The organism is Gilliamella sp. B2772, from assembly GCF_026536985.1.
Classification (GTDB): domain Bacteria; phylum Pseudomonadota; class Gammaproteobacteria; order Enterobacterales; family Orbaceae; genus Gilliamella; species Gilliamella apicola_E.
The window spans coordinates 115343-173013 of record NZ_JAFNNB010000004.1; the positions used below are offsets into that span (position 1 = coordinate 115343).

The 57671-nt window shown below is 35.6% G+C and carries 56 protein-coding genes and 4 tRNA genes (2 of these 60 running past the window's edge); 34 read left to right on the top strand and 26 right to left on the bottom strand.

The genetic code is table 11. The features are described 5' to 3' along the window. The 5 genes from J3T98_RS09475 to J3T98_RS09495 all read right to left on the bottom strand — a co-directional run. A protein-coding gene (locus J3T98_RS09475) for a type I restriction-modification system subunit M (protein ID WP_267362713.1) crosses the window boundary here: on the bottom strand, positions 1-1199 show its 5' portion. 1042 nt of this gene lie to the left of the window's left edge; 1199 of the gene's 2241 nt are visible here — the first part of the coding sequence; it begins with the start codon at positions 1197-1199; its stop codon lies beyond the left edge, outside the window. Between the two features lie 288 nt (positions 1200-1487). Next, on the bottom strand, positions 1488-1877 hold the full coding sequence (locus J3T98_RS09480; protein ID WP_267362714.1) for a (deoxy)nucleoside triphosphate pyrophosphohydrolase: 390 nt from the start codon (positions 1875-1877) through the stop codon (positions 1488-1490). Continuing rightward, positions 1870-2724 (bottom strand): HNH endonuclease, encoded by an 855-nt coding sequence (locus J3T98_RS09485; RefSeq protein WP_267362715.1) that lies wholly within the window; start codon positions 2722-2724, stop codon positions 1870-1872. The genes J3T98_RS09480 and J3T98_RS09485 overlap by 8 nt, the downstream gene beginning before the upstream one ends. A gap of 17 nt (positions 2725-2741) precedes the next feature. After that, a complete protein-coding gene (locus J3T98_RS09490) occupies positions 2742-2975 on the bottom strand; it encodes a hypothetical protein (RefSeq protein WP_267330813.1) in 234 nt (77 codons plus the stop codon). A gap of 369 nt (positions 2976-3344) precedes the next feature. After that, positions 3345-3420 (bottom strand) — tRNA-Phe (locus J3T98_RS09495). Positions 3421-3579: 159 nt separating this feature from the next. Between J3T98_RS09495 and J3T98_RS09500 the strand changes: the two genes are divergently transcribed. From J3T98_RS09500 to groL, 3 genes are all read left to right on the top strand, one after another. Next, positions 3580-4014, top strand: coding sequence for an FxsA family protein (locus J3T98_RS09500; RefSeq protein ID WP_267362716.1), 435 nt, complete (start codon positions 3580-3582; stop codon positions 4012-4014). A 148-nt stretch (positions 4015-4162) separates the two neighbouring features. Next, positions 4163-4456 carry a co-chaperone GroES gene (locus J3T98_RS09505; RefSeq protein ID WP_220225436.1) on the top strand — a complete coding sequence of 98 codons (294 nt, stop codon included), beginning with the start codon at positions 4163-4165 and terminating at the stop codon, positions 4454-4456. Positions 4457-4502: 46 nt separating this feature from the next. Further along, positions 4503-6149, top strand: coding sequence for a chaperonin GroEL (groL, locus tag J3T98_RS09510; RefSeq protein ID WP_065562751.1), 1647 nt, complete (start codon positions 4503-4505; stop codon positions 6147-6149). An 85-nt stretch (positions 6150-6234) separates the two neighbouring features. Here the strand turns inward: groL and J3T98_RS09515 are convergent, their stop codons facing one another. Genes J3T98_RS09515 through J3T98_RS09525 form a run of 3 tightly spaced genes read right to left on the bottom strand, consistent with a single transcriptional unit; the run spans position 6235 to position 8654 of the window. Then, complete coding sequence (locus J3T98_RS09515) at positions 6235-6807, bottom strand: manganese efflux pump MntP family protein (protein WP_065562750.1); 573 nt, start codon at positions 6805-6807, stop codon at positions 6235-6237. Between the two features lie 46 nt (positions 6808-6853). Then, positions 6854-7462 carry a hypothetical protein gene (locus tag J3T98_RS09520; protein ID WP_065733657.1) on the bottom strand — a complete coding sequence of 203 codons (609 nt, stop codon included), beginning with the start codon at positions 7460-7462 and terminating at the stop codon, positions 6854-6856. 13 nt (positions 7463-7475) lie between these two features. Beyond that, on the bottom strand, positions 7476-8654 hold the full coding sequence (locus J3T98_RS09525; protein ID WP_081303311.1) for a bifunctional tRNA (adenosine(37)-C2)-methyltransferase TrmG/ribosomal RNA large subunit methyltransferase RlmN: 1179 nt from the start codon (positions 8652-8654) through the stop codon (positions 7476-7478). Between the two features lie 103 nt (positions 8655-8757). Between J3T98_RS09525 and J3T98_RS09530 the strand changes: the two genes are divergently transcribed. After that, positions 8758-9501, top strand: a complete 744-nt coding sequence (locus tag J3T98_RS09530; RefSeq protein ID WP_267362718.1) for a M15 family metallopeptidase — start codon at positions 8758-8760, stop codon at positions 9499-9501. Here J3T98_RS09530 and J3T98_RS09535 read toward each other — a convergent pair. Next, complete coding sequence (locus J3T98_RS09535) at positions 9498-10799, bottom strand: ATP-binding protein (RefSeq protein ID WP_065562747.1); 1302 nt, start codon at positions 10797-10799, stop codon at positions 9498-9500. The genes J3T98_RS09530 and J3T98_RS09535 overlap by 4 nt on opposite strands. A gap of 12 nt (positions 10800-10811) precedes the next feature. Continuing rightward, positions 10812-11492, bottom strand: a complete 681-nt coding sequence (locus J3T98_RS09540; protein ID WP_065562775.1) for a response regulator transcription factor — start codon at positions 11490-11492, stop codon at positions 10812-10814. A 375-nt stretch (positions 11493-11867) separates the two neighbouring features. Here J3T98_RS09540 and J3T98_RS09545 point away from each other — a divergent pair, with 375 nt between their 5' ends. From J3T98_RS09545 to asd, 13 genes are all read left to right on the top strand, one after another. Then, a complete protein-coding gene (locus tag J3T98_RS09545) occupies positions 11868-13157 on the top strand; it encodes a serine dehydratase subunit alpha family protein (protein ID WP_267342355.1) in 1290 nt (429 codons plus the stop codon). Between the two features lie 124 nt (positions 13158-13281). Then, positions 13282-13357, top strand: a tRNA-His gene (locus J3T98_RS09550). 25 nt (positions 13358-13382) lie between these two features. After that, a tRNA-Pro gene (locus tag J3T98_RS09555) sits at positions 13383-13459 on the top strand. Between the two features lie 319 nt (positions 13460-13778). Beyond that, complete coding sequence (locus tag J3T98_RS09560) at positions 13779-14501, top strand: GntR family transcriptional regulator (RefSeq protein WP_081299500.1); 723 nt, start codon at positions 13779-13781, stop codon at positions 14499-14501. After that, complete coding sequence (locus J3T98_RS09565) at positions 14498-15181, top strand: GntR family transcriptional regulator (RefSeq protein WP_065562745.1); 684 nt, start codon at positions 14498-14500, stop codon at positions 15179-15181. Before J3T98_RS09560 ends, J3T98_RS09565 begins: the two co-directional genes overlap by 4 nt. 11 nt (positions 15182-15192) lie before the next feature. Beyond that, positions 15193-15660 (top strand): PTS sugar transporter subunit IIB, encoded by a 468-nt coding sequence (locus tag J3T98_RS09570; RefSeq protein WP_065562744.1) that lies wholly within the window; start codon positions 15193-15195, stop codon positions 15658-15660. Positions 15661-15674: 14 nt separating this feature from the next. Continuing rightward, the gene (locus tag J3T98_RS09575) at positions 15675-16505 is read left to right on the top strand and encodes a PTS mannose/fructose/sorbose/N-acetylgalactosamine transporter subunit IIC (protein WP_220225430.1); all 831 of its coding nucleotides are present in this window, start codon (positions 15675-15677) and stop codon (positions 16503-16505) included. Further along, positions 16486-17310, top strand: coding sequence for a PTS system mannose/fructose/sorbose family transporter subunit IID (locus tag J3T98_RS09580; protein WP_065562742.1), 825 nt, complete (start codon positions 16486-16488; stop codon positions 17308-17310). Before J3T98_RS09575 ends, J3T98_RS09580 begins: the two co-directional genes overlap by 20 nt. Positions 17311-17320: 10 nt before the next feature. After that, positions 17321-18406, top strand: coding sequence for an SIS domain-containing protein (locus J3T98_RS09585; RefSeq protein WP_267362719.1), 1086 nt, complete (start codon positions 17321-17323; stop codon positions 18404-18406). Continuing rightward, on the top strand, positions 18403-19401 hold the full coding sequence (locus J3T98_RS09590) for an SIS domain-containing protein (protein WP_065562740.1): 999 nt from the start codon (positions 18403-18405) through the stop codon (positions 19399-19401). Before J3T98_RS09585 ends, J3T98_RS09590 begins: the two co-directional genes overlap by 4 nt. A gap of 11 nt (positions 19402-19412) precedes the next feature. Next, positions 19413-19844 carry a PTS sugar transporter subunit IIA gene (locus J3T98_RS09595; RefSeq protein WP_065733663.1) on the top strand — a complete coding sequence of 144 codons (432 nt, stop codon included), beginning with the start codon at positions 19413-19415 and terminating at the stop codon, positions 19842-19844. A 148-nt stretch (positions 19845-19992) separates the two neighbouring features. Then, a complete protein-coding gene (locus J3T98_RS09600; protein ID WP_267362721.1) occupies positions 19993-22074 on the top strand; it encodes a prolyl oligopeptidase family serine peptidase in 2082 nt (693 codons plus the stop codon). Between the two features lie 275 nt (positions 22075-22349). Beyond that, entirely contained in the window at positions 22350-23453 is a 1104-nt protein-coding gene (asd, locus tag J3T98_RS09605; RefSeq protein ID WP_065562737.1) for an aspartate-semialdehyde dehydrogenase, read from the top strand. A 45-nt stretch (positions 23454-23498) separates the two neighbouring features. On the opposite strand, the gene J3T98_RS09610 is transcribed toward asd, so the two are convergent. The 3 genes from J3T98_RS09610 to nagB are packed head-to-tail and all read right to left on the bottom strand — an operon-like array spanning position 23499 to position 26728. Then, on the bottom strand, positions 23499-24731 hold the full coding sequence (locus J3T98_RS09610) for an ROK family protein (RefSeq protein ID WP_267330803.1): 1233 nt from the start codon (positions 24729-24731) through the stop codon (positions 23499-23501). A gap of 36 nt (positions 24732-24767) precedes the next feature. Further along, a complete protein-coding gene (gene nagA / locus J3T98_RS09615) occupies positions 24768-25910 on the bottom strand; it encodes an N-acetylglucosamine-6-phosphate deacetylase (protein WP_267362722.1) in 1143 nt (380 codons plus the stop codon). Between the two features lie 11 nt (positions 25911-25921). Next, positions 25922-26728, bottom strand: coding sequence for a glucosamine-6-phosphate deaminase (nagB, locus tag J3T98_RS09620; protein WP_065562734.1), 807 nt, complete (start codon positions 26726-26728; stop codon positions 25922-25924). A gap of 249 nt (positions 26729-26977) precedes the next feature. Between nagB and nagE the strand changes: the two genes are divergently transcribed. Then, the gene (gene nagE, locus J3T98_RS09625; RefSeq protein ID WP_267362723.1) at positions 26978-28447 is read left to right on the top strand and encodes an N-acetylglucosamine-specific PTS transporter subunit IIBC; all 1470 of its coding nucleotides are present in this window, start codon (positions 26978-26980) and stop codon (positions 28445-28447) included. A 145-nt stretch (positions 28448-28592) separates the two neighbouring features. Here nagE and tusC read toward each other — a convergent pair whose 3' ends face one another. The 3 genes from tusC to fkpA are packed head-to-tail and all read right to left on the bottom strand — an operon-like array spanning position 28593 to position 30229. Then, a complete protein-coding gene (gene tusC, locus J3T98_RS09630) occupies positions 28593-28946 on the bottom strand; it encodes a sulfurtransferase complex subunit TusC (protein ID WP_065562732.1) in 354 nt (117 codons plus the stop codon). Positions 28947-28959: 13 nt separating this feature from the next. Next, positions 28960-29325, bottom strand: a complete 366-nt coding sequence (tusD, locus tag J3T98_RS09635; protein ID WP_065562731.1) for a sulfurtransferase complex subunit TusD — start codon at positions 29323-29325, stop codon at positions 28960-28962. A 4-nt stretch (positions 29326-29329) separates the two neighbouring features. Continuing rightward, positions 29330-30229: an FKBP-type peptidyl-prolyl cis-trans isomerase gene (gene fkpA, locus J3T98_RS09640; RefSeq protein ID WP_065562730.1), complete on the bottom strand. Its 900-nt coding sequence runs from the start codon at positions 30227-30229 to the stop codon at positions 29330-29332. A gap of 666 nt (positions 30230-30895) precedes the next feature. On the opposite strand from fkpA, the gene fabZ reads away from it, so the two are divergent. Genes fabZ through rnhB form a run of 4 tightly spaced genes read left to right on the top strand, consistent with a single transcriptional unit; the run spans position 30896 to position 33900 of the window. Then, complete coding sequence (fabZ, locus tag J3T98_RS09645) at positions 30896-31342, top strand: 3-hydroxyacyl-ACP dehydratase FabZ (RefSeq protein WP_034882348.1); 447 nt, start codon at positions 30896-30898, stop codon at positions 31340-31342. Between the two features lie 40 nt (positions 31343-31382). Beyond that, complete coding sequence (lpxA, locus tag J3T98_RS09650) at positions 31383-32162, top strand: acyl-ACP--UDP-N-acetylglucosamine O-acyltransferase (RefSeq protein ID WP_065562729.1); 780 nt, start codon at positions 31383-31385, stop codon at positions 32160-32162. Next, positions 32162-33316, top strand: a complete 1155-nt coding sequence (gene lpxB / locus J3T98_RS09655) for a lipid-A-disaccharide synthase (RefSeq protein ID WP_065562728.1) — start codon at positions 32162-32164, stop codon at positions 33314-33316. Before lpxA ends, lpxB begins: the two co-directional genes overlap by 1 nt. Beyond that, a complete protein-coding gene (rnhB, locus tag J3T98_RS09660; protein ID WP_176701522.1) occupies positions 33307-33900 on the top strand; it encodes a ribonuclease HII in 594 nt (197 codons plus the stop codon). Before lpxB ends, rnhB begins: the two co-directional genes overlap by 10 nt. Here the strand turns inward: rnhB and J3T98_RS09665 are convergent. After that, positions 33897-34499 (bottom strand): YiiX family permuted papain-like enzyme, encoded by a 603-nt coding sequence (locus J3T98_RS09665; protein ID WP_065562726.1) that lies wholly within the window; start codon positions 34497-34499, stop codon positions 33897-33899. The two genes, rnhB and J3T98_RS09665, sit on opposite strands and share 4 nt — an antisense overlap. Positions 34500-34600: 101 nt before the next feature. Then, positions 34601-35890 carry an NAD(P)/FAD-dependent oxidoreductase gene (locus tag J3T98_RS09670; protein WP_065562725.1) on the bottom strand — a complete coding sequence of 430 codons (1290 nt, stop codon included), beginning with the start codon at positions 35888-35890 and terminating at the stop codon, positions 34601-34603. Positions 35891-36226: 336 nt separating this feature from the next. Here J3T98_RS09670 and J3T98_RS09675 point away from each other — a divergent pair, with 336 nt between their 5' ends. The 5 genes from J3T98_RS09675 to rraA all read left to right on the top strand — a co-directional run bounded on the left by J3T98_RS09675 (position 36227) and on the right by rraA (position 41073). Beyond that, entirely contained in the window at positions 36227-37198 is a 972-nt protein-coding gene (locus tag J3T98_RS09675) for an HlyD family secretion protein (protein ID WP_065562724.1), read from the top strand. Further along, complete coding sequence (locus J3T98_RS09680) at positions 37180-38319, top strand: ABC transporter permease (protein WP_065562723.1); 1140 nt, start codon at positions 37180-37182, stop codon at positions 38317-38319. The genes J3T98_RS09675 and J3T98_RS09680 overlap by 19 nt, the downstream gene beginning before the upstream one ends. A gap of 14 nt (positions 38320-38333) precedes the next feature. Next, positions 38334-39521: an ABC transporter permease gene (locus J3T98_RS09685; RefSeq protein ID WP_267362724.1), complete on the top strand. Its 1188-nt coding sequence runs from the start codon at positions 38334-38336 to the stop codon at positions 39519-39521. 68 nt (positions 39522-39589) lie between these two features. Next, positions 39590-40492, top strand: a complete 903-nt coding sequence (locus J3T98_RS09690; protein WP_267362725.1) for a 1,4-dihydroxy-2-naphthoate polyprenyltransferase — start codon at positions 39590-39592, stop codon at positions 40490-40492. A gap of 89 nt (positions 40493-40581) precedes the next feature. Then, on the top strand, positions 40582-41073 hold the full coding sequence (gene rraA / locus J3T98_RS09695) for a ribonuclease E activity regulator RraA (protein WP_220225416.1): 492 nt from the start codon (positions 40582-40584) through the stop codon (positions 41071-41073). 92 nt (positions 41074-41165) lie between these two features. Here the strand turns inward: rraA and dprA are convergent, their stop codons facing one another. After that, the gene (gene dprA, locus J3T98_RS09700; protein WP_267362726.1) at positions 41166-42266 is read right to left on the bottom strand and encodes a DNA-processing protein DprA; all 1101 of its coding nucleotides are present in this window, start codon (positions 42264-42266) and stop codon (positions 41166-41168) included. Between the two features lie 163 nt (positions 42267-42429). Here dprA and def point away from each other — a divergent pair, with 163 nt between their 5' ends. Beyond that, positions 42430-42942, top strand: a complete 513-nt coding sequence (def, locus tag J3T98_RS09705) for a peptide deformylase (RefSeq protein WP_065562719.1) — start codon at positions 42430-42432, stop codon at positions 42940-42942. A 43-nt stretch (positions 42943-42985) separates the two neighbouring features. On the opposite strand, the gene grpE is transcribed toward def, so the two are convergent. Continuing rightward, positions 42986-43570, bottom strand: coding sequence for a nucleotide exchange factor GrpE (gene grpE, locus J3T98_RS09710; protein WP_065562718.1), 585 nt, complete (start codon positions 43568-43570; stop codon positions 42986-42988). 152 nt (positions 43571-43722) lie between these two features. Here grpE and nadK point away from each other — a divergent pair, with 152 nt between their 5' ends. Then, the gene (nadK, locus tag J3T98_RS09715; protein WP_065733678.1) at positions 43723-44601 is read left to right on the top strand and encodes an NAD(+) kinase; all 879 of its coding nucleotides are present in this window, start codon (positions 43723-43725) and stop codon (positions 44599-44601) included. Between the two features lie 47 nt (positions 44602-44648). Here nadK and J3T98_RS09720 read toward each other — a convergent pair whose 3' ends face one another. Then, on the bottom strand, positions 44649-45146 hold the full coding sequence (locus J3T98_RS09720) for a phosphatidylglycerophosphatase A (RefSeq protein WP_065733679.1): 498 nt from the start codon (positions 45144-45146) through the stop codon (positions 44649-44651). A gap of 98 nt (positions 45147-45244) precedes the next feature. Continuing rightward, positions 45245-46252, bottom strand: coding sequence for an ornithine carbamoyltransferase (gene argF, locus J3T98_RS09725; protein WP_267362727.1), 1008 nt, complete (start codon positions 46250-46252; stop codon positions 45245-45247). Between the two features lie 268 nt (positions 46253-46520). Here argF and carA point away from each other — a divergent pair, with 268 nt between their 5' ends. Continuing rightward, entirely contained in the window at positions 46521-47672 is a 1152-nt protein-coding gene (gene carA, locus J3T98_RS09730) for a glutamine-hydrolyzing carbamoyl-phosphate synthase small subunit (RefSeq protein ID WP_267362728.1), read from the top strand. 4 nt (positions 47673-47676) lie between these two features. Next, complete coding sequence (gene carB / locus J3T98_RS09735) at positions 47677-50892, top strand: carbamoyl-phosphate synthase large subunit (protein WP_267362729.1); 3216 nt, start codon at positions 47677-47679, stop codon at positions 50890-50892. A 261-nt stretch (positions 50893-51153) separates the two neighbouring features. Here carB and J3T98_RS09740 read toward each other — a convergent pair whose 3' ends face one another. Continuing rightward, positions 51154-51576: a GFA family protein gene (locus tag J3T98_RS09740; protein ID WP_267362730.1), complete on the bottom strand. Its 423-nt coding sequence runs from the start codon at positions 51574-51576 to the stop codon at positions 51154-51156. Between the two features lie 213 nt (positions 51577-51789). Here J3T98_RS09740 and J3T98_RS09745 point away from each other — a divergent pair. Further along, positions 51790-51866, top strand: a tRNA-Met gene (locus J3T98_RS09745). Positions 51867-51906: 40 nt separating this feature from the next. Here J3T98_RS09745 and metF read toward each other — a convergent pair. From metF to J3T98_RS09760, 3 genes are all read right to left on the bottom strand, one after another. Then, positions 51907-52782, bottom strand: coding sequence for a methylenetetrahydrofolate reductase [NAD(P)H] (metF, locus tag J3T98_RS09750; RefSeq protein ID WP_065562711.1), 876 nt, complete (start codon positions 52780-52782; stop codon positions 51907-51909). A 98-nt stretch (positions 52783-52880) separates the two neighbouring features. Beyond that, a complete protein-coding gene (gene metE / locus J3T98_RS09755; protein ID WP_267362731.1) occupies positions 52881-55154 on the bottom strand; it encodes a 5-methyltetrahydropteroyltriglutamate--homocysteine S-methyltransferase in 2274 nt (757 codons plus the stop codon). Positions 55155-55338: 184 nt separating this feature from the next. After that, complete coding sequence (locus J3T98_RS09760) at positions 55339-55890, bottom strand: YagU family protein (protein WP_065562709.1); 552 nt, start codon at positions 55888-55890, stop codon at positions 55339-55341. Positions 55891-56073: 183 nt separating this feature from the next. On the opposite strand from J3T98_RS09760, the gene J3T98_RS09765 reads away from it, so the two are divergent. Together J3T98_RS09765 and recN are read left to right on the top strand one after the other, a co-directional pair. After that, positions 56074-56538, top strand: coding sequence for an AraC family transcriptional regulator (locus J3T98_RS09765; protein ID WP_065733690.1), 465 nt, complete (start codon positions 56074-56076; stop codon positions 56536-56538). A gap of 116 nt (positions 56539-56654) precedes the next feature. Then, a protein-coding gene (gene recN, locus J3T98_RS09770; RefSeq protein WP_267362732.1) for a DNA repair protein RecN crosses the window boundary here: on the top strand, positions 56655-57671 show its 5' portion. It continues 645 nt past the right edge of the window; 1017 of the gene's 1662 nt are visible here — the first part of the coding sequence; the start codon lies at positions 56655-56657; its stop codon lies beyond the right edge, outside the window.

The window sequence follows — 57671 nt, forward strand, 5'->3', positions numbered from 1 at the left end:
TCACCACTGCCGGCATCGCCGGTAAATAATGGCGAACCATTAAATACGACAGCAATACGTGAGCCTTCACCGCCTTCTTTTGGGGTTGGTTTCATTTTGGAAATCATATGCTGCAAAAATAACAATGAACCATCATTAATACGTGGTAAACCGGCACCAAATCGACCTGAAAAACCAAATTTAGCTTCAGCCTCAACAAATTCTTTTTCTGGTTTCCATTCCACACCAAATGGCGGATTAGAAAACATATAATCAAAACGTTTATCTTGATGACCATCATGAGGGATATAGCCATCTTTCGCCTTGGCATTTTTTATCCCTAAGGTATCACCGTAAATAATGTTTTCAGCAGGCTCATCTTTTATCAATAGATCAGAACAGCAAATAGCATAGGATTCAGGATTATATTCTTGCCCATATAATCCTAAACTAATTTTATTATTATAGGCTTTAAGATATTTTTCTGATTCGGATAACATACCACCGGTACCGGCAGTAGGATCATAAATTAAGCAGTGTTTAGCTGGTTTACTTAACTCTTTACTATCTTCAGCAAAGATGACATTAACCATAAGATTAATGACTTCTCTTGGAGTAAAGTGATCGCCCGCTTCTTCATTGGCTTGTTCATTAAATTTGCGGACTAATTCTTCAAATAAATACCCCATTTGTAAATTTGAAATACTTTTCGGTGATAAATCTAAACCCGATTTTTTTAATTCCTCATTAAAATTTTTAAAAATCAGATATAGACGATTAGCATCATCTAATTTTTCGATTTCTTTTTCAAACTCAAATTTGGCAAAGATATCCTTTGCCTTATCGGAAAATCCATCAATGTATTTCAGTAAATTTCCAGTAAAATGGTCAGAATCCGCTAATAATGTTTCTAAATTAAATCCGCTAATATTGTATAATGCTTGTTGGCGATCTGAACCAGTAATTTTAGTTAATGCTTTTTCCAAAAAGGCACGGGTTAATTGTTTATTTTCGGGCTTCTTTATTTCTGCATCATAAAATTTTTTAATTTGCTGAGTATAAGGACTTAATATCGCATCAAAACGACCTAAAACAATAAGTGGTAACATAACCCGACGATATTGAGGCGGGCGATATGGACCTCGAAGAAGATTAGCAATACTCCAGACGAGTGTAACTAATTTAGAATGCTGTGGATGTTGATTTGATTCAATTGTCATATTTAATGGTTTCTTAAAAAAGTACAGTGTTAGTTAGAGTGCGATAACCTATATTATTATCATTCATTGCACACATGTATAGAAAGCTATTTTTTCTACAAATAGTCAATTATTATAACTAATTATAAATATTCATCTATTACATTGATTGTTATAAAGTTCAGAGTAGTTAATATAAACCTTAGATCCTATTCTAGTATATAGATTCAAATAAATCATCTTAACAAAACCTATATTGTTAATATCTATCCTTTATTATTAAATTATCTCTTTTTTACATTGTCTTTATTACATCTTTTCCAAATATGAAACAATCGGCAAATCTGCCTTCGCCCAATCAAGATTTCCGATCTCATCACTTTTTAACCAACAAATCTCGTTATGTTCTAAACATTGTGGTTGTTCATCTACAAGTTCACACACAAAAGCATCAATTTTTACTGTGCCAAAATCATAGTTATGTGAAGTGGTTAATAAATGATTCTTAATTGATATTCTACAATCGAGCTCTTCTTTAATTTCACGCATTAGCGCTGTTTCTAATTGTTCACCTGATTCAACTTTACCACCTGGGAATTCCCATTTATAAGCTTGATATTTCGTATTACCTCGTTGTGCACAAAGAAATCTTCCATCCTTGATAATTACAGCCGCAACAACATGAACGAATTTATTCATCTTTTTGAGAAACCTCTTTAGCTCTTAAACTTGCAATTGCCTTCAATTTATTTATGTCTTTCTCATCTTTAACAAAATGCATTTTACGATGACAGTTTGGACATAATGCAACTGTATTTTCTATTGAATCCTCACCACCTTCAGACAACCAAATAATATGATGACATTCTAAATAAGGAATATTTTCTCTGGTGAAAAAAGGAGCTGCATTTTCACATAGATCACATTTCCCCTCAGCTAGGCGTTTTATAAACTCAGCTAACTCAGCACTTCTTATATATTGAGGCGTAACAATGTCTCGTTTACCTGGTTTTTTATTTTGCTTTATTATTTTATTGAGTAATTTATCTACTTTGTACTTATGGACTTGTTCTTCTTGTGCTTTTTTATAATCAATAAAAACACTATTGGGCAACTTATTATCAATAAGTTTTAATGGAAAAACCCAAACTTTACGTAATAATTGATTAGCATCGTATTGCTGTGTTTGATAGGGAGAAGCTGCTTTAATTAAACGTCCTGAATATGTATATTCTTTGTCCTTAAACACTTCAAAGTAATGTACACTAATGCCATTAAAGTCAATCTCATTAAGTGTTTTATTTTGCATAAATTCCAAACTTTGATCACCTCTTTGCCCCATTCCAGTATAATGTAGTACATCATCATCCCAAACATCAGAATAAACTGACTCTACATGATTTGTAATTAGAACTAGAGTATGAGTGGTATTAGATTTTCGCATTCCACCTTGTGGACTACATTTAAAAATATCACATAATTGTTGGTTATTTAAAACTGCACCAGGTGTTAATTGTTTAATTTTATTGTCAACTGGATTCATCATATGCATTTCCTAAACGCTTATCTCAATCGCCCCAGAGGCATATTAGAATTGTGATACTTACACTGTGGTCTTAAACGTTTTAATAAATTAAGCAATGGTTGCTCAATCTCAGTTTTATAATTAAATGAACGCGTATGATCATGTTTATGTTTTGATAATACATACAAAAAAGGTTTATGTAGTGCTGGTTGTTTGCCTTTTTTCCAAATGATGATATCGATGATTTTATGTTGTAATTGTTTGATACCCATTATTTTCATTAACCTAATGTAAAAATTGGGACATTATTACAAATATAGGAATATTTTTGTGATATAGCTCACAAAAAGTTGAAACACACTGAAAAAAATAATTTTATTATAGAGAAAATGAGAGTATTTACTTCCAAATTGTATTTGATAAAAAGCCAGCAATAGCTGGCTTTATTTTTTGGATACTAAATTAGATTACAAATTTTTTTAATTCCATATTATTCTTACAGAACGTTTATATAACGTGTCGAAAAATTATTATTTCTTGAAACAAAATATTTATAAATTTTTCAATTTTTAACATTTTTTTATTTGCTGGAATTTCAGACACAAAAAAACCAGCTTTCGCTGGTGTTCCTTTTTCGTAATTGGTGCCCGGACGCGGAATCGAACCACGGACACGGGGATTTTCAATCCCCTGCTCTACCGACTGAGCTATCCGGGCAACAATGGAGGTGTATTAAACACGATTCGCGATTATCAGTCAATCCCTTTTGTAAGATATTTTGAAAAATATATGTCGTTTGGTTGAAATTTAACTAGTTATTACTATATTAGTAACTTATTATGACATAATATCACTCTATACTTAGAGGAATTTTATATGCGAGTCTTTGGATTTATTGTTTTTTTTATTTATGCTTATTTGGAACTCAGCTTTTTTATAAAAGTTGCTGATTCAATAGGTGTTTTTCTTGCTTTAATTGGCATTATTGCCACTTCGATTATTGGGTTTTCTTTAATTAAAAAGCAGGGTTTAAATAACCTAAGTATTATGCAACAAAAAATTTCTAATAATCAAAGCCCTAAAGATGAAATTATTAAGAGTGTGTCCTTACTCTTTGCGGGTTTTTTATTGCTAATTCCTGGTTTTTTAACCGATATACTTGGCGGGATTTTGTTAATTCCACGCGTTCAAGATTATATTGTTCGCTTTATTGTTAAAAAATTTCCTTTCAAAGTTCGATCATTTTCTTCTAGCAACAATGCGCAACTTAATGATGTAATTGAGGGTGAATTTGAGCGTAAAGATGACTAATAATTAATCAATTAAAAAATTTTTTGATTTTATTCTCTTGAAGAATTTAAAACAAACCCCATCTAATGTTCACTATATTATATAGATCATAATTTCATGATTTATAGTTAATAATTATTTAATTTAAATTAGTGCTAGGAGATAACTAATGAAAATTCGTCCATTGCATGATCGTGTGATCATTAAACGCAAAGAAGTAGAGTCAAAATCAGCTGGCGGTATTGTTTTAACAGGCTCAGCTGCGGGTAAATCAACACGTGGTGAAGTTTTAGCTGTTGGTAATGGTCGCATTTTAGAAAATGGTCAAATTCAACCACTAGATGTAAAAGTTGGTGATATCGTTATTTTCAATGAAGGATATGGCGTTAAAACAGAAAAAATTGATAACGAAGAAGTGCTTATCTTATCTGAAAGCGATATTTTAGCCATTGTTCAAGCGTAATTGGCAAATAATTTAATTTATAGACAGAATTTAGGAGAAATACAAAATGGCAGCTAAAGATGTAAAATTTGGTAATGACGCTCGCGTTAAAATGCTTAAAGGCGTCAATGTATTAGCTGATGCAGTTAAAGTAACTTTAGGTCCAAAAGGACGTAACGTAGTATTAGATAAATCATTCGGTGCACCAACTATTACTAAAGATGGTGTGTCAGTTGCTCGTGAAATCGAATTAGAAGATAAATTCGAAAACATGGGTGCACAAATGGTTAAAGAAGTGGCTTCAAAAGCAAACGATGCCGCTGGTGACGGTACCACTACCGCAACAGTACTTGCTCAAGCTATTGTTAATGAAGGTTTAAAAGCGGTTGCTGCGGGCATGAATCCAATGGATTTAAAACGTGGTATCGATAAAGCAGTTGTTGCAGCAGTTGAAGAGCTTAAAAAATTATCTTCACCATGTGCTGATTCTAAAGCGATTGCTCAAGTAGGTACAATCTCTGCTAACTCAGATGAAACTGTTGGTACTTTAATTGCTCAAGCAATGGAAAAAGTGGGTAAAGAAGGTGTTATCACTGTTGAAGATGGTACTGGTTTACAAGACGAGCTTGATGTTGTTGAAGGTATGCAATTTGATCGTGGTTATTTATCACCATATTTCATCAATAAACCAGAAACAGCTACTGTTGAATTAGATAGCCCATATATTTTATTAGCGGATAAAAAAATCTCTAACATCCGTGAATTATTACCAGTATTAGAAGCAGTTGCTAAAGCAGGTAAATCACTACTAATCATTGCTGAAGATGTTGAAGGCGAAGCATTAGCAACTTTAGTTGTGAATACTATGCGTGGTATTGTTAAAGTTGCCGCAGTTAAAGCACCTGGCTTTGGTGATCGTCGTAAAGCTATGTTACAAGACATCGCTATTTTAACAGCCGGTACTGTAATTTCAGAAGAAATCGGTTTAGAGCTTGAAAAAGCTACTTTAGAAGACCTAGGTCAAGCTAAACGTGTTGTTATCAATAAAGACAATACCACTATCATTGATGGTGTTGGTGAAGAGTCTTTAATCAGTGCTCGTGTTGAACAAATTCGTAAACAAATCGAAGAATCAACTTCTGATTACGATAAAGAAAAACTTCAAGAACGTGTAGCTAAATTAGCTGGTGGTGTTGCAGTAATTAAAGTTGGTGCAGCAACTGAAGTTGAAATGAAAGAGAAAAAAGCACGTGTTGAAGATGCATTACATGCAACTCGTGCAGCAGTTGAAGAAGGTGTGGTTGCCGGTGGTGGTGTTGCGTTAGTTCGTGCTGCATCTGCAATTTTAGACCTTAAAGGTGCAAACGAAGATCAAAACGTTGGTATTAAAGTTGCCCTTCGTGCAATGGAAGCGCCATTACGTCAAATCGTGACTAACTGTGGTGAAGAAGCATCAGTTGTTGTTAACGCAGTTAAAGGTGGTAAAGGTAACTATGGTTACAATGCTTCAACTGAAGAGTACGGCGATATGATCGCAATGGGTATCTTAGATCCAACTAAAGTAACTCGTAGCGCATTACAATATGCTGCATCTGTTGCTGGTCTTATGATCACAACTGAATGTATGGTTACTGATCTACCTAAAGATGATAAAGCTGATTTAGGTGCTGCTGCAGGTATGGGCGGCATGGGTGGAATGGGCGGAATGATGTAATTCTGCTGTTTCTCCTAATAAAAACCACTCCGTTATGTGAGTGGTTTTTTTATACCTAGCGATTGATTATATAAAATATTCAAAATTAACTTGTTAAGTGCTGGTAAAGTGTTATTGAACCAATGATGATAAGAACTATACCGCCAATAAATGATGCTTTTTTCCCAATTAAACAACCAATTTTTTTACCTAGCAATAACCCAAGGGTAACCATAATACAAGTCGCTAACCCGATCATTGTTGAAGCGAAGTAGATGTTGACACTAGCAAGGGCTAATCCAACACCAATTGCAAAAGCATCAATACTAGTTGAAATAGCCGTAAGGACTAATATTAGAAATGATTTTGAGGAGAGGGGTTTTTGGTCGTCATTTTCATCGTTTTCTTCTTTAAAACTATGATAAATCATATTAAGACCTAACAGAAGCATGACGGCAAAAATGATCCAATGATCCCAGTTTTCAATATATTGAAGTGCAATATAGCCAATAAACCAGCCTAGTATAGGGGTAATAGCTTCGATAAAGCCAAATAAAACGCCTACTTTTAATGCACCGAAAAAGGGTGTTGATTTAAGCGAAACGCCACGACAAACCGCTACCGCAAATGCATCAGTCGACATGGCTAATGCTAATAATAAAATAGCCCAAAAACTCATGATATTTACTCTTGCTTCTAATGATTTTTATTTTAATTTTTATAATTTATTTTTTTGATATTAAAAATAGATAATTAGCTATCTTTTTATCGCCTTTGTTTTTATAAAATTCTGCTGTTTTTATTACATTATTTCGGCGGTTTGAATCATATTCAAAAAGTTGTTTGAACATAAGATCTGCCGTTTTTGTATCTCCATTTTGAATCGCACAATAACCATATTGCTCGTAGGTATCGGCTTTCCAGCGGTGTCGATCAAATTCTAGGCTTTTGCTAAATTGTTCTTTGGCTTCTTGATAACGATTCCTGCCACATAAAAAGGAGCCATAATGGACATGAAATAAGCCATTACCAGGTTGCATTAATGTAATACGTTTGTAGATCATTTCTGCTTCATTATATTCACCAACATGCTGATCAAACATTGCCATTGCCAGCATCACTTGTGGATTATTGGGTGAATACTGAGCGGATAATTTTAGATTATAATGTGCAGCTTTAACATTATCCTCGGATTCATTGGCTTTAGCTAAGTAGCCTAACCCCAATCGCATTCTAGCGAGTGCCGCTGCTTCAGGATCAAATTCTTCACGAGCATTTGTTTGACAGCCAGCTAGTATTAACATACTAATTAATGCAATTAATACGCCTTTCATCCACAACTCCTTTTTATTGTTGAATAAGGTTTTGTTTCTTATACAGTGTGCGTTTAGTACGATCAACCACTTCTCCAGCAAGTTGCCCGCAAGCCGCATCAATATCATCACCGCGTGTTTTACGAACAATAACCGTAAATCCATAACCCATTAATGTTTTCATAAAGCGATCAATTCGGGTATTTGAACAACGAGAATAAGGTGCTCCAGGGAATGGATTCCATGGAATTAAATTGATCTTACTAGGCACATTTTTTAAGAATTTTGCCAGTTCATGCGCATGTTCAACACTATCATTGATTTGATTGAGTAAAACATATTCAATTGTCACCTTACCGTGATTAGCATTTGATGTTGATAGATAACGTAAAATTGAATCACGTAGCATTGCCATATTATATTTTTGGTTGATTGGCATTATTTCACTTCGGATTTCATCATTTGGTGCATGAAGTGAAATAGCTAAAGCAACATCAATCATTCCTGCCAATTTATCTAATGCCGGTACTACGCCAGAGGTTGAAAGTGTGACACGTCTTTTTGATAAACCATAACCAAAATCATCTAACATGATTTCCATTGCTGGTGCAACGTTAGATAAATTAAGTAAAGGTTCACCCATACCCATCATAACAACATTCGTGATAGGCCGATCGGCTAATTTACCTGTGACACCAATCGCATTTGATGCTCGCCAAACCTGGCCAATAATTTCAGAAACAGTTAAATTGCGATTAAAACCTTGCTGAGCAGTTGAACAGAATTTACATTCAAGCGCACAGCCCACTTGTGATGATACGCACAAAGTTGCTCGATCACGTTCAGGGATATAAACCGATTCAATCATCTGATTATTACCCACATCTAACGCCCATTTAATGGTACCATCCGATGATCGCTGTTCAAGAGCAATTTTAGGTGCTTTAATTTCAGCTAATTTTTTTAGTTGTTCACGGAGCTTTTTGTTGATGTCGGTCATCAGATCAAAATCATCTATCCCAAAATGATAGATCCATTTCATCACTTGATCAGCTCTAAATGGTTTTTCCCCTAAGGAAATAAAAAACTCTCTTAACTGTTGTCTAGTGAAGTTAAGCAAGTTAATTTTTTCATTGGTTGGGTTTGTGGTGTTTTGATTGGTTGTCACATCTGAACAATCGCCAGACGATTTTTGTGTAGCTGGTGTTAACATATTGCCTCGTTTTTACACATTATGGCTATTTCAATTTTTAGGGAAAGGATTATACTGTTTTTCACCTTATCTGGCTAATATAATATTAATTACAATTTGAATGATGAAAAAAATAATAAAAACAATTGCCAATTTTACTCAAACTTTAACTCTACTTTTATGTTCAACATTTGCTATGGCACAATCAATTCCATTAAATAAACTTACAGGCCAATTTGATGAGAAAAAAGACAGCGATTTTATTGCTCTGGATTCAACAATATTACCAGTAAATAAAAAAGGCATGTATCTTCAAAAAGAGCCCACTCAGCAGCTAATTAAAGCTTATAACGATTTTAAAAAATCTTATCCAGATATTCCATTTATAGTTGTGAGTGCAACACGTAATTACACGTATCAAAATGGCATTTGGCAACGTAAATGGGACGCCTTATTGCCTAAGTTAAAAGTGCCACAAAAAATTGCTGAAGAAATTTTAAAATTATCTTCAATGCCTGGCACATCAAGGCATCATTGGGGAACAGATATTGATATTACCAGCGTGTCATCTGAATATTTTAAAAATGATAAAAAGGGTATTATTTTGTATCAATGGCTTCGTGAAAACTTACCAAAATATGGTTTTTGCCAGCCATTTAATGAAGGAAGAAAGAGTGGATATTTACCAGAAGAGTGGCACTGGTCTTATAAACCAATTGCAAAGCAATATATAGCTGAATATAAGGCGATACTTGAAACTAATCCACAAACAATTATGAAAAATTTGAATTTTACTGGTTATGATAAAATTACACTTGAAAGTCTTGTGAAAGAGTATGTATTAACAGTTAATTCAGAGTGTTATTAGTGTTTTCGCCAATAAGGTAGTTTTATTGTTACCACTAAACCACCGCCATCTCGATTATTAGCTTGAATAGTACCGTTATGCATAATAACGGTCTTTCTTGCAATTGCCAAGCCTAGCCCATAGCCTTTACCTAATTGTGCTGATTGTATACGGACAAAAGGTTCAAAAATGCTTGATAATTTACTTGAATCTACACCAGGACCGCGATCTTTAACCTCTATTTGTAAATATTTTCCTGCTTCTTTTAACGATACTTCAACAGTCTGACCGGCTTTAGAGAAGCGGATAGCATTACGAATAATATTTTCAATCGCTCGTCGTATTTGTTCTGAATTACCTTTAACAATAGAATGTGAAATCGATGATATGCTAAATACTACTTCAATAGATTGATGATTTGCTTCATAGTTAGCATCATTAACAACAACACCAATTAACTCTTTTAAGTCAAAATATTCATCGGTTCGATTATTCATTTCTGCGCGTGAATAATTCAAAATTTCACCTATTAATTGATCTAGGCGTTCCGACTCTAACTCAATCCTAGCTAATGAAGTATCTATGTTTTGTTTATTTTGCTGTGCAAGGCCGATGGCAAGCTGCAAACGGGCCAGTGGCGTTCTAAGTTCGTGTGAAACATCATGAAGTAATGCTTGGCGATCAGAAATTAAAATATTGAGCTGTTCAACCATCATGTCAAAATCTTTACCTAATTCGCTAAGCTCATCACGACGAGGTTTTAATTTTTTGAATAGGCGGACAGAAAGATCGCCTTGAGAAACTCTAAAAAACCCTTGCCTTAATAACTTCATTGGTCTGGTTAAGTTCCATGCTAAAAAAAGGCTGAATACTAACCCAACACATATCCCCATTAGTACAATGGGAGTTGGCATATTGAATAAAGTTTTCCTATTATTGCTATGATCTGTTTTATCGTCTTTAAATGATACCGAGTAAAGTGTTCCGTCTGGTGCAACCGCCATCCTTTGATATAAATAACTGGTTGATTCTAATTCATCTGTGATGATATTGACTTGATCATTTTGAGGAGAGACCAATTTTATCGACAATAAAACTCGCTCACGTTCGGGGAGATGTGCGATAAAATTGAGAGTCTCATCTTCACCAGCAACATGTAGTAATTGTGCAATCATATCCACTTTAGTTGGCATATGATTTAAGAATCGTTGATTTTTATTCTCTATATAATAAGAGAAAGCAATCCAAGTTAATTGGAAAGTAAGATAAAAGATTATCCAAAAGATAATCAGAATTTTCCAAAATAATCGACGATTCATGTCAAACCTACATTAACGAATACGGTAACCAACGGCTCTTATCGTTTCAATGGTTACATCATTTTGTGCGACTTGATGTAATTTTTGGCGAATATTACTGATATGGACATCTACACTACGGTCATAAAGCTCTCGTGCACGACCAAGCCCAATTTCAGATAATTCTTCTTTAGTTACCACTCGCTCACTATGTTTCACAAGTAAAACTAATAAGTTAAATTCGGTAGACGTTAAATCAATAGGTTGACCATTCCAAGTGCATAATCGCTGAGGAATATCTAAGGTTAAACCATTAAAGTGATATTTTTTATCATCGACTAATTCAACCGAACGTTCATCAAAACGACGTAAAACCGCTCGTAATCTAGCTAATAATTCACGTGGATAACATGGTTTTGGAATGTAATCATCTGCACCTAATTCTAACCCTAACACGCGATCAATATTATCACCTTTAGCCGTTAGCATAATTACTGGCATATTACATTGTTGACGAATGCTTTTAAGGACATCAATTCCATTAATATCAGGTAACATTACATCTAAAATTGCTACACGGTATTTACCTGAAAGCGCTTCATCAATACCATCTTTACCCAAATAAACACTTTTAATATTAAAACCTTCATTGGTTAAATATTCGCTAAGCATTTGTGATAATTCTACATCATCATCAATTAATAAAATATTTATCATACGTCGCCATTATTATTTAATTTTAGATAGTTACATTATTGCAATAATAAAAAAAAAGTCAGGTGGATTTACTAAAATATTACATATTTTGAACTATTCCTGATTAATTTATTTACTATGCAACTAAGTATAGAAATTTAGATTTACTCTATTTTCATAGTATATATTTCAATCAAAAAACGATTGAATAAGGAACTGTTAGTAGTGATGTAATTTATTAATAAAAGCTATGTTTCATTAATATTTTTTAACTAACTTGTTATGTAATATGTGAGCAGTACATTCAGTTTTCAAGTTAAATAGAATAAAATAGTCACATTATTTATAAATTGAACGTTTCACTATTTATTGTTAGCTATATGGAGATAATAAATGAAACTAACTTGGCAACAATTAATTAAATTGGTGAAACACGAAGTTTTACCGGCTCTTGGTTGTACAGAGCCTATCTCGCTTGCTTTGGCTGCTGCAGTTGCAGCTAAATATATTGATAAAAATAATATTAATCGTATTGAGGCTTTTGTTTCGCCAAATTTAATGAAAAACGGCATGGGCGTTACTGTTCCAGGTACCGGTATGGTTGGATTACCTATTGCCGCAGCAATTGGGGCAATAGGTGGCGATGCTCAAGCTGGCCTTGAAGTATTAAAAAATATTAAACCAAAACAAATTAATCAGGCTAAAACGTTAATTAGTGAACATAAAGTTAATGTACAAATTGCTGATAATAATACTGCTATTTATTCTGAAGCCAATATTTATACGAATACCGATCATGTTAGGGTATGCATCGAAAACTCACATACTAACGTAATTTTGATCGAAAAAAATGGTGAAACTATTTTCAAAGCAGATAAAAGAACACAAGGTGAATCTAAACAAGAGTCGATCATAAACCATATGTCAGTCAAACAGATATATGAGTTTGCAACGCAAGCTAATTTTGATGATATCGAATTTATTTTACATTCGGCAGAATTAAACAATGCTTTATCACAAGAAGGATTAAGGCGAGAATATGGTTTAAGTATTGCTGCAACATTGTATGAACAAACAAAAACAGGATTGTTAGCAGATGACTTGCTGTCCAAAGTGATGATTCGCACCGCAGCAGCATCTGATGCACGAATGGGTGGTGCGACTTTACCTGCAATGAGTAACTCCGGATCGGGTAATCAGGGGATAACAGCAACTATGCCGGTAGTTGTTGTCGCCGATTATTTAAATGCGACGCCAGAGCAATTAGCTAGAGCATTAATTTTATCTCATACTATTGCGATCTATATACATAGCAAATTCCCACCTTTATCAGCACTTTGTGCAGCATCAACGGCTGCAATGGGCGCTGCTGCTGGTATGGCATGGTTGCTTGGAAAAGAGCAATATGAGCCAGTAGATATGGCAATATGCAATATGGTTGGTGATTTGTCAGGAATAATATGTGATGGTGCATCAAATAGTTGTGCAATGAAAGTGTCAACATCGGTTTCATCTGGATTTAAAGCTGTATTGATGGCTTTAAATAGGATTCGAGTAACCGGTAATGAAGGCATTGTTTGTGATAGTGTTGAAACGACCATTAATAATCTAGGGGCGATTGCAAGTAATAGTATGAAAGCATTGGATACTCAGATAATTGATATTATGTCGCATAAAGTCTAATGTTATCCCTGATGGTAAAAGAATAGACTTTAAGCGCTTTTAATATAACCAATTAGCATTATTTTTAAAAAATATACTGGACAATATTATTTTTTATGCGTAATATTTCGTCCTACTTCATATGGTGGCTATAGCTCAGTTGGTAGAGCCCTGGATTGTGATTCCAGTTGTCGTGGGTTCGAATCCCATTAGCCACCCCATTTATGCAAAGTATGAAACATCTAACGGCGAGTAGCGCAGCTTGGTAGCGCAACTGGTTTGGGACCAGTGGGTCGGAGGTTCGAATCCTCTCTCGCCGACCAATTTATATAAAAAAGCCTGCTCAATGAGTAGGCTTTTTTATTATCCGCTTTATCGCTTGTATTCTCAGCAATAGCATATAAACAGTTGCTTTATAGTGTTTATTTAACGCATTATCTGCTGCTATTTTACCCCGCTGCCAACCCTAATTAATATTCATTTAATTGATTTTATTAACTTTCTCATAAAATTTGTGATCTCCCTTACACTTTTGGTACTTAAAATTGACAACATGTATTTTTTTATCTATTTTTTGAACTATATTATGTGATTTAAGATATATCTGTGAATTAAAAAAGCCCAGTAATTGGAGTGTGATCTTTGGAATATCGTGATATTGCGTCTAAAACCGATGTAGAAGAACAAATAAGAGCAAATCCTAAAATTATTACGGAAAAATCGACTGAGCGAGGACTTGCCGAATTTTTTAAGGTAAGCCGAACAACCGTCAGGAAAGCCTTGCATGATTTAGCTATGGAAAGTTATATGTTTCAAGCAGATAACTATAGCCCGGAACACAATGTTTTTGAAATCAATATGCTAAAAATGTCTTCGTTTAGTGAAGAGATCCAAAAAGAAGAAAATGTTCAAATTGAAATAAAAGTATTGTCCAATCAAATTATAAAGATGCCTGCACAATTGCGTACCTTTTTCGGATCTAACCAGCAACTAATTAGAATTATCAGACAACGTCTCTTGGGGAAAATACCGCTTTCTTATGAAATCAATTATCTCCCTTCAGAAAAATTTACCGATTTAGAAAAACAGGACTTAAATAACATTTCGCTCTATGAATACCTTAAAGAGCATTATCATTTTACACCAAGCCATGGACGGGAAGAGATCACCTACGAAGCGGCGACCGAAGATAAAGCAGAGTATTTAGCTATTGCCGAAGGAACACCTATCTATAAAGTATCAAGTTATAGTTACGATAATAATTTTCAACCATTTGAATATACTGAACAATATTTGATTGGTAACCGATTTCGGTATCACTTATCGGCCAAAAATATCTTCAATTATGAGGAAAAACATAAATGAAGCTATTTGAAAAAATTGCCGCTCAATTACTCGAGCAGATAAATACCGGACGATATGGCGTTGGTGCTGAGTTACCACCCGAAGGGCAATTGCAAAAAGATTATAATGTAAGTCGAACAACTGTCCGTAAAGCAATAGATCGATTAGTTGATCAAAATATGGTGGTTAGGAAAAAAGGAGTTGGTCTGTTTGTTGCGCCAACGCTCTCGACCCAAAATATTTTAGAGATGACAGGTATCATAAAACCATACATCTACCCCAATCACAAAAAAGTAATCAAAGAAGCTTACTTAAGACAAGCAGGTGCATATTACAGTCAATTACTAAAAATAAAACCGGCTGAACTGATCTATTACATTAGCTTCCTTGAAGTGGCAAAAAACAGTATTACGAAAGAGATTTTTGTCCTGCCATTAAATAACTTTCCCGATTTTCAAATTTCAATTATCAAAGTGTTATCTGCGCTCGAAATCATCAATTCAGGCAAGAAAAAAGTCGATAAATTAGAACAAGATTTGCAACTGATTGTGGCCAACTCCGAGCTCGCTAAACAACTTCGAATCCAGATTAACGACCCATTATTTAAAATTTCTAATCACTATTTTGATACTAATAGCGAACCAATTGCTCTCGAGTATAAGTTTGCTAGTAATACCAAATATGTGGTCGATTTCACTTAGGAGGTACACCAATGATTAAATTGTTACGCGTTGATCATCGCTTATTGCATGGTCAAGTTGTTGTTTCATGGTTCGAAAGTATGGATGCAAACACGATTTTAGTTGCTAATGATGTTGTAGCCAACGACGAACTACGTAAATCTGCGATTCGTTTGGCTAAGCCAGAGCATGCAAAATTAGTGATGAAATCAATTGATGACAGTATTGAGGCGATAAACTCAGGCGCAACTGATAAATATCAAATGCTGATAGTCGTTGAATCAGTAGCAGATGCTGAAAAATTAATCCGTGGCACGCAAGGCAAAATAACCAGCCTTAATTTAGGTGGTACTAAACCACGTGAAGGCACAAAAAACTACTCTAAAACCATCAATTTAACCGATCTTGAAGCAGATTTACTGACCAAATTGCAACAAGACGGTATTGATATCTACATTCAGCAAATTCCAAGTGAATCAAAGCAGAAATTTGAGAAATAGTTGAGAGGTACAAAATGAGTATCGAATTAACCGCATTACTGTTAGCTTTGATTGCGATGTTAGCAAATGGTGAATACTTTTTAGGTTCATCAATGTTATCCAGACCGTTAGTGACTTGTACCTTAGCAGGTTTAGTCATGGGTGATATCACACAAGGCATTATAATTGGGGCAACGTTAGAATTAGCGTTTGTCGGATCGTTTTCAATCGGTGCATCCATTCCACCGGAAATAATTTCCGGCAGTGTTTTAGGTACCGCTTTTGCCATTGGCGCAGGGAAAAGCACCGAAATCGCCTTAGCACTGGGCATTCCAATTGCATCACTGGTTTTATTAGTCAAAAATTTATGTTTTCTTTTTATTCTTCCTTACTTTGTTCACAAAGCCGATAAATACGCCAGCGAAGGTAACGGCAAAGGTATGGATCGAATGAACATACTCGGTGGTTTCTTTTCAATCAATCTGCCAATTGGTTTAGTGGTTGGATTCTCCTACTTATTCGGTAGTTCAGCGGTCAATGGCTTATTAGAAATGATTCCTCGCTTTATTATCGATGGTTTAGGTATTGCCACCGGCTTATTACCGGCGTTCGGGTTTGCTATGTTAATGAAAATTATGATTAAAAAAACCAATGTCACCTTTTTTGTTCTTGGCTTTGCTTTAGCCGTTTATATGAAAGTGCCTGTTACTGGCGTGGCCATTTTTGGTGCCTGCCTAGCACTTATTTTGACCGGTTACTCCTCATTTAATGGAAAAAAAGGCGTAACAGAGCAAGACAGTCAGAAGCTAACAACTGGCAACGTTTTAGGTGCACAGGAGATCGATTATGAAAACGAAGAATTCTAAATTAATAACCAATAAAGAATTAACCCGAACTTTTTGGCGCTCTTTCACCGCTGAATGGTCATGGAATTATGAACGGCAAATGAACTTAGGCTATGCCTATGCCATGCGCCCGGCTTTAGATAAAATTTATAGTGATAATCAAGTGGACCTTACCGATGCCTATCAACGCCACTTAGAATTTTATAATGTTACCCCTTGGTTAATTACTTTCCCTTTAGGCATCTGTATTGCTATGGAAGAACAAAATGCCACCGATAGTGAATTTGATAAAAGTTCGATTAATGATGTCAAAATTGCGTTAATGGGGCCGTTGAGTGGTTTAGGTGACTCTTTTTTCTGGGGGACATTACGTGTTATTGCCACCGGCATTGGCACCTCTTTAGCGCTGGAAGGCAATATTTTAGGTCCATTGTTATTCCTGCTTATCTTTAATGTGCCGGCGATTTTAGCACGATATTTTGGCTTATTAATTGGCTATAACATTGGCGCGTCCTTTATTGAAAAAGTGCAAAAAACGGGCTTAATGGATAAATTGTCCTATGGTGCTTCAGTACTCGGGCTCTGTGTGGTCGGGGCAATGGTTGCCACCATGGTGACACTCAATATGCCATTGAAAATAGGTACCGGTGATGATTCGGCATCCTTACAAGATATTTTTGACGGCATTGTGCCACAGATCCTACCGTTACTCTTTACGCTATTTATGTTTGTATTGGTGAGAAAAGGCGTTAAAGCACATTGGATCCTTCTACTTATCGCCGCCATTGGTATTTTCGGTGCCTGGACTGGGTTATTAGGAAGTTGAGGAATTAACAATGAAAAGTATTGCTGATTATGTCGCATTAGAGCCGAAATATTATCAAGCTGTTTTAGATAATTATAAGACGTTATTTGCCGATCATATCGATTTAAGTCAAATAAGACAGCTTAATGCCATTGTCATTTTCGCCACTGGCTCCAGTGCTAATGCTGCTTATGGTGCAAGACCAATAATGAGCGAACTGTTGAAGATTCCTGTCTATATTGAAGATCCTTCAATGGCGGCCAATTACCTGCACTATAACGATCCAAATACACTCTATTTTGCCATTTCACAAGGTGGAGAGAGTTATTCAACCATTCATTTAGTTGAGGAATTTATTCACCATAACAAGACGATATATAGCCTGACCAGCAATCCACAAAGTCCTTTGTATCAAGTTAGCAATCACGTTTTATCTATGGGGATGCCGATTGAAGAAATGCCTTATGTCAGTGCCGGTTATAGTATCACTATTTTAGATTTGATCTTAATTAGCCTCATTATTGGACAAAAAACCGAAACCATTAATCAAGCCAAATTTGATGACTATATGAATCAGATTAAAACGATTACCCAATTATTACCACAAGTCATTGAGCGTTCACAAGCTTGGGTTAATCGCCTTGAAGATCAATATACTCTAGCTCAACGGGTAATATTGATCGGTTACGGTGCTACCTACGGGGTTGCAAGGGAAGGAGAAACTAAATTTACCGAAACCGTACGCAACACTGCGTTGGGTAAAGAGCTCGAAGAGTATATGCATGGCCCTTATCTGGGTTTGCATAGCGATGATCAAATCATTTTTATTGAACCGCAAGGAAGACTGGCGCAAAGAGCCGATTCCTTAAAACAATTCTTAAATCAGTATGTGAAAAATGTTGTAACAATTTATGCACATCAACAAGGCAACCGAACACAAAATGACTTATGTCTAGGTATCAGTTGTGATGAGCGATTAACTTCGCTGTTTATGACAATTCCTATTCACTTACTTAGCTATCAAGTATCACAGTTAAAAGGTCACAATCTGGAAAAATCAACATATCCGGAATTTGATGAAATTACTAAATCTAAAATTAAGAGGATTAGAGCATGAGAAAATACGATGAAAAAAAAGAACTCGACAGCATGAATGGCGCATTAGCACTTCGTCCACAAATCAATGAATTTATCGATAAAATTCACTCCCGTGGTTACAGTAATGTGTGCTGGTTAGGTATTGGCGGAACTTACGCTTCATCGATGCAAGCAGTTGTCCATATGAAAGAAAAATCAGCCATTGAAACCTTTATTCAACATGCAGCGGAATATCTGGTGACCGGCAATAAGCGTATAACCAAAGACACCTTAATTATCATCTCATCTGTTACAGGCTCAACCCAAGAGGTCGTTGAGGCTATTAATAAAATTCAACAAGATGTGGGTGCAACAGTTTTAGCCTTTTTAGATAAAGCCGATTCACCATTAGGTAAAATGGCGCACCATGTGATTTCTTACCCAATGAATGAGCAATTGAAATTCTTTATGGCCGCTGATCGCTTAATGTATTTGGCGGGCGAATACCCTGATTATGATGAATTTTATCAACAAATGGATCAACATTTTGCTAAAAATATCGTCGAAGTGGCGAAAAAAGCTGATGCATTCGGGCAAGAAGTCGCATTGAAACATCATAACGATGCTATGCACTATTTTGTCGGCGCTGGCAACCAATGGGGTGCAACTTATTCTCATGCGATGTGCTACTGGGAAGAGCAACACTGGCTACGTTCAAAATCGATCGAGTCTGCTGAATTTTTCCATGGCACATTAGAAGTGATTGACCGTGATACAGCTGTAACTGTTTATGTTGGTGAAGATAGTCAACGTCCATTAAGTGAAAGAGTGGCAAAATTCTTACCACAAATTTGTGGTAACTACACCATTATTGATACCAAAGACTATCCATTACCGGGTATATCAGAAAAATATCGTGGTCATTTATCACCGTTTGTGTTTAGAACGATAAATAACCGAATTGATGCTTACGTTGAACACTTAAATCGGCACCCAATGACTATTCGTCGCTACTATCGTTGCTTGGATTATTAAGGAGAGCAACAATGGTTGCGGTATTAATCAGTACTCATGGACCTACTGCTCAAAGTCTGATCGTAAGTGCCGAGATGATTTGTGGTAAACAAACCTTATGTGAAGCAGTGCCCTTTTTAATGGGGCAATCGTTAGATGAGTTTCAACAGCAGATTGAAAATCATTTAGCAAGCTTTGCTCAACAAGGTGAGGCAATATTGTGTTTGGTGGATTTAAAAGGCGGAACCCCTTTTAACACACTAACCAGATTAATGGCCAATTATCCAAATCTAGAAATTGTTACTGGGGTGAATATACCCATGTTATTGGCAACATTTATGCTAAGAACACAAATGGCGTTAGATGATTTACTATCAGAACTAATGCAAACAGCTCAACAAAGTATTGAGCACTATAATATGGTGTCAATGACGTCATCAATAATAGAAGATGAAGAGTTTTAAGCTGGTCAGATAAATAATCAATTAATTTAACTTTAATAAGGCAAATATATTTTTAACTCAAATAAAATTATATTTGCTTTTATTCATTACTAGTTATACCTTTTTATCTAAGCCTTGAATTATATATAGAATTAATAGGTAGGTAAATTTGACTATATTAAAAGAGAAAACATTTATCATAATATTGATTCTCTTGTTAAGTAGTATTTGTTGCTGTTGTACAACTAATAATGAATTAACGTTAAAAAAAATCGAAGCGAACGATAAATACCGTTGGATGGAAAATCAGCCACAGTTAATCAGTAATTGGTTATTATCTGAGTCTGAACGAACCGTCAACATACTAGATGCATTACCATGGTCAAAAACTGTCAGTAAACGATTTAATCAATTAACTGATTTTGGTTCTGAACCTAGAATTTCTGATATTCAATATGTAGGCGATAATTGTTTTTATTTCAAACAAACAGCAGATTATCCGTATAATCGCCTTTTTGTTAGAGATCGCTACAATAATGAAAAATTGTTGATAGACCCTCCTATTGGTTATGGTATATATGATTTTTATCCGTCACGTGATGGGCAATATATTGCTTATAGCATTTATGAAAATGGTGCTGAGATATCATCAATAAAAATTATCAATGTAAAAACTAAATCACATCTTAATGATCATATAACTGGCATATCGGATCCAAGCATTATTTGGTCAAATGATAATTTATCTTTTTTTTATAAAAGAAATGATAAATATCAACAAAATAGCCCAAAATCGGGCACGGAAGAGTTATATTTGCACCATCTAAATACTAAGACAAAAGATGATGTCTTAATCTTTAGTAAAAATCAAATAACTGGTTATGACCCCGTTACCGATCAAAATATAGCCTTATCTTTTTCTAGTAATTGGGCTATTGCGTTTATCTCATCTTCTATATCTGGTTATAGTATCGATTTATACCTTACACATTATGATAATCTTAATAATACTAAAGTTCATTGGCAAAAAATCATCGATAGAAAACAAAAAGTTACCAATTTTATTCTAAAAGATGATTGGTTATATTTAGCTAAATACAATGTGTTGTCTGGTTATACTATTTCGCGCGTGAATTTGAATAAGAATAGCCAATTAGAAGAAAAAATTATGGAATGGCAAAATGGAGATTTGACCCAATTTGCAGCAAGTAAAGATGCTATTTACTTAGCTTATCATGAGTCAGAAACACCTAAGTTTGTTGCTATTCCTTTTACTGACCCTCATTATGTTAAATCGATTTCTCTTGCAAATAATGAAGAAATAACAGCCATTTTTAGTGATACTGATCGCAAAGAAATATTATTTACTGCTCAAAATTGGACTGTTCCCCCGAAAATATTTACCTATAACCCCGATAATGGATCAATTCAAGATTCAAAAATGATTAATCCCAGTGCTTTTTCGTTTGCAAACTATGAGGCTGAACAACAATGGGTAAAATCAAACGATGGAACACTTGTTCCTATGACGATTATTCATCCTAAAGGGATCAAATATGATGGTACTGCTCCTACATGGTTGACTACCTATGGTGCATATGGTGTAAGTCAGCGCGCTTTTTTTGATGCTACACGTTTAATTTGGCTTGAAAGAGGTGGAATAATTGCAATTGCTCACGTTCGAGGAGGTGGAGAATTAGGCGAAGATTGGCATATTGGCGGTAGCTTAGCTAATAAACAAAACTCAGTTGATGACTTTATAACATGCGCACAATATTTAATTAATCATAATATTACTCAACCATCTAAGCTAGTTATCAGCGGTGAGAGTGCTGGTGGTATTATAATTGGAATGGCATTAGCTAAACATCCTGAACTTTTTGCTGCGGCATCTATTAATGTGGGTATGTTAAATATGAGTCGATTAGATAAAATCGCCATTGGTAAAGCAAACTTTGCTGAGTTTGGCTCGCCATTAAACTTAAAACAGTTAAAGGATTTATCTAAAATAGATGCTTATTTAAATTTAAAAGATTATGTTACGTATCCACCGGTTATGATTTCGGTAGGTTTGAAAGATGAACGTGTAGCACCATGGCAAAGTGCTAAATTTATCGCTCGTCTTAATGAGATAAACCATACCCAAAAACAGCAGGTATTAGTTGTAGCAGATCAATATGAAGGGCATTTTTTTGATAATTTTCTAAATACAGTCGAGTTTTTTATTTGGAAAACCACGCCAACACCATAATTAAAAAATAGTTAATATTAGAGTTAATATTATTTATGACAATCCTCATCATCAAATAAGTCATTTGGGCGTACTTATCATCGTGAAAAATTATCTGGAAAAGGAATATCAATAAAAACTAGCCAGCAATTTAAATAACGATAGTTTTATATAATTCGCTATTATCTTTTAATACTCTTAAAAAATAATTCTTATCTCACTTGTTTTATGGTGATATTTTGTTTTAATAGTCAATAAAGATTTCTTTATATAACATCTACCGTTGGAAATAAAATATGAAAAATGTTGGTTTTGTTGGTTGGCGTGGAATGGTTGGTTCCGTCCTTATGCAACGTATGGTTGAAGAGCATGATTTTGATTATATCAATCCTGTGTTCTTTTCTACTTCTCAAGCTGGTCAAGCTGCCCCTACCTTTGGTGGTAAAACAGGAACATTACAAAGTGCCGATAATATTGATGCTTTGAAAGCATTAGATATTATAGTGACTTGCCAAGGTGGTGATTATACTTCTGAAATTTATAAAAAATTGCGTGCAACTGGCTGGCAAGGTTACTGGATTGATGCGGCATCAACATTGAGAATGGAAGATGAAGCAATCATTGTTCTTGATCCAGTCAATAAAGCTAATATTCATGCAGCTTTAGATAGAGGTATCAAAACCTTTGTTGGTGGTAACTGTACTGTAAGTTTAATGTTAATGTCGCTTGGTGGATTGTTTGCTGAAAACTTAGTTGATTGGGTATCGGTATCAACTTATCAAGCTGCTTCAGGTGGCGGTGCGCGTCATATGCGTGAATTGCTTACCCAAATGGGCATGTTAAACGCCGAAGTAGCTAAAGAGCTACAAGACCCTAATTCTTCGATCTTAGATATTGAACGGAAAGTGACGCAAAAAATGCGTGATGGTAGTTTACCAACAGATAATTTTGGTGTGCCATTAGCGGGTAGTTTAATCCCTTGGATTGATAAAGCTCTTGATAATGGTCAAAGTAAAGAAGAATGGAAAGGCCAGGCTGAAACGAATAAGATTTTAGGTACTAGCCAAATTATTCCTGTTGATGGACTTTGCGTGCGTATTGGTGCATTACGTTGCCATAGTCAATCATTTACCATCAAACTCAAAAAAGACATCAGTGTGCCAGAAGTTGAAAAATTACTTGCTGCACATAATGATTGGGTTAAAGTTATACCTAACGATCGTGATTTATCAATGCGTGAGCTGACTCCAGCAGCTGTTACTGGTACATTAACTACGCCAGTAGGACGTTTACGTAAACTTAATATGGGTAAAGACTATTTATCAGCCTTTACTGTTGGCGACCAGTTATTATGGGGAGCTGCCGAACCATTAAGAAGAATGCTTCGTATCTTAGCTTAATCAAAAAAAGCCCGGTAGCCGGGCTTTTTTTGTGATATATGCACATTATAATGTAATGTTGTTTTCTAACAATGTCATTAATAATGAACCATTAAATAACGCTTGTTGTATCAATGCAAATGCACCAATTGCTGAACGGTCATTAAGCGATGAACAATTGATAGTAAGATTTTTTCTCAACTCTTCTAAACTTTGTGCGTTTAACGCGCTGTTTACCGCATTTAACAACACTTCTGATGATTTAGTTAATTCACCCGCTAACACAATTCGTTGTGGATTAAAAATATTCACCATCATAGCAACAGCACGACCAAGATTTTCACCAGCATCTTTGACTAACTTAATTGCCAGCTCATCGCCTTGATTAGCATATTTACAAATAGTGGAAATATTACAGTTATCTAAACTTAATTTAGTTGGATAACCTTGCTCAATCATCTGTTTAGCTCGAAACTCGATTGCTTTATTTACTACACGATTTTCCAAACAGCCAAAATTTCCACAATGGCAACGCTCTCCTAACGCATCGATTTGGATGTGTCCAACTTCACAAGCACTTTGATTATGGTTTGTTAATAGTTGCTGATTGACAATTACACCCGATCCCACACCGCGATGTACACGAATCAAAATTGAGTCATCAACATCTTGAGTTGAGCCAAAATAACTTTCGGCTAAAGCTAAACTTTGAATATCATTGCCAATAAAAATCGAAATGTTAAATTTATTACGAAGAGCATCAGCTAGAGGCCAAGCTTTAACTTGAATATGAGGTGTATAACGAATAATCCCGCGAACAGAGTCAATCAAACCTGGTAATACCACTGATATAGCAACAAGATGTTTTATTTTTTTGCTATTTTGCTCTATGAACTGTTCAATTAATGCAATTAAATATTCTTCAGCTGATTCTTGGGTAAACGAGGTTAATGGATAAACTTCAGATACTAAACAGTTAGCACCAAGGTCATATAGTTCAATGGTAACATGGGAACGACTTAATTGAATGGCAATAGTCTGATAGTAACCAAATTTTGCTTGTATTGACACAGCCGGACGCCCACCAGTTGATTGCTGTGCATCAACTTCTTTGATTAAATTTTTTTTAATAAGTTGGCGAGTAATTTTGGTTATACTGGCTGGTGCTAATTGACTAATTTCGGCGAGTTGTATCCGTGAAACTGGGGCTTGCTGAACAATCAAACGGTAAATCATAGCGTAATTTAATTGTTTGATTAGCTCAGCATTGCCAACTAGGTGTAGATAATTAAAGGTCATATTTTATCTCAATATTTTCATTAACTATCTAACATTCTAGCGGGTCATTACTCCATTAACAACCGTTTTCACGTTTGAAAAATCACGATTAAAAATAACTAAGTTCGCAATTTTATTTTCACTAATTGTACCAAGTTGTTTATCAACACCAATTGCTTTTGCAGGATAAAGCGTTGCCATTCTTAGTGCTTCATCTAAAGCAATACCAACATATTCAACTGCATTCTTAACTGCTTCAATCATAGTTAATGCTGAACCACCTAAAGTACCTTTTTCATCAACACAACGGCCATCTTTATAATAAATAGTTTTATCAGCAAATACGCCAGAGGTTAAATTAGACCCTGCTAATAACATAGCATCGGTAATCAAAATTAAATGATCTTGTTTAATTTTATGACTATTACGAATATTAGCCCAACTTACGTGTTGACCATCAGCAATAATACCGACATAAACTTCGGGTTCATCATAAATTGCGCCAACAACACCGGGCTCTCGTCCAGTGATATAAGGCATTGCATTAAATAGATGCGTTCCTAAACGAATACCAGCATTAAAACCACGACGACAATCTTCATAATGACCGTTAGAATGACCGACAGAAACATGAATACCAGCATCAGCTAATTGCTTAATATAGTGAGATTCAACTTTTTCTGGGGCTAACGTAATGATTTTTATGACATCAGCATTTTCACAAAGAAAGTCGATCATTTTTTGTGAAGGTTGGCGGATGTAATTTACATTATGAATACCCTTCTTTTCTGGATTAATGTAAGGGCCTTCAAGATGCAAACCTAATGCTTGGTTTGGGTGTTTAGCCAAATACTCACGCATAACGTTTACTGCTTTAATCATAAATTCATCAGTTGATGTGATTAAAGTTGGTAAATAGCTAGTACAACCATAAACTAGGTTAGTTTTTTGCATTTTTTCTAATGTCTCGACACTTAACGCATCGAGGGTCTCATTAAATTGTACACCACCACAACCATTGACTTGAATATCAATAAGACCCGGTGCAACAATGGCACCTTGTAAATCTTCAGTAGTGATATTAGCTGGTAGTTCTTCTTGTTTACAAACTTTGGCAATCTTATCGCCGTCAATAATAACGGCGTGATTTTCAAGAATTTCATAACCAGTGTAAATACGACAATTTGTTAATGCGTACATTGAGTTATCCTTTATAAAACGGTCACTTTAAGGTTATCAGCTTCCATTTGTTTAAAATATTTTAGTGTTTTCACTTTAAGATCATCAGTACTTGGCTCATCACAAACAATAATTGATGCTGGATGCATTTGTAATGCGGTAACTGTCCATAAATGATTAACGCATCCTTCAACACCGGCTTGTAACGCTAAACTTTTGTTGTGTCCACAAACTAATAAGATCACTTCCTGTGCATCCATTAATGTTGCAACACCGATCGTTAACGCATGTTTTGGAACTTGTTTGATATCATTATCAAAGAAGCGTGAGTTAGCGATAATTGTGTCTTCAGTCAAAGTTTTAATTCGAGTTCTTGAACAAAGTGAAGAACCTGGTTCGTTAAATGCAATATGTCCATCCTGACCAACACCACCAACGAAAATATTGATTTTACCGTAAGATTTAATCTTTTCTTCATATTCGCGGCATTCTTGATCGATATCTGGTGCATTACCATTTAATATATGGATGTTGTTTTTATCAATATCAATATGGTTGAAGAAATTTTCATACATAAAAGTGTGATAACTTTGAGGGTGATCTTCTGGAAGACCGACATACTCATCCATATTAAAGGTAACAACGTGTTTAAAACTGACTTTACCTGCTTGATATTGTTTGATGAGTTGTTGATACATAACTAGCGGAGAACTACCTGTAGGTAAACCTAATAAAAACGGACGTTCCGCTGTCGGTTTAAATTGATTAATTTTGTTAACAATGCGCTGTGCTACCCAAGCGCCGACTTCTTGCGCATTTACTAAAGGAATAAGTCTCATAAGATACAGCCTCTTCTGATATAATTAAATAAAATCTTTTTTTTTAACGTAAAATATGTTGAGCATATTCTACTATATTAAACTAATTAATCAAAAATAAATCGTGACATAAATCACAAAAAGCAAACATTTAATTTGCGAAGTAAAATAATATAATGTGAAATATAGTTGACTTACTTACATTTACTTAAAGATGTGAAATTTCATTACTTTTTAAGTAACCCAAAATAATAATATGAGGTAAAACTTATGGGAATTTTAGCTTATTTGCAACGTATTGGGCGCTCGTTGATGGTGCCTGTGGCAGTATTACCTGCTGCTGCAATTCTTCTTGGTGTTGGTTATTGGATTGATCCTGTTGGTTGGGGTGCAAATAGCAGAATCGCCGCTTTTTTAATTAAATCTGGTGGGGCCATTATCGATAATATGGCTATACTGTTTGCTATTGGTATCGCATACGGTATGTCTAAAGATAAAGATGGTGCTGCGGCGTTGAGTGGATTGGTTGGTTTTTTGGTTATAACAACTTTATTATCTACAGATACAGTAGCATTATTAACTTCTACACCAAAAGCTGAAGTTTCAAAGGCTTTTGATAAAATCCATCAAAACCAATTTATCGGTATTTTAGTTGGTATAATTTCTGCTGAAATATATAACCGTTTTAGTAATATTGAGTTACATAAGGCATTTGCTTTCTTTAGTGGAAGGCGTCTGGTACCAATTATTGTTTCATTTGTAATGTTATTTGTTTCTTTTGGAATGCTTTATGTTTGGCCACATATTTATGAATTTTTAGTCACATTTGGTAAAGAAATTAAAGGACAAGGTGCAATTGGAGCTGGTATTTATGGGTTCTTTAACCGTTTGTTGATTCCGGTTGGTTTGCATCATGCACTTAATTCTGTATTTTGGTTTAATGTTGCTGAAATTAACGATATCCCTAATTTTTTAGCAGGACAAAATGCAATTGATAGTGGTAAAGCGATTGTTGGTATTACTGGTCGTTATCAAGCTGGTTTCTTCCCAATTATGATGTTTGGTTTACCAGGTGCTGCTTTAGCGATGTATCATACGGCGAAAAAAGGCAATAAAGACAAGACAGCTTCCATTATGTTAGCCGCTTCTTTTGCTGCCTTCTTTACAGGTATTACTGAACCATTAGAATTTGCCTTCATGTTTGTGGCTCCAGTGCTTTATGTTATCCATGCAATTTTAACGGGTATCTCTTTGTTTATTGCAGCAACATTGCAATGGATATCTGGATTTGCCTTTAGTGCTGGTTTACTCGATATGTTACTTTCAAGCCGCAATCCTTTAGCTGTACATTGGTATATGCTTATTCTTCAAGGTGTCGTATTTTTCTTTGTATATTATATTGTGTTCCGTTTTGTTATTGTTAAATTCAATCTTAAGACGCCGGGACGTGAAGACGATGTGACCGATACTTCAGCTGAAGAGAATGTACCAACTGTAGGTGATACTTCTAAGCTTGCTGAACAATATTTAGTTATCGTTGGTGGTAAAGAAAATCTAACTAATATTGATGCTTGTATCACACGTTTACGTTTGAATGTTCATGATTCAGATTTGGTTGATGAACAAGCAGCTAAAGCACTTGGTGCAATGGCAGTGATAAAACTAGGTAAAACTGGCGTTCAAATTGTTGTTGGTCAACAAGCTGAGAAGATTGCCGATAAAATGAAAAAATTAGTTTAATATCAATTTTATTAAATAAGTTTTATCAATATTCTCCTCGTGGTAGTAATGATAAAAGCCACGAGGATTTTTATTATCTTTGGCAAGCATAGATTTTGTTTATAGAATTATAAAAAAAGTTGAGGAGCGGGGTTTTTGAAGCTAATTAAAAGCGTAAAATAGTGTCTTGATCCGCAAGTAACTGATGAAACTGGGTAATTTCAATTTGTTGGTTAGGAATGTTGAGGGCAATCTGGCTTAAATTCCGCTCATCTAAAGCTGTTTTACAAACATAAACATCTTCAATGTCATAAAGTTCTAACATATTAAAGGTTGCTATGTAATCTCGCATTAAAATCTCTTCTGGATGTTGATTAGGTAACAGATGAAAAACACCATCGCCCATAAAAAAGACAGAAATATGATTAAATGTTGATAAGGCTAAAGCGGTATCCAATGCTTCTCGGCCTTTTGCATTGCCGTGTGGTGGAGTACTAATAATAATTGCTACGTTTTTCATCTAATCTACCTTTTTAAAATTGTAGGATTCGATCAGAACTTGCTACTGCCTCACTCAATTCACCAAGACCAGTTAGTTCAAAATGTTCAGCAAGGTTTTCTATACTAATTCCCCTTCTTTGTGCTGCTGCCACGCAAATCTTCAGCTTTAAAGCGTTTTGTTTTGCTAAGTTTTGCCATGCTTTGACGAGATCAAATTCATCATTAGCCGGATCAGTAAAATGATTAGCGTTATAGACACCGTCAGCATAAAAAAAGATGCTATTGATTGAGTGATTTGTATTTGAAGATAATGTTTGAGCAAATTGATAAGCACAATAAGCAGATTGGGTCCCATAAGCGGGACCCATAATAACCAGCGTATAACTTAATGGTTTCATCAAATTAGTTTGGTGCTTGTACTGGCTGAGCAGTTGGAATAGCTTCTTCGTTGTTATCTTTATCAATACCAAGCAATTCAACTTCAAAAACTAAAGTTGACGCAGGGGTAATATTGGCGTTGTTACCTTGGCTTGGCAAGCTTTTATCTTCATAAGCTAATTCTGGTGGAACAACTAATTTAATTTTACCGCCAACACCAATGAGTTGAATTCCTTCAGTCCAACCTTTGATTACACCGTTAAGTGGGAAGGTTGCTGGCTCATTTCGGTCATAAGAACTATCGAATTTACGACCATCAGTTAATGTACCAACATAGTGAACGATAACAGTATCATTGGCAGTTGGGTGAGCTCCAGTACCTTCTTGAATAACTTTATATAATAAACCTGATTTAGTTTTTATTACTCCAGGTTCTTTTGCAAATGCTTCACGGAATTTTTCACCAGCCGCGGTATTTTCAGTTTTTTGCTTTTCAAAACGCGCTTGGCTTTCTTCTTGGATACGTTTACCGAAAGCTTCTAGAATTGTGTTCACTTCTTCTTGATTAAGTTGTGAATTACCTTTCATGGTTTCATTAAATCCGCTGATTAGATATTCTTGGTCTGCTTTTACTTCATTTTGTTCTAAGTTTGATTTTAGGTAGTTAGCAAATGAAGAACCTAATGCATAAGACTCTTTTTGGGCTTCAGTGGTAATTTTTATTTTATTGTTTAGAGAATCAGCTTTATCATCGGTTTTAGCAGGTTCTGCTTTATTTTCTGCTGGCGCAGGTGCTGTTTCGGTAGCATTTGTCGTTGTAGTAGCAGGTGTTTTGTTTTCTTCGGTAGTTTTTTTATCATCACAACCTGCAAGTGCTAATACGATAGCACTACTTATCAATGTCATTTTAATAAATGATTTCATTTCACTCTCCAAGTTAAAAGATCTTTTAGCTAAATATTCACGGTATTATATATGATCTATTATAGGACAATATAGCTTTTACGTATCTTTTATCTAATTAATTTATATAGAATTAGGCTTATTTGTTATTAAAAACCGTAAAAACACTTCAGAAAATCACTACAGCCTGTAAGTGTTAATATGATAATACTGCTTATTAATGTCAATTTAATAAATGATTTCATTTCACTCTCCAAGTTAAAAGATCTTTTAGCTAAATATTCACGGTATTATATATGATCTATTATAGGATAATATAACTTTTACGTATCTTTTATCTAATTAATTTATATAAAATTAGGCTTATTTGTTATTAAAAACCGTAAAAACACTTCAGAAAATCACTACAGCCTGTAAGTGTTAATATGATAATACTGCTTATTAATGTCAATTTAATAAATGATTTCATTTCACTCTCCAAGTTAAAAGATCATTTAGTTAAATACCAATCGTATTATATGATCTACTATAATACAAAATATTTTTTAAGCATCTTTTATATAAAATTAGGTTTATTTGTTATTGAAAACTGTAAAAATACACTGAAAAATCACTCCTTGAGTGAAAGTGGTATCCTCAGTTATAATAGATCCAATTTATAGTAAATATTGTATAAGGATAGCTATTTTGACTACCGAACTTAATACCCTTGATATTGAAGAAATCATAAGTTTACTGCCTCATCGTTACCCATTTTTAATGGTTGATCGCGTACTTAGTTATGAAAAAGGCAAAACATTAAAAGCCATTAAAAATGTTACTTTTAATGAACCATTCTTCCAAGGTCACTTTCCAAATAAACCGATTTTCCCTGGTGTACTAATTTTAGAAGCGATGGCGCAAGCGACTGGAATTTTAGCTTTTAAAAGTATTGAAGAGTTATCGCCAGGACAGCTTTATTATTTTGCTTCAATCGATAAAGCGCGTTTTAAACGCCCTGTCGTGCCAGGTGATCAAATCGTACTTGATGTTGAATATATTAAAGAGCGTCGTGGTATTGCATTGTTCCATGGTGTTGCAACAGTTGATGGTAAACTGGTTTGTGAAGCCGAAATGATGTGTGCTCGTAAGTAATATTGATTTTGAAATATCCCAAATGTATTAAGGAATTGCTATGGCAACGGAAATACACCCAAGTTCAGTAATAGAAAAGGGGGCAAAGATTGGTGATAACGTCAAAATCGGGCCTTTTTGTTATATTGGTGAACATGTTGAAATTGGTGATGGCACTTTTTTAAAATCACATGTTGTCGTTAATGGCCACACCAAAATTGGTCAAAATAATCAAATCTATCAATTTGCTTCAATCGGTGAAGTTAACCAAGATCTAAAATATCGAGGAGAACCAACTCGTACTGAAATTGGTGATCGTAATATGATTCGTGAAAGTGTGACGATTCATCGCGGCACTGTTCAAGGGGGGGAGTTAACGCGTATTGGTAGTGATAATTTATTCATGATTAATGCACACGTTGCTCATGATTGTATTATTGGTAATAATTGTATTTTAGCGAATAATGCAACGCTTGGCGGTCATGTGCAGTTAGACAATCATGTTATTATTGGTGGTATGACAGCTGTACATCAATTTTGTGTTATCGGATCTCACGTAATGGTTGGTGGTTGTTCTGGTGTTGCCCAAGATGTTCCTCCTTATGTTATTGCACAAGGCAATCATGCAACACCACATGGCGTTAACTATGAAGGATTGAAACGTAGAGGTTTTAGTAAAGAAGCACTACAAGCCATTCGTAATACTTACAAAATTCTTTATCGAAATGGGTTAACCCTTGACGATGCCAAAGTTGAAATTGAATCGTTAGCTAAACAGTACCCTGAAGTTCAACTGTTTACTGACTTTTTTGCTCGTTCGACTCGTGGCATTATTCGTTAATGACTGATAAAGCTTTAACTGTAGCACTTGTCGCTGGTGAAACATCTGGTGACATTTTAGGTGCAGGTTTAATTCGTTCTCTCAAAAAACACCATCCAAATATTCAATTTGTTGGAATTGCTGGACCACAAATGCAAGCTGAAGGCTGTAAAGCTTGGTATGAAATGGAAGAGCTGTCTGTGATGGGCATTGTCGAGGTATTAGGTCGATTACGTCGTATTTTAGCTATTCGTCGAGATATCACTAAACGTCTTATTGAACTAAAACCTGATATATTTATTGGTATTGATGCGCCTGATTTTAATCTATCATTAGAAGGTAAACTCAAACAAGCTGGTATTAAAACTATTCATTATGTGAGCCCATCAGTCTGGGCTTGGAAACAAAAGCGCGTGTTTAAGATTAAACGAAATACTAATCTTATCTTAGCTTTTCTTCCTTTTGAAAAAGCCTTTTACGATAAATTTGATGTTCCTTGTCGTTTTATTGGTCATAAAATGGCTGATGACATTCCTTTAGAACCAGATCAAACCGCAATGCGTCAACAATTAGGTATCCCGCTTGATTGCCAATGCTTAGCACTTTTACCTGGCAGCCGTCATGCTGAAGTGACGTTATTATCTGAGCCTTTTTTAAAGGCGGCTCAATTGCTACGTGACAAATTTCCTGATTTACATATTGTGGTTCCTTTAGCAAATGAGAAAAGGAGACAAGAGTTTGAGCGAATTAAAACTGAAATCGCACCACAACTTAATGTGCAGTTATTAGATGGTCATGCTCGTGAAGCAATGATTGCCAGTAATGCGGCAATTTTAGCGTCTGGAACGGTTGCTCTTGAATGTATGTTAGCTAAATGCCCAATGGTTGTCGGTTACAAAATGAAAGCTTTTACGTTTTGGTTGGCTAAAAAGTTAATCAAAACGCCTTATGTGTCGTTACCAAATATCTTAGCAGGTAAAGAAATAGTGCCTGAGTTGCTACAACATGATTGTACACCAGAAAATATCGCTAATCATGTTTTTCCTTTTTTAGAAAGTGATAATACCGAATTAAAAGCGACATTTTTAGCTTTGCATAAACAAATTCGTTGTAATGCAGATGAACAAGCAGCACAAGCTGTACTTGATGTATTAGAGGATTCACATTGTTGTTAGAATTTACCTACCCTGATGCCACATTAATTGCCGGAGTTGACGAAGTTGGACGAGGTCCTCTGTGTGGTGATGTTGTTACTGCTGCTGTGATTTTAGATCCAAATAAACCGATAGAGGGATTAACCGATTCTAAAAAGCTGACAGAAAAAAAACGTGAAGCTTTATTTGATATTATCAAGCAAAATGCATTAGCGTGGAGTGTTGCTAGAGCATCAGTCGATGAGATTGATAAGCTTAATATTCTTCATGCCACTATGCTGGCTATGCAACGGGCGGTGTCTGGTTTAAAAATCAAACCCAATTATGTTTTAGTGGATGGCAATCGTTGCCCTGAATTTGGTATTCAAACACAAGCTGTCGTTAAAGGCGATTTACTTGTTGCTGAAATTAGTGCTGCGTCGATTCTTGCGAAAGTGACTCGTGATCGTGAAATGGTTGAATTAGATAAATTGTATCCGCACTATGGATTGGCAAAGCATAAAGGATATCCCACCAAAGATCACCTAATGGCTATAGAATCACACGGTATCAACCATTTGTATCGTAAGAGTTTTGCTCCAATTAAGAGATTGTTACTTATCTAATTCGACCAATGTTGATCTACTGTTATTAATAATGGTGAATTGAATATAGCGACTGGTGAAATAACGGTTTCTTGATAAGGGATCTTATCTCCATAGCGTTCAGTTAGTTTTTGTTTAACTGCTGGTGCTGACAGATTAAAATCTTTAATCCTTTGTAATTGTCCAATTTTTAAGTTAAGTGCTTTATTATAAATTTTCCAAACTAGTTCTGAGCAATAAATATACTTATCATCCCAGCCAAACCAAATATCGTAAGGCTTATTTTCAAATGAATGAGCAACTCGTTTTAAATTAGCAATTTCTTTTTGTGATAAAGTGTGATCTTTTAGGCGTTTAATTATATATTTTCTATTTTTTCCTCGAGTTACCCATTTATCAAACGGTGTATAGACCACTTTAGATGCTGCTTCAAAGACATAAGGTTTTCCATTTTTAATAAAAATTATTCCCATGTGACTATAAGGTGACTTGGTTGCTAGCTCAATCGCCTTGCTTTGGTTTGATTGAGAAGATTGGAAAATAATATCGCCATCTAGGTAATCTGCTGTGGCCGTCGTGTAGGTAGTGAAAAGTAATATAATAATCAAAATAGAACGCATGATTTTCTACTTAAAAAATAAATCAAGGTAATATTATAAAATTATTAGCTAAAATAGCTACTTAAATAAATTTTAAGTAGCTTTTAGTCGTGTTTTAGTCATTAATCCCGATTACTGAAAATAGATGTCGATTTTGTTTTGTACATAACTTTACTGGCACGAGCAAAACGAATCGTTTTGAAAATACCTAACAAGCTAGCTTGATGCATTCGATACAACAATCGATGAATAATTAGCGCAAACCATCCCTTTACACCCATTTCACTTTTTCCTGCTATTTTAACCACACCTTGCGCGGTATCATGTAAAGAAATGATTGTGCCATTATCGGTATACTTAAACGATTTTAATGGCTTATTATCTAATATGTTGATAATGTTTTCGTAACAAATTTTTGCCATTTGATGTGCAGCTTGAGCAGTAGGTGGTGAGGCATGGCCATTGTCTTGCATTGCGTAAGCGCAATCGCCAATAACAAAAATATTGTCATCACGAGAAGTTTGCAATGTTGGTTTTACCACCAATTGATTTGAACGACTTGACTCTAATCCAGCAATTTCCTTCAAATAATCAGGAGCTTTAACACCCGCAGTCCAGATCATAATGTCGGCTTTAATAGTATCGCCTTCTTTTGGATAAAATCCATCGCTTTCAGCCTTAGTAATCATGGTCTTGGTTAATACATGAATACCTTGTTTTTCAAGTGTTTTAGTAATACTTGCTGCGGTCTTTTCTGGTAGGGCTGGTAAAATACGATCAGTTGCTTCAATAACCGACACATCTAAAAGATCGGAACACATCTTATTACGACCACAGGCACCAAATGCTTCCACCATGTGTGGTAGTTCAGAAGCTAACTCAACGCCAGTTGCACCACCGCCTACGATAGCAATTCGAATTTTATCTTCGTCGGTGCTTTGATCATTATCGATAATTGAACAGAAACTGGTGAATTTATTTATTAAGGTTTCTCGCAAGCGAATCGCTGCATTTTGATCGTCTAAGAAGATACAATGTTCTTTAACACCAGGTGTACCAAAATCGTTAGAAGTACTACCAATGGCAATAACTAAAATGTCGTAATCAATAGCGACTGATTCATCTTGATGATTGATAATAGTGATTTGTTTTTGGTCCCGATTAAGGTCAGTAAAGGTACCCTGGGTAAATTCGAAATTATGTTGTTGTCCTTGAGATGCATAATAAATATTATCAACTTGCTCATCAAGTACACCCGTTGCTACTTCATGTAATAATGGTTTCCATAAATGATAACTGTTTTTATCAATTAGGGTAATTTGAGCTTTGTCCGTTTTGCCTAACTTATCACCTAGGTCAGTAGCGAGCTCTAAACCGCCGGCACCACCACCAATAATAATTATTTTTTGCATATTTCAAGCCTTATTATTTCAATTGTAAAATATCATACTAAATAAGTAGGTTTTTATCTATTTCTTTTGACTGATAACATTTATAAATGAAATCTATTAAAATGGAGGTTTACAATTATTGAAATTTATTTAAGGGTGAAATAGAATATCATTCAATATAGTTGTAAATAATCCCGTTTAGCCTTATTTGGGCATAGAAATATAGCTTAGATTGTTTAAATAAAGCGTTATATCGTATGATATAGTAATCATTTTTGAAGTATGTTAATTCTTGATTGCATACAATTATCCTAGTTCTTTAGGCCTTATCTTACAATTGTCACTCAAAACAAATTTATGAATAAAAAAATTTTTATTGTTATTGCATTGATTGTTATTTTAATTTCAATGACGATCTTAATACGTGCTCATAGCAGCCAGCTTATTTTGCAAGGTGAAGTTGATGCACCTAATGTCAGCATATCCTCTAAAGCCAAGGGGCGAGTGCAAGTAATTCATGTCAATCGTGGCGATGATGTTAAACAAAATGATGTCTTAATTACGCTTGACAGTCCTGAGCTTTTAGCTCAAGTTAAAGCTGCCGAAGCTGGGCGAGATCAAGCAAAAGCGCAAGTTGAACTTTCTCAAAACGGTACTCGTGAAGAAAGTATTCGCTATTATGAAGCGTTATTGGAACAAGCAAAAGTTTCTTATGATAATGCTTCGAAAGAGTACAATCGTAATAAAGCCATTTCGGCAAAAGGTTTTGTTTCTCAATCAATATTAGATAATGCCCTTAAAACGCGTGATGCAGCTCATCAGCAGGTTTTGTCAGCCCAAGCCAATTTAGATCAAGCGAAAAACGGTGATCGTATTGAACAGCGTGAGATCTATAATGCTAAATTGCAAGAGGCTGAAGAGCAACTTAAACAATTACAGATTCAATATGATGATCTGCAAGTCAAGGCGCCTGTAGATGGTGAGGTTGGTTCAATCCCTGCCGAAGTAGGCGAGCTGTTTAATGCAAATAGCCCACTATTAACAGTTATTCGATTACCACAAGCTTATTTTGTGTTCAATATTCGTGAGAATATTATGCCTAATATTCACAAGGGTGACCATGTTAAGTTGGAAGTACCAGCCCTTGGTAATAAAGAAGTTGAAGCGGAAGTTCGTTTTATTTCACCAATGGGCGATTATGCAACTAAACGTGCTACTCGAGCAACGGGTGATTTCGATTTGAAAACCTTTGAAATTAGACTTTATCCAACTAAACCTGTTGAAGGCTTACGCGCAGGTATGAGTACATTATGGAAAATAGACAACTAATTTCAGATTTCTGGCATCGCTTTAAAGAAGCATTTAACGATGAAATTCCAGTTATATTTAAGCGTTTTACTTTCCATTGGTTAATGTGGATTTTACCGCTGATTATTTTTGTGATCATCAGCAGTATATTTTATCGAGGTGTATTATTTGATCTTCCAGTAGGTTATGTTGATCAAGATAAAAGTACCTTATCTCGTGAAATTATTCGGGATCTTAACGCTGGCGCGCACGCAAATCTAATTAATTATGATAATCAGTTAAAAATGGCTGAACGTGATTTAGAAAAAGCTAAAATCTACGCCATTCTCTACATACCGCCTAATTTTGAAGCCGATGTATTAGCTGGTCGTCAACCAACGCCGATGCTTTATTATAATGCTTTATATTATAGTGCTGGCTTATACTCTATTATGGACTATTCCGGCCTAATTGCTTCATTAAATACGCAATATCGGACGACCATGGCAACCAGTATTGGTTTGCCCGTACCTAAGCTTTCTCAAGTTAATTTCAATTATGATGGGTTATTTAATGCCAGTGGTAACTCAATGTACTTCCAGCAATTTTCCGCGGTAGTTCATTTGTTACAATTATTTGTAGTGACCACAACAATTCATATTTTATCGCGATTACCTAAACGGACTCGGCCTAATTATCCATTTGTATTAGGTAAACTAGCTCCTTATACCATCTGGTATACCATGTTATTGATGTTTGAAATAGCTATGCTGGTTTTATTTTCTGATGCGCGCGTATCTGGTTCGCCATTTGCTATGATGCTGGTGGTATTCTTTTATGTTATTGCTGCGCAAAGTATTGGTATTTTGCTTTATACATTTACTAAAACAGTATTAGATGCATATACCTATATTGGGGTATTGGTGGGGCTTGCTTTGACCTATTCAGGAGTAGTGGTGCCTGAATTGTCGATGCCTTGGATAGCAAGATTTATTTCGTCACTTGAGCCTTTAACCTATGCACTGAATAAATTATTCGATCTCTTTTTACGACATTCCAGTTATCTATCTGTATTAAAAACATGTGGGATTTTAATGATCTATCCAATAATTATTACAGTGTTAGTTAGAAAACGTTTAGTCAAACGTTTACATTCACAGTAAGAGGCAATATTTGGATGCTTAAGCTATTTTTATCTTCAGCTATAAAAATGTTTTTTTATATGCTAATGCGACCAATGTGGTTATTGCTATTAGTTTCTGTTTCATTAATGAGCTTAGTTTATATTAATGGCACCATCACCAATTTGCCGGTAGCAATTGTTGATCAGGATCATAGCGCTACAAGTCGAAGTTTGATTCGATCTTTAAATACTAGCTCTAAAATCGATGTGCTTACTTATGAAAATTCATTAGAAGCTTATGATGATATTAACAGTCGTAAATTATTTGCGGTATTTACCATTCCAAGAAATTTCGAAAAACGTCTTTTAAACGGTGAAGAGGTGACAATTCCTGCTTATGGTGATGCTTCTAGCCGTCTAGCTAATGGTCTAATACAAGTTGATATTAGAGGAATATATCAACAAATATTAACCGAATATAATACGCGGGTAATGCGCAATGCTGGTTTTTCTGATCCGCAGATTAATATCATCTTATCGCCAATAAAAGGGCAAACGATGCCGCTTTATAATGCCGGGATTAGTTTTGCGGCGATAACTTTTCCTGGATTACTCGTCATGCTGTTGCAACACTCCTTTTTGATTGCCTCAACGCGTACCAATATCACCTTGCACTCCTTGCCCCAAGGTAAACCACCAAAGATTGTTATATTCGGAAGTTTATGCGGTCTTATACCAATATGGCTCTTTTTGTCTTTAGTCCTCTTTGGATTATGGCCTTGGGTTCTTGGCTATAGGCAATTAGCAAGCATACCCGAAATTATTATTATGACATTTCCGCTATTATTAGCGGTGTTGGGGTTGAGTAAATTACTCACTGAATGTTTACATCGAACCGAGATGATTTACCTAACCTTAGCCTTTTTGACTACCCCCGTATTTTACTTATCCGGTACTATATGGCCTCTTGATGCTATGCCGTTATGGGTACAAACGGTATCGCGAATGTTACCATCTACATGGGCAACAAATATGATTGCTGGTGTAAATCAGATGGGGTTAGGTTTGTCAGATAATGTATTTAATATATTTATGATTCTATTTCTCGGAGTCATATATGGTTCGCTAGGCTTTTTTATTGCAGCACTACGCGAAGGAAAAATGAGAAGATATTTCAAAAAAATAAAAAAAATTGTGCGTTCAAATACTAAAAAAGTTAATAATAAACCTTCAATTAGTTAATGCTAAAACGTGAATATACAATCAATAGCTGTTATGATGAATGCTTAAATTTTTCAAATAAATAACGTATGTCCAAAAAATATTATCCATGGATTATTAGTTTACGCCCTAAAACGTTAGTATTATCGCTTTCGGCTATTTTGATGGGAAATTCGCTAGCATATTGGCAACGGTCTTTTGACCCATTGATTATGCTACTATCAATCATTACCGCATCGTTATTACAAATTTTATCCAATTTGGCTAATGATTACGGTGATGCAATTAAAGGCAGTGACCAACAAAATTTAACAGGGCATAAACGGGGATTACAATTAGGTTTAATCACGCTTAATCAACTAAAAATAGCGCTTTGGATTACCGTTTTATTATGTATTACTTCAGGGCTTGCATTACTTATTTTAGCCTGCAACAACTATCGACAACTTCTGATTTTTGTCTTGTTAGGATTATGCTCAATCATTGCAGCAATTACCTATACGATGGGGAAAAAACCTTATGGTTATATTGGATTAGGTGATTTCTCTGTCCTTATCTTTTTTGGGCTGGTTGGGGTAATTGGCAGTGATTACTTACAGACTAAAGTGTTATCGACACTACTCATCTTACCTGCAATTGCTAGTGGATTATTAGCGGTTGGAGTACTTAATATTAATAATCTACGCGATTATGAAAGCGATAAACAACATCATAAACGAACATTGATTGTGCTAATTGGTAAAACTTACGGTTGCTGTTATCACTTACTTTTATTAATTATATCATTGTGTCTATTTAGTTTATTTGCTTACAAAAATCTACATACTTTTTGGAGTGGACTATTTTTATTAACATTGCCACTATATATAAAACATATCAGTGCGGTATTTAAATTTAAGACGGTTAATGACGCTGCACCGTTACTAATACAAATGGTCAAACTTGCTTTATTAACTAATTTACTTTATTGTTTGGGTATTATTTTGAGCTAGCTCACGTTTATTCTAAATTTATATCGTTTTACTTAATGTTAGCGTTATACTAGAATCGAATGAATATTACAGTTAAAGGAGACTCTACCATGGAGTTTGAAACATCAATTCTTTGTGATTACTACCCAGAAGATGTTAATGTCGTAGAACCGATATTTAGTAATTTTGGTGGTGTAGCTTCGTTTTCAGGCCAGGTCGTCACAGTGAAATGTTTTGAGGATAACGGTATATTGTACGAAGTATTACAATCCAATGGGGCAGGTAAAGTATTGGTTATTGATGGTGGTGGCTCTGTGCGCCGAGCATTGATAGATGCGGAATTAATCGATATTGCACTGCAAAACCAATGGGAAGGTATCATCGTTTATGGTGCTGTGCGCCAAGTTGATTATATTGCTGATGCTGAAATTGGTGTTCAAGCACTCGCAGCAATTCCTGTTGGCTCAGATGATCAAGGCGTTGGTGAAATTGATATTCGTGTTAACTTTGGTGGCGTGACTTTCTTCTCTGGTGACTTTATTTATGCTGATAATACCGGCATTATCTTATCTGAAATCGCTCTTGAAGTAGACGACAAATAAATCACTTATTATTTTCATAAACCGCTGTGGTTTTACAGCGGTTTTTTATGCTCAAAAACCCCGCTCCTCAACTTTTTTTGCGATACAATTTTCTATTTTGTTCGATTACGAATATAACCACCAGTAACGGTGATAATTAATCCTGCTATCTCCATATCTAATAATTTAATAGTGAGTTCAGGAATGGGTAAATTAACCAGGGCTGCAATTGTATCAACTGGAATTGGGTGATGACGAATAACGGCAAAAATTTCAGGATATAAAACAGTATTACTCTCTTTATTCTCAACACTATTTTGTCTATTTATTGTTGATAAAAAGCCACTATAGTGTTCTAAAATATCAGTTGGGTGAGTGACTAGATAAGCCCCTTGCTTGATTAAATAATGGGTTCCATGACTATTTTGATTATCAATATCACCCGGTAAGGCAAATACATCGCGATTTTGTTCAAGCGCATAACGAGCAGTTATTAGTGATCCACTTTTTTCAGATGCTTCAACCACAAAGGTTCCTAAACTTAATCCACTAATAATACGATTGCGACGTGGAAAGTATTCGGATCTTGCTTTTTCAAATGGATAAAATTCTGAAATGATGGCGCCATTTTGTGCCAAAATATCATTTGCCAATCGTAGGTTTGAGCGTGGTGAGATTTGAGCTAATCCACTACCTAAAACAGCTATAGTATTTCCTGATACCTCAAGAGCCCCTCTATGGCAAATAGCGTCTAAACCCAATGCTAATCCGCTAGTGACTGTTAAACCATTAATTGCTAATTCGCCAGCGAAATATCTTCCCCATTGTGCACCATATTCACTAAATTCACGGCTACCAACCATGGCAATTTGTGGTGAATGTAATAATTGCCTATTACCCATAACAAATAACAATAATGGTGGTGAACTAATTTGCTTAAGTAACATTGGATAATCGGAATCACAATACGCGATCAAATGTTTGGCTGGGTAAGGTGTTGCCAACCAATCGAGTATTGGCTCAAAATGAAGATAAGATGTTTCAAAAAAACGATCTTGAAGAGTTTTGGATAAACCTATTTTTTCCAATAATAGCGATACATCTCTTATTTTATTAGGTAGACCAGAACTAAAATAGTGAGCAATTTGCTCGAAATATCCCTTTCTTTTCTGACCAAGCATTGAAATTCGTAACAAAAACTCATATTTACTCATTACAGTCCTTTTTCCTCTACATTGTTGCTTAGTGCCATATCTAGAAGGATTGATTAGATATATTTTAGTAATAGTCAACTAAATCTATTCATAGGCATAATAAATGTTTACAATGTAGGCGAATTTGAAAAAATACAAAATTGAGGAGTAGATCGAAGAATTTATGGCTATTTTACCGGTATTACGTTTCCCAGACGAACGACTTCGCAAAATTGCAAAGCCTGTCTCTAATTTTACACCAGAGCTACAAAACATTATCGATAACATGACTGAAACCATGTATGCCGAAAATGGTATTGGACTTGCAGCTACACAAGTAGATGTACATGAGCAGATTATTGTGATTGATGTGTCGGAAGATAGAAGCCAACTTTATGTGATTATCAATCCTGAGGTGATAAGCCAAGAAGGTGAAACTGGCATTGAAGAGGGATGTTTGTCGATACCTGACTGCCGTGGATTTGTTCCAAGATCAGAAAAAATCAAAATCAAGGCATTAGATCGTAATGGTAAACCTTATGAAATTGATGCTGATGAACTATTGGCAATTTGTATCCAGCATGAAATGGATCACTTAAAAGGTAAACTCTTTGTCGATTATCTCTCGCCATTAAAGCGTCAACGTATTGAGCAAAAGATGAAAAAGCTAGCTCGTGAAGAGCAAAAGAATCGATAAATTAAACCGCCATTAATTTGGCGGTTTTTTATTTAAGCTTTCATTATTTAGCTACAATCACCATAGCAGGTCGGATAAGTCGACCATTGAGTGTATAGCCTTTTTGGATAGTATTGACGATCTGTCCTGATTGGTGTTCTGGTGATTCAACCATACTAATCGCTTGATGTAGATCTGGGTTTAATTGTGAATCAGCCGTATTTATCACTTCAATACCAAATTTTTTGACCGTATCTAAAAACGATTTTAATGTTAACTCTAATCCTTCTACAGTTGCTTTGTGTTCTGGATTATTTTTATCTGTAGATTCTAATGCGCGTTCAAGATTATCAATTACAGGTAAAAGTTCATTTGAGAATTTCTCAAGAGCATATTTACGTGCTTTGTCCACATCTTGTTCAACACGTTTGCGCACGTTATCAATTTCAGCTCGAGCACGAATCATTGCTTCACTTTCATTTTTTTTAGCAATTTCTAATGCTTGTTCAAGTTCAGCAATACGTGTATCTTTGGCTTTTAACTGCTCTTCAACACTTGGTTGAGATGGCGTTTGTTCTTCAGTAGTTTGCTCAGCTGGGACTTCAATGTTTGTTTCATTTTCTGACATATTATTCTCTTGTTCAGTCATACGGTACTCCAAATTTAGTCGAAAACTTAATGAATAACAGTTATTATGGGGGCAATTTTTATTATTACAAGTTTAACGATAAGATGATATCGTGTTTTTTAATCGGTAACTAAAAAATCTTTATATTTAAGTTAAAAAAACAAGGATATTTTATGGGTATACCATTTAAATGTGTTGGTTTGGTTGGGATTCCACGTAAATTAGAGGCGATTGAAACTCATCAGGTTCTATATGACTGGCTAGTTAACTTAGGTATTCAAGTTTTAGTTGAAGATCGGTTAGCGCAGTATATAAAATTTCCTAGTAGTGTATACGCAACTTTAGATACGATTGGTGAGCAAGCCGACTTAGCCATTGTTGTCGGTGGTGATGGTAATATGCTACGTTCGGCACGTCAATTGTCGCACTATAAAATTAAAGTGATTGGAGTAAATCGAGGTAATTTAGGCTTTTTAACCGATATTTCCCATGATCATGTTATTGAGCAATTAACTCCTGTTATCAAAGGGGACTACGATGATGATCCTCGGTTTTTATTGGAAGTGTCTATCTACAGTGATGGTCGGTTAATTAATTCTGGTTTTGCTGTAAATGAAATTGTAGTTACACCTAATACTGTTGCGCATATGATTGATTATGATGTGTATATCAATGAGCGCAATGCATTTTCACAACGAGCTGATGGTTTAATTATTGCAACGCCCACAGGATCGACTGCTTACTCGTTATCAGCTGGTGGGCCAATCCTTGCGCCGCACTTAGATGCGTTAATTATCACACCAATGTTTCCACACTCTTTAGCGGTCAGACCATTAGTGATTAAGAGTGATAATCCTATCCATCTTAAATTTCCAACAACAGCTTTGGATCTTAATGTTGCTTGCGATAGCCAAATTATCTTGCCAGTTAAACCAACACAAGAGGTAATTATTCGTCGCTCAGATTATGAGTTTAATTTAATTCACTCTAAGGATTATGATTATTTTAATAATCTTTCAAGCAAACTAGGTTGGTCACAAAAGATGTTTTGAATTTAATCATTATGTTAAGAAAATTATCATTTAAAGGGAAACTATCTTTAAATGATAAATGTTAATACATAAACAGATAAAGAAGAGAATATGGCGGCGATAACATCGTCGACCATAATACCAAAACCGCCCGGCACACGCTTATCAAACCAACGAATAGGCCAAGGTTTGGCCATATCAAACAATCTAAATGCGACAAAAGCAATCGTCACCCATAGTATTGAAAATTGAGGAATGAAATACAGCGTTATCCACATACCGACAAATTCATCCCAAACAATATGACCCGAATCATGAGTATGGGTATCATCCGACGTTTTTTGGCAAATATAACAACCAAACACAAACGTCACTAAAATAAAAACCCAATATAAAGTAGGTTGTAAACCCAAAAATAAAAGCCACAGTGGTATCGCCATTAATGATCCCATAGTACCTGGCATAATGGGTGATAGCCCACTACCCAATCCGACCGCTAAAAAATGAATTGGATTAGTGAGTTTTAGGTATTTTTTAAAATCTTTATTGCGTGCTTGTTTCGTCATTCTGATGATAATCGGTTGATAAAATTATGCCGACTTGAGGTCGGCAAAAAATTTGCTTAGCTAGCTTTAGCCAGCACTAATAATATTTAGCTATATTATTAGTCTTTAGCTAAGGTTGCAACCATTACTGCTTTGATCGTGTGCAGGCGATTTTCGGCTTCATCAAAAACGATGCTATGTTTAGATTCAAAGACTTCATTTGTCACTTCTAAACCATTTTTCAAACCATACTGCGCAGCCATTTGTTGACCTACTGTGGTATTCATATCATGGAAAGCCGGTAAGCAATGCATAAATTTAACATTTGGATTCTCTGTTAATTTGATTACATTTTGATTGACTTGGTATGGGGTTAATAATTTCACTCGCTCATCCCACACTTCTTTCGGTTCGCCCATGGAAACCCATACATCGGTATAAAGAAAATCAACACCTTTCACACCTTCAGCAACATCCTCAGTTAAAACGATTTTAGCGCCTGTTGTTTTAGCTATCTCTTGGCACTTTTGAACAAGCTCTAATTCAGGTTGGCACGCTTTAGGTGCCACTAGTCGGATCTCCATACCCATTAAGGCTGCGCCTTCCATTAACGAATTGCCCATGTTATTACGAGCATCGCCTAAATAAGCAAATTTAACGCTATTAAGTGGGCGCTCACCGATATGCTCTTTCATGGTCATAAAATCTGCTAAAATTTGCGTTGGATGCGCTTCAGTCGTTAAACCATTCCAAACCGGCACACCGGCATATTTTGCTAAAGTTTCAACAATATCTTGCCCATAACCTCGATACTCAATACCGTCATACATGCGTCCGAGTACTCGAGCTGTATCAGCAATCGACTCTTTATGCCCAATTTGGCTACCACTTGGCCCTAGATAGGTGACTTGAGCGCCTTGATCATATGCACCGACTTCAAAAGCACAACGAGTACGAGTTGAATCTTTTTCAAAAATTAAGGCAATATTTTGGCCAACTAAATGTTGTTTTTCGTTACCTTGTTTTTTTGCTTTTTTTAATTCAATAGCAAGTTGAATCAGCTGGTTAATTTCTGCTGGGGTAAAGTCGAGTAAACGTAAAAAATGACGTTGATAAAAACCATACATATTGAGCTCCTGATAGCGGTAAATATTGATACGATTCTATTTGAATAATTATGCAATTTCAAGTTAAACGTTTTAAATTTATAAAATGTCCTTTTTAGTTATTGAATTGTCTAAAAAATTAGATTTTATTATTTAATTATTTTTTATAATAACGCTTTTTTTGTTTAAAAAATTGTAATAAAATGACCAATTAATGAGTTACTGAAAAAGCATTTATTTGAATTATTATTCATAAATAGTGTTTATTTAATCAAAAGGTCTCTTAGCCATGCAAACTTATGCCCTCCTTATATTACAAGACGGTTCACAATTTATCGGTAAATCAATCGGTGCTGATGGAGAAACTGTTGGTGAAGTTGTATTTAATACCTCAATGACCGGTTATCAAGAAATACTCACCGACCCTTCCTATTGCGAGCAATTAGTCACGTTAACTTACCCCCATATAGGTAATGTCGGTACTAACAATGCCGATGCTGAATCTAATCAAGTTTATGCAAAAGGGCTGATTATTCGTGATTTACCACTATTAGCCAGCAATTATCGCAATGAGCTCGATCTTTCGAGTTATTTAAAACAGCATAATGTTATTGCCATTGCCGATATCGATACTCGCCGTTTAACTCGAATCTTGCGTGAAAAAGGGGCTCAGCATGGCGTGATTATCACCGCAAACGATAGAGAAACTTTACTTGAAAAAGCCGATACTGCTAAACAAATGGCGATCGATTTTAAAGGATTATCCGGACTGGACTTAGCCCAAAAAGTCACCTGTACAAAAAGCTATTTGTGGACACAAGGTGTATGGACAAGAGAGCAAGAACACCCAGTAGCAATAAACGCCTTGCCTTATCATGTTGTGGCTTATGATTTTGGCGTGAAACGTAATATCTTACGGATGTTAGTTGAACGGGGTTGTAAATTGACCATTGTTCCGGCCAAAACCTCTGCGCAGGAGGTATTAGCATTAAATCCTGACGGTATATTCCTATCAAATGGTCCCGGTGATCCGGCACCTTGTACTTATGCCATTGATGCCATTAAACAGTTTTTAGCTTCTGACATACCGATATTTGGTATCTGTTTAGGGCATCAACTGTTAGCGTTGGCTTGTGGTGCAAAAACCATAAAAATGAAATTTGGACATCATGGTGGCAATCATCCGGTTAAAGATCTTGAAAATAATCGAGTTATGATTACCGCCCAAAATCATGGTTTTGCCGTTGATGAAATGAGTTTACCGACTCACTTACGTGTGACGCATAAATCACTGTTCGACGGCTCACTACAAGGTATTCATCATTACCATAAACCCGCTTTTAGCTTTCAAGGTCACCCCGAAGCGAGTCCCGGGCCTCACGATGCCGCCCCACTGTTTGATCACTTTATCGAATTAATTAAAATTTATAAGCAGGAGTAATAACATGCCTAAGCGAACAGATATTCATAGCATTCTTATTATTGGCGCTGGCCCAATTGTTATTGGTCAAGCTTGTGAATTTGATTATTCCGGCGCTCAAGCTTGTAAGGCTCTGCGTGAAGAAGGTTATCGGGTTATTTTAGTCAATTCTAACCCTGCCACCATTATGACCGATCCGGAAATGGCGGATGCAACCTATATTGAGCCGATTGATTGGACAACGGTGAGTAAAATTATTGAACAAGAAAGACCTAATGCCATTTTGCCCACCATGGGCGGACAAACAGCGCTCAATTGTGCGTTAGAACTGGATAAAAGAGGCATTTTAAAACAATTTAATGTCGAGATGATCGGCGCTACCGCTGATGCAATTGATAAAGCTGAAGATCGCAAACGTTTTGATCAAGCCATGAAAAAAATTGGTCTTGATACTGCCCGTTCCGGCATTGCTCACTCATTAAAAGAGGCTCATGCCGTACTTGAACAAGTTGGCTTTCCTTGCATTATCCGCCCTTCTTTTACTATGGGGGGAACCGGTGGCGGGATTGCTTATAACACTCAAGAATTTGATGAAATTTGTACCCGAGGACTTGATCTGTCACCCACCAATGAACTTCTCATTGATGAGTCATTAATTGGTTGGAAAGAGTATGAAATGGAAGTGGTACGAGATAAAAATGATAACTGTATCATCGTCTGTTCGATTGAAAATGTTGACCCTATGGGCATTCATACCGGGGATTCCATTACCGTTGCGCCAGCTCAAACACTAACTGATAAAGAGTATCAAATCATGCGTAACGCATCGATAGCGGTACTTCGTGAAATTGGCGTTGAAACAGGTGGTTCGAATGTACAATTTTCGGTTGATCCTAAAACCGGACGCTTAATTGTGATTGAAATGAATCCAAGGGTATCACGCTCATCAGCATTAGCATCTAAAGCAACCGGTTTTCCAATCGCAAAAATTGCGGCCAAACTTGCGGTTGGCTATACCCTTGATGAGCTATCTAATGATATTACCGGAGGTAAAACGCCAGCGTCATTTGAGCCTTCGATCGACTATGTGGTGACAAAAATACCCCGCTTTAATTTCGAAAAGTTTGCCGGGTGTAATGATCGTCTAACAACCCAAATGAAATCAGTGGGTGAAGTGATGGCAATTGGGCGGACTTTTCAAGAATCATTACAAAAAGCACTACGAGGGCTTGAAGTCGGTAAATGTGGTTTTGATCCGAAAATTGACAATTATGATGATGAAAAAAATCTCAGCAAAATACGTTATGAACTGCAAGAAGCGGGCGCTGAACGAATTTGGAATATTGCTGACGCTTTTCGAGCCGGCTTTAGTTTAGATGAAATTTTCACATTAACGAATATCGATCGCTGGTTTTTAGTGCAGATTGAAGAACTTATCAGCCTTGAAAACCAACTAAAATCGCAGTCATTAGCTAGCCTGAATTCAGAATCATTATGGCAACTTAAGCGTAAAGGTTTTTCAGATTTACGTATTGCTAAGCTGTTGAATGTTGAAGAACAAGACGTTCGTGATCGACGAAACCAATACGATATTCATCCTGTATATAAACGAGTTGATACCTGCGCGGCGGAGTTCTCGACCGATACAGCTTATCTTTACTCAACCTATGAACAAGAGTGCGAAGCTAAACCACAATTCATTCGCCCGAAGATTATGATATTAGGCGGTGGACCGAATCGGATTGGGCAAGGTATTGAGTTTGATTACTGTTGTGTACATGCCGCGCTGGCGCTCCGTGAAGATGGTTATGAAACAATTATGGTTAACTGTAATCCGGAAACGGTATCTACCGATTATGATACCTCAGATCGACTCTACTTTGAGCCAGTCACACTGGAAGATGTGCTTGAAATTGCTCATGTGGAAAAACCAAATGGCGTAATCGTACAATACGGCGGGCAAACACCATTAAAATTAGCCAGAGCGCTTGAAGTCGCTGGGCTACCGATTATTGGTACCTCGCCAGATGCGATAGATCAAGCTGAAGATCGCAAACGTTTTCAGTCGATTGTCGATAAGTTAAAGTTAAAACAGCCAGTTAACGCAACGGTTACCGATATTGAAGATGCGGTGATTAAAGCCGAACAAATTGGCTATCCATTAGTGGTCAGACCGTCTTATGTGCTTGGTGGTCGAGCCATGGAAATTGTGTATAACGAGCAAGATTTAAGACGTTATTTTAAAACCGCAGTCAGTGAATCGAATAATGCTCCAGTACTACTTGATCACTTTTTAGATGATGCTATTGAAGTTGATATTGATGTCATTGCCGACGGCGAGCAAATCGTAATTGGCAGCATTATGGAGCATATTGAACAAGCGGGAATTCACTCCGGTGATTCTGCTTGTTCATTACCAACATATACTTTAAGCTCGGAAATTTTAGACCAATTGCGCAAGCAAGCTAAACAGTTAGCGTTAGAACTTAATGTAAAAGGACTTATGAATGGGCAATTTGCCGTCAAAGATAACCAAATTTATTTGATTGAAATCAACCCTCGAGCCGCTCGTACCGTGCCATTTGTGTCGAAAGCTACCGGTTTGCCATTAGCGAAAATCGCTGCACGAGTTATGACCGGTCAATCACTTGCTAAACAAAATATCACCAAAGAAGTCATACCGCCTTATTACTCAGTGAAAGAGGTGGTATTACCGTTTAATAAATTTAGTGGCGTTGACCCAATTTTGGGGCCTGAAATGCGTTCAACCGGTGAAGTGATGGGAATTGGTAATACCTTTGCCGAAGCCTTTGCCAAAGCACAACTTGGTAGCTTATCAAGTATGAAAAAATCGGGAAAAGCTCTGCTATCTGTTCGTGATCAAGACAAAACTCGCTTATTAGAGATCGCTAAACGATTAATTGCACATGGCTTTAGTATTGATGCTACTTTTGGCACTGCTAAGGCATTACAACAAGCTGGCATAACCTGTCAAATGGTTAAAAAAGAGAACGAAGGGCGCCCCAATATTCATGACCATATTAAAAATGGCGAATATAGCTATATTCTCAATACCACATCTGGACGGGCTGCTATTGAGGCATCGAAAATCCTACGCCGTAGTGCTATTCAATATAAAGTTCATTACGATACCACGATGAATGCGGCTTATGCCACAACTGCAGCATTAGACTGTGATCCAGCACAATATGTTGTTTCATTGCAAACACTTTATGCGTAAATATTGGCTAAAAAGTAAGCGTGTAAAATACATAGCGGCTGACAGATTTGCGCAAAACAAGAACCTTAGTACGATATAAAATATAGTACTAAGGTTGATTTAAAAATTGTGATAATTTGCAGGCTTTTTGCACTTGTATTAACTTTACGCTAAATAAACCTTAATCACTTGCCATTGACTAATGTTGCATCTTATTTATTTGCTATATCCAAATTATAAGTAAATTTTTATTTAAATTGTCGACGATTTAATTAATTGTATTTATTTAGAATTTTGATTGACTATAGCTAAAATATCGGCCTCTGTCAGTTTCTGCGTCGGATTAGCAAAAGCGTAACAAGTTGGTTTTTTGTCAATAAAGACCTCTGATGTAAAATCCAAATTCTTAATATCATTAAAAATCCAGGCAGCAAGATAATAATTTTGTGTGCCGGTTAAATGATAATAAAGGTGAGATCCGCACTGCTGACAAAATGCTCTTTCAGCCCATTGTGATGAAGGATAATGACGTATATTGTCTTGACCTTCTACGGTAAGCTCTCCGTTATACATTATTGACATAAAAGGTCCGGCACTCCACTTCCGACAGGTTTCACAGTGACAGGCACTTAAATGTAAGTTTTTGAAAGGGACAACCAACTTAACTTTGCCACATAAACATGTCCCATGATACTCAGTTGACATAAATACTCCTTTTTGATTGAAATGAATAATTTTTACTCAAACCTAAATCATTATAACTAAAAAACAAGCAAATCTTGTCAAGAAGTTTCAGAAACACCCTACGTTTTAGTAAAAAAACCGTATTTATTTGTTTAAAAATGTTTAAAATTAGCTCGATTAAGCAAAAAGGTATTGCTTTATTATTTTATTACTATAATATAGCCACCTCTTTGACGCGGGGTGGAGCAGCTTGGTAGCTCGTCGGGCTCATAACCCGAAGGTCGTTGGTTCAAATCCAGCCCCCGCAACCAATTCCTCAAAAATCTATTCTAAATTATTCTTAATAATAAACTATTCTGATTTCGGTACAGCCAGTAGCGTTGATACAGCTTCACTAATTCTTCTAGCAATATAGCTATTATTCATGGTGTACAAATGGATACCGTCAACATTTTGTGAAACTAAATCAACAATCTGATCGATAGCATAAGCAATACCGGCGTCACGGAACGCATCAGGGTGATGCTCGTATTTCTCCATCATCTGTTTGAATTTCTTCGGTAGATTTACGCCACACATCGATACCATACGTTCAATTTGGTTTTTGTTCGTTACCGGCATAATCCCTGCTTCAATTGGTACATTAATTCCCATATCACGGGCTTTGTCTAAGAAAGTATAAAAATAGTCATTATCAAAAAATAGCTGTGATATCAGTTGATCTGTTCCGGCACTCACCTTTTCTTTTAAATGTATTAAATCTTGTTTTAGCGTTGATGCTTCAAGATGTCCTTCAGGATAACAGGCCCCAATCACATTAAAATCACCATTTTCTTTAATAAATGAAACCAGCTCGCTGGCATAGCGAAAATCATCTTTAGGTGTAACTGTCGGGCTAATATCACCTCGCAATGCAAGCACATTATCGATACCGGCACATTTAAGATCATGAAGAATTTTCTGCATTTCTGCTTTATCAAAATTAATTCCCGGCAAATGGGCAACACTTTCAATGCCATAAGTATGTTTGACAGCGTGGGCGATATCAATTGTCGTTTGACCATTCAAACTACCACCAGCGCCATAAGTAACACTGATAAAATCAGGTTTGAAGTAACCAAGTTCACGCAATGTGCTATAGATTGTCTCTAAAGGTGACGTTTTTTTAGGGGGAAAAACTTCAAAAGAGAACACGGTTTTTTTATTAAAGAGTAAATTTGTTTTCATCTGTATCATCCATTGGTGTGATTACTATTATCCTTACTGACATTTCCGCCGCCAAAATCGGCGGCGGAAATTAAGGTAAAGCAAATTAATTAACGCTGTTAATTAAATGTTTTTCGAACTTCTAATGTTGCTTGAACTAAATGTTCTAAACTTGCAACAACTTCTTTCTCACCACGAGTTTTTAAACCACAATCTGGATTAATCCAAAGTTTTTGCTTGTCAATTTTTGCCAGTAACTTCTCAATTGTTGCTTTGATTTCAGCAACCGGTGGTACACGTGGTGAATGGATATCATAAACACCCGGTCCAACTTCAGTTTTAAAGTTATTGGCTTTAAGTACATCAATCAATTGTAGATTAGAACGTGATGCTTCAAATGAAATCACATCAGCATCCATGGCATCGATATCTTTGATAATGTCAGCAAATTCGCTATAACACATATGTGTATGAATTTGTGTATCAGCTTGTACTTTGCTGTGTACTAATCTAAATGCCGGAATAGCCCAATCCAGATATTCACTATTCCAATCAGCTTTACGTAATGGTAATTTCTCTTTTAACGCTGCTTCATCAATTTGGATGACTTTAATGCCGGCCGCTTCAAGATCTAACACTTCATCACTGATTGCTAAACCAATTTGGAATACTGACTCTTTTTGTGAAATATCTTCACGAGGGAACGACCAGTTAAGGATCGTCACTGGGCCAGTTAACATGCCTTTAACTGGTTTGTCAGTTAGGCTTTGTGCATATTGTGAATATTCAACGGTAATTGGTTTAGAGCGTGAAATATCACCCCATACAATGGGTGGCTTAACACAACGAGTACCATATGATTGCACCCATGCTTTTTCAGTAAAGACAAAACCATTTAAGCTTTCACCAAAATACTCAACCATGTCATTACGTTCAAATTCGCCGTGAACTAACACATCAATACCAATCTGTTCTTGAAGCTTGATGCATTCTGCAATTTTTTGTTTGTTAAACTCGGTATATTCATTTAAACAAATTTCACCTTTCTTGAATTTTGCACGGTTTAAACGTACATCAGGTGTTTGCGGAAATGAACCAATCGTTGTTGTAGGTAATAATGGCAAATTAAAGGCTTTTTTCTGTGCTGCTTCACGTACTGAAAATTCCGGTAGACGAGTAAAATCAGACGCTTTTAAAGCCGAAACTTTTTGACGTACCGCTTGATTTGCTCCTTCACGCTCACGCGTAAATAGGGTTTGATTTGCTTTGTAAGCCGGACTATTTTCAAAATTCGAGTCTTTGACTAATTCACCAAGTTCTGCTAACTCTTGTAGTTTTTCTTGAGCAAAAGCAAAATAAGCTCGTTGTTGAATCGTTAATTTAGTTTCGTTTTGTAATGTATAAGGTACGTGGAGTAAAGAACACGAAGTATTAATCACAATGTTTGCCGCTTTTTGCTTAATTTTTGCGACTAATTCCAATGTTTTTTTATAATTATTTTTCCAAATATTTTTACCATTTACCACACCGGCAAATAACACTTTATCAGCCGGGAAACCATGACTTTCAAGTAATGCTAAGGATTGTTTACCTTCAACAAAATCAAGTCCGATACCGTCAAATGGTAACGCCACTAATTGTTGGTAACAATCACGCACATCGCCAAAGTAAGTTTGTAAAACCACTTTGGTTGTACCTTTAACGGATAAAATTGACTGATAAAGCTCATTGAATAGAGAAATATCTTCATGAGTTAAATCCGTCACTAAAATTGGCTCATCAATTTGTATCCACTGCGCACCAAGTGCAGTAAATTTCTGAATAATTTCTTGATAGGCTTTAATAATATCGGCTTTAAAATCAACTAGCTGTTTATTACCTAAATACTGTGCTAATTTGAAAAAGGTTAATGCGCCAATCACAACCGGTTTGGTTTGAATACCTAATGCTTTGGCTTCTTGATATTCGTCAAAAGGTTTGGTGCTGGCTAGTTTTATTTGTAGTGAATCTTCAATTTCTGGCACTAAATAGTGGTAATTAGTGTTAAACCATTTTTTCATTGCCAGCGCTCGCACATCACCTTTTTCACCTTGATAACCACGCGCCATGGCAAAATAACGATCGAGTTCAGGTAAGCCTAAATCTTGATAACGTTTTGGGATAACATTCAGTAAACAGGCCGTATCTAATACTGCATCATAAAATGAAAAGTCATTAGATGAGATTAAAGCAATTTTATGTGATGCTTGTTGTTGTAGATGTTCAGCACGTAGGGCTTTTGCTTCATTTAATAATTCAGCTTGGGTTTTGTTACCTTTAAAATAAGCTTCGGTTGCAAATTTAAGCTCACGAAGTTTACCAACACGAGGATATCCAATAACTGCAGTATTCATTTTCTTTTCCTTATTTAGCATTTAGCACTTTTCTTTAGTGGTTAAAAAGATAGCAAAAAAAAATGTTATTGAATAATTCTAGTTTTTTATCAAAAGATATAGTTTTTAACTATATCAAAAGGTATAAAAAAATCCCTCTGTTTTTCAACAGAAGGATTGAAACAGATGAAAATTAATAAACTAACTACTGGCGCCATTCGCCACGAATTGGTCTTGAAAAATGAGCAAGCACAGCGATCATACAGATTTCAATCGATACACCCCAATAGATATGCCCTAAAATTTCACTCCAAAGTTCATAACCATTTAGGTTCCATAACCAACCAACGGTGCCTTGCGGATCATAAGCGGGATGACGAAAACCTAATAGCGGGATTAAAAAACCGTGCATCATAACGGTAATGATAATGCCATAAAATGCACCATACCATAATCGAATATTATTCCAAAAGTAGGCAATAAATACATAAACGAAGGCAAAGGCAAAACTAAATAACCAGTGATAAAGTGTTACTGCGCCCGAAACGATTGCCGTTTGGTAAACATAATCAAGTGAATGAGAATTAATGCCTAACCAACCAAGCCATGCATCAATATGTGCTGCTGGCGGTGAAATTTCCCCGGGAACACGAGGAGGCATATTAACTTCAGAACCCCATTTAACCAGTGCGCTAATGAATCCACCAATCAGAGTAGTCCAAACAATAATTTGTCGATTTATTTTATTTCCAAACATTTAATAATACCTTTATAGTTTAAAAGCTTGTAAATTATATCCGTAAGCAACCGTGGAAGAAAGGGGAATAAGCTGAATTGACCGAGTGTAAAAGTTATTGTTATAATTGGTAAAAATTATTTATTAAGCGTCTTTTAATAGCATCCTAAAAAGTAGCAAATAAATTATCCATGGATTTAGGTTATGAATGTCGAAATTGTACAATTTCCTGCTACACAATTAGCCGTCATTGAACATTATGGTTCACCTTTATTAGAGAATAACACTCTAAATAAATTCATTAAATGGCGACAAGAAAACAATTTTTTAGATAGTCAAAAGTATCAAAGTTATGGTATTCATTATACCAATCCCAACACGACGCCTCTCAATGAGCATCATGTCGATTTTGCAATATCGATAAATTGCACAATTCCCCCAAATGATTACGGAATCATCAATAAAAAAATACCACAACTTCGTTGTGCCAAGGCAAGGGATATTGGCTCTAGAGAAAATAATCAAGCCATTATTTACTTACTTGAAACATGGCTTCCACAAAGTGGCGAGCGAATAGGGAACTTTCCTCCAATTTTCCATTATGTAAATGTCGGTTTAAACATTCAACCACAAGAGATGATCACTGATGTTTATTTGCCTTTAGCGTAAATTAATTATTATCTTTTTAAAAATTAACGCTTATAAAAATAATTAACTGTATTTATTTACAGTGTTTTTGCTGTTATACTGCCAATATGGTAACCAACCTTATGTATTAATTTATTATGATAACGCAATTGACTATTAATAATTTTGCTATCGTCGATCAGTTGTTAGTTGATTTTACAACAGGGATGACCGCAATTACGGGTGAAACAGGCGCAGGTAAATCGATTGCGATCGATGCATTAGGGCTTTGTTTAGGAAATCGTTCTGATGCTTCAGCTATTCGTAATGGAGCTGATCGGGTTGATATTTCAGCCAGTTTTGTTCTTGATGATACTCCAGCAGCATACTCCTGGTTAACCGAAAATCAACTTGATGAAGGTAATGAATGTATTTTAAGAAGAGTTATCAATCAAGATGGGCGTTCGAAAGCATTTATTAATGGGCGTGCTGTTCCTATCTCACAATTAAAAGATTTAGGACAAATGTTAATACAAATTCATGGCCAACATGAACATCAGCGTTTATTACGAAGTGATTATCAACAAATTTTACTTAATCATTATATGAATGAGCCGACACTATTGTCGAATATGCAACAAGCTTATAAACAATGGAAATCTGCAAGCCAAGCTTATCAACAATATCTTTCTTCCAAACAAGAGCGTGATGCTCATGTTCAGTTATTACAATATCAATTAAAAGAGTTAAATGAATTTTCACCAATTGAAGGTGAATATCAACAAATCGATGAAGAATATAAAAAATTATCCAATAGCGAACAGCTAATTAATCTTAGCCAACAATCTATCATGCTATTAAATGAAGCAGACGAATATAATGTCAGCAACATGCTTAATAGTGTTAAACAAAGTATTCATGAGTTGGTCGCATTAGATCCTTCACTGAATGATGTTTTAGCTATGTTAGAAGATGCCGCTATTCAAATTAAAGAAGCTAGCTATGAATTACGCCATTATAGTGAGAGCTTAGAGCTCGATCCGGCAAGAGTGATGCAACTTGAACAACGCTTGTCTAAACAAATTGCTTTAGCGCGAAAACATCATGTTTCTCCTGAAGCATTACCTGAGTTACATCAAAATTTACTTAATGAATTTAAGCAGATTAATCAACAA

Bases quoted from the DNA above. Each gene is read 5' to 3' on its own strand.
- asd (WP_065562737.1), top strand. From the start codon at position 22,350: ATGAAAAATGTTGGTTTTGTTGGTTGGCGTGGAATGGTTGGTTCCGTC.
- J3T98_RS09570 (WP_065562744.1), top strand. From the start codon at position 15,193: ATGATTAAATTGTTACGCGTTGATCATCGCTTATTGCATGGTCAAGTT.
- J3T98_RS09515 (WP_065562750.1), bottom strand. From the start codon at position 6,807: ATGAGTTTTTGGGCTATTTTATTATTAGCATTAGCCATGTCGACTGAT.
- J3T98_RS09490 (WP_267330813.1), bottom strand. From the start codon at position 2,975: ATGGGTATCAAACAATTACAACATAAAATCATCGATATCATCATTTGG.
- J3T98_RS09585 (WP_267362719.1), top strand. From the start codon at position 17,321: ATGAAAAGTATTGCTGATTATGTCGCATTAGAGCCGAAATATTATCAA.
- J3T98_RS09720 (WP_065733679.1), bottom strand. From the start codon at position 45,146: ATGACGAAACAAGCACGCAATAAAGATTTTAAAAAATACCTAAAACTC.
- J3T98_RS09535 (WP_065562747.1), bottom strand. From the start codon at position 10,799: ATGAATCGTCGATTATTTTGGAAAATTCTGATTATCTTTTGGATAATC.
- J3T98_RS09680 (WP_065562723.1), top strand. From the start codon at position 37,180: ATGGAAAATAGACAACTAATTTCAGATTTCTGGCATCGCTTTAAAGAA.
- J3T98_RS09575 (WP_220225430.1), top strand. From the start codon at position 15,675: ATGAGTATCGAATTAACCGCATTACTGTTAGCTTTGATTGCGATGTTA.
- J3T98_RS09690 (WP_267362725.1), top strand. From the start codon at position 39,590: ATGTCCAAAAAATATTATCCATGGATTATTAGTTTACGCCCTAAAACG.
- carB (WP_267362729.1), top strand. From the start codon at position 47,677: ATGCCTAAGCGAACAGATATTCATAGCATTCTTATTATTGGCGCTGGC.
- J3T98_RS09760 (WP_065562709.1), bottom strand. From the start codon at position 55,890: ATGTTTGGAAATAAAATAAATCGACAAATTATTGTTTGGACTACTCTG.
- def (WP_065562719.1), top strand. From the start codon at position 42,430: ATGGCTATTTTACCGGTATTACGTTTCCCAGACGAACGACTTCGCAAA.
- J3T98_RS09610 (WP_267330803.1), bottom strand. From the start codon at position 24,731: ATGACCTTTAATTATCTACACCTAGTTGGCAATGCTGAGCTAATCAAA.
- J3T98_RS09675 (WP_065562724.1), top strand. From the start codon at position 36,227: ATGAATAAAAAAATTTTTATTGTTATTGCATTGATTGTTATTTTAATT.
- lpxB (WP_065562728.1), top strand. From the start codon at position 32,162: ATGACTGATAAAGCTTTAACTGTAGCACTTGTCGCTGGTGAAACATCT.
- J3T98_RS09595 (WP_065733663.1), top strand. From the start codon at position 19,413: ATGGTTGCGGTATTAATCAGTACTCATGGACCTACTGCTCAAAGTCTG.
- J3T98_RS09485 (WP_267362715.1), bottom strand. From the start codon at position 2,724: ATGATGAATCCAGTTGACAATAAAATTAAACAATTAACACCTGGTGCA.
- J3T98_RS09505 (WP_220225436.1), top strand. From the start codon at position 4,163: ATGAAAATTCGTCCATTGCATGATCGTGTGATCATTAAACGCAAAGAA.
- J3T98_RS09530 (WP_267362718.1), top strand. From the start codon at position 8,758: ATGAAAAAAATAATAAAAACAATTGCCAATTTTACTCAAACTTTAACT.
- J3T98_RS09670 (WP_065562725.1), bottom strand. From the start codon at position 35,890: ATGCAAAAAATAATTATTATTGGTGGTGGTGCCGGCGGTTTAGAGCTC.
- J3T98_RS09580 (WP_065562742.1), top strand. From the start codon at position 16,486: ATGAAAACGAAGAATTCTAAATTAATAACCAATAAAGAATTAACCCGA.
- J3T98_RS09500 (WP_267362716.1), top strand. From the start codon at position 3,580: ATGCGAGTCTTTGGATTTATTGTTTTTTTTATTTATGCTTATTTGGAA.
- metF (WP_065562711.1), bottom strand. From the start codon at position 52,782: ATGAAAACAAATTTACTCTTTAATAAAAAAACCGTGTTCTCTTTTGAA.
- argF (WP_267362727.1), bottom strand. From the start codon at position 46,252: ATGTATGGTTTTTATCAACGTCATTTTTTACGTTTACTCGACTTTACC.
- carA (WP_267362728.1), top strand. From the start codon at position 46,521: ATGCAAACTTATGCCCTCCTTATATTACAAGACGGTTCACAATTTATC.
- J3T98_RS09520 (WP_065733657.1), bottom strand. From the start codon at position 7,462: ATGAAAGGCGTATTAATTGCATTAATTAGTATGTTAATACTAGCTGGC.
- tusC (WP_065562732.1), bottom strand. From the start codon at position 28,946: ATGAAAAACGTAGCAATTATTATTAGTACTCCACCACACGGCAATGCA.
- J3T98_RS09480 (WP_267362714.1), bottom strand. From the start codon at position 1,877: ATGAATAAATTCGTTCATGTTGTTGCGGCTGTAATTATCAAGGATGGA.
- J3T98_RS09565 (WP_065562745.1), top strand. From the start codon at position 14,498: ATGAAGCTATTTGAAAAAATTGCCGCTCAATTACTCGAGCAGATAAAT.
- J3T98_RS09740 (WP_267362730.1), bottom strand. From the start codon at position 51,576: ATGTCAACTGAGTATCATGGGACATGTTTATGTGGCAAAGTTAAGTTG.
- nagB (WP_065562734.1), bottom strand. From the start codon at position 26,728: ATGAGACTTATTCCTTTAGTAAATGCGCAAGAAGTCGGCGCTTGGGTA.
- fkpA (WP_065562730.1), bottom strand. From the start codon at position 30,229: ATGAAATCATTTATTAAAATGACATTGATAAGTAGTGCTATCGTATTA.
- nagA (WP_267362722.1), bottom strand. From the start codon at position 25,910: ATGTACGCATTAACAAATTGTCGTATTTACACTGGTTATGAAATTCTT.
- nadK (WP_065733678.1), top strand. From the start codon at position 43,723: ATGGGTATACCATTTAAATGTGTTGGTTTGGTTGGGATTCCACGTAAA.
- J3T98_RS09525 (WP_081303311.1), bottom strand. From the start codon at position 8,654: ATGTTAACACCAGCTACACAAAAATCGTCTGGCGATTGTTCAGATGTG.
- tusD (WP_065562731.1), bottom strand. From the start codon at position 29,325: ATGAAACCATTAAGTTATACGCTGGTTATTATGGGTCCCGCTTATGGG.
- lpxA (WP_065562729.1), top strand. From the start codon at position 31,383: ATGGCAACGGAAATACACCCAAGTTCAGTAATAGAAAAGGGGGCAAAG.
- J3T98_RS09665 (WP_065562726.1), bottom strand. From the start codon at position 34,499: ATGCGTTCTATTTTGATTATTATATTACTTTTCACTACCTACACGACG.
- J3T98_RS09765 (WP_065733690.1), top strand. From the start codon at position 56,074: ATGAATGTCGAAATTGTACAATTTCCTGCTACACAATTAGCCGTCATT.
- metE (WP_267362731.1), bottom strand. From the start codon at position 55,154: ATGAATACTGCAGTTATTGGATATCCTCGTGTTGGTAAACTTCGTGAG.
- grpE (WP_065562718.1), bottom strand. From the start codon at position 43,570: ATGACTGAACAAGAGAATAATATGTCAGAAAATGAAACAAACATTGAA.
- J3T98_RS09590 (WP_065562740.1), top strand. From the start codon at position 18,403: ATGAGAAAATACGATGAAAAAAAAGAACTCGACAGCATGAATGGCGCA.
- J3T98_RS09685 (WP_267362724.1), top strand. From the start codon at position 38,334: ATGCTTAAGCTATTTTTATCTTCAGCTATAAAAATGTTTTTTTATATG.
- groL (WP_065562751.1), top strand. From the start codon at position 4,503: ATGGCAGCTAAAGATGTAAAATTTGGTAATGACGCTCGCGTTAAAATG.
- nagE (WP_267362723.1), top strand. From the start codon at position 26,978: ATGGGAATTTTAGCTTATTTGCAACGTATTGGGCGCTCGTTGATGGTG.
- dprA (WP_267362726.1), bottom strand. From the start codon at position 42,266: ATGAGTAAATATGAGTTTTTGTTACGAATTTCAATGCTTGGTCAGAAA.
- rraA (WP_220225416.1), top strand. From the start codon at position 40,582: ATGGAGTTTGAAACATCAATTCTTTGTGATTACTACCCAGAAGATGTT.
- J3T98_RS09545 (WP_267342355.1), top strand. From the start codon at position 11,868: ATGAAACTAACTTGGCAACAATTAATTAAATTGGTGAAACACGAAGTT.